The organism is Streptomyces sp. NPDC090025 (genome assembly GCF_044748125.1).
Lineage (GTDB): Bacteria > Actinomycetota > Actinomycetes > Streptomycetales > Streptomycetaceae > Streptomyces.
The window spans coordinates 224,972-282,166 of record NZ_JBIVFL010000010.1; the positions used below are offsets into that span (position 1 = coordinate 224,972).

The 57,195-nt window shown below is 72.5% G+C and carries 47 protein-coding genes, 2 tRNA genes and 1 pseudogene (2 of these 50 only partly in view); 33 read left to right on the forward strand and 17 right to left on the reverse strand.

Annotation, left to right across the window (positions count from 1 at the left end; genetic code table 11):
• Together ACIPXM_RS23275 and ACIPXM_RS23280 are read left to right on the forward strand one after the other, a co-directional pair.
• Positions 1–345 carry the 3' portion of a helix-turn-helix domain-containing protein gene (locus ACIPXM_RS23275; RefSeq protein WP_356931610.1) on the forward strand. 27 nt of this gene lie to the left of the window's left edge, so 345 of the gene's 372 nt are visible here — the last part of the coding sequence; its start codon lies beyond the left edge, outside the window; its stop codon occupies positions 343–345.
• A gap of 28 nt (positions 346–373) precedes the next feature.
• Complete coding sequence (locus ACIPXM_RS23280; protein WP_401658339.1) at positions 374–1,879, forward strand: LacI family DNA-binding transcriptional regulator; 1,506 nt, start codon at positions 374–376, stop codon at positions 1,877–1,879.
• Between the two features lie 50 nt (positions 1,880–1,929).
• Here ACIPXM_RS23280 and ACIPXM_RS23285 read toward each other — a convergent pair whose 3' ends face one another.
• From ACIPXM_RS23285 to ACIPXM_RS23300, 4 genes are all read right to left on the reverse strand, one after another.
• The gene (locus ACIPXM_RS23285) at positions 1,930–2,805 is read right to left on the reverse strand and encodes a hypothetical protein (RefSeq protein ID WP_401658341.1); all 876 of its coding nucleotides are present in this window, start codon (positions 2,803–2,805) and stop codon (positions 1,930–1,932) included.
• A gap of 171 nt (positions 2,806–2,976) precedes the next feature.
• A tRNA-Pro gene (locus ACIPXM_RS23290) sits at positions 2,977–3,050 on the reverse strand.
• 38 nt (positions 3,051–3,088) lie between these two features.
• The gene (locus ACIPXM_RS23295) at positions 3,089–3,751 is read right to left on the reverse strand and encodes a Pr6Pr family membrane protein (RefSeq protein ID WP_401658343.1); all 663 of its coding nucleotides are present in this window, start codon (positions 3,749–3,751) and stop codon (positions 3,089–3,091) included.
• Positions 3,752–3,916: 165 nt separating this feature from the next.
• Positions 3,917–4,858 (reverse strand): metallophosphoesterase, encoded by a 942-nt coding sequence (locus ACIPXM_RS23300; protein ID WP_401658345.1) that lies wholly within the window; start codon positions 4,856–4,858, stop codon positions 3,917–3,919.
• A gap of 74 nt (positions 4,859–4,932) precedes the next feature.
• Between ACIPXM_RS23300 and ACIPXM_RS23305 the strand changes: the two genes are divergently transcribed.
• Positions 4,933–5,397, forward strand: a complete 465-nt coding sequence (locus ACIPXM_RS23305; RefSeq protein ID WP_401658347.1) for a GatB/YqeY domain-containing protein — start codon at positions 4,933–4,935, stop codon at positions 5,395–5,397.
• Positions 5,398–5,525: 128 nt separating this feature from the next.
• On the opposite strand, the gene ACIPXM_RS23310 is transcribed toward ACIPXM_RS23305, so the two are convergent.
• Positions 5,526–7,799 carry a transglycosylase domain-containing protein gene (locus ACIPXM_RS23310; protein ID WP_401658349.1) on the reverse strand — a complete coding sequence of 758 codons (2,274 nt, stop codon included), beginning with the start codon at positions 7,797–7,799 and terminating at the stop codon, positions 5,526–5,528.
• A 573-nt stretch (positions 7,800–8,372) separates the two neighbouring features.
• Here ACIPXM_RS23310 and ACIPXM_RS23315 point away from each other — a divergent pair.
• Entirely contained in the window at positions 8,373–8,717 is a 345-nt protein-coding gene (locus ACIPXM_RS23315; protein WP_401658352.1) for a WhiB family transcriptional regulator, read from the forward strand.
• A gap of 13 nt (positions 8,718–8,730) precedes the next feature.
• Here the strand turns inward: ACIPXM_RS23315 and ACIPXM_RS23320 are convergent, their stop codons facing one another.
• Both ACIPXM_RS23320 and ACIPXM_RS23325 read right to left on the reverse strand, forming a co-directional pair.
• Positions 8,731–10,053 (reverse strand): ArsA family ATPase, encoded by a 1,323-nt coding sequence (locus ACIPXM_RS23320; protein ID WP_401658355.1) that lies wholly within the window; start codon positions 10,051–10,053, stop codon positions 8,731–8,733.
• Between the two features lie 131 nt (positions 10,054–10,184).
• A complete protein-coding gene (locus ACIPXM_RS23325) occupies positions 10,185–11,147 on the reverse strand; it encodes an ArsA family ATPase (RefSeq protein WP_401658357.1) in 963 nt (320 codons plus the stop codon).
• 159 nt (positions 11,148–11,306) lie between these two features.
• Between ACIPXM_RS23325 and ACIPXM_RS23330 the strand changes: the two genes are divergently transcribed.
• From ACIPXM_RS23330 to ACIPXM_RS23350, 5 genes are all read left to right on the forward strand, one after another.
• Positions 11,307–11,465: a DUF4177 domain-containing protein gene (locus ACIPXM_RS23330; protein WP_344089422.1), complete on the forward strand. Its 159-nt coding sequence runs from the start codon at positions 11,307–11,309 to the stop codon at positions 11,463–11,465.
• Positions 11,462–11,950 (forward strand): RidA family protein, encoded by a 489-nt coding sequence (locus ACIPXM_RS23335; RefSeq protein WP_401658362.1) that lies wholly within the window; start codon positions 11,462–11,464, stop codon positions 11,948–11,950. The genes ACIPXM_RS23330 and ACIPXM_RS23335 overlap by 4 nt, the downstream gene beginning before the upstream one ends.
• Before the next feature lie 106 nt (positions 11,951–12,056).
• Positions 12,057–13,034 (forward strand): NUDIX hydrolase, encoded by a 978-nt coding sequence (locus ACIPXM_RS23340; protein ID WP_401658365.1) that lies wholly within the window; start codon positions 12,057–12,059, stop codon positions 13,032–13,034.
• Complete coding sequence (locus ACIPXM_RS23345; RefSeq protein WP_401658368.1) at positions 13,031–13,861, forward strand: MBL fold metallo-hydrolase; 831 nt, start codon at positions 13,031–13,033, stop codon at positions 13,859–13,861. Before ACIPXM_RS23340 ends, ACIPXM_RS23345 begins: the two co-directional genes overlap by 4 nt.
• A 181-nt stretch (positions 13,862–14,042) precedes the next feature.
• Entirely contained in the window at positions 14,043–14,927 is an 885-nt protein-coding gene (locus ACIPXM_RS23350; protein WP_401658370.1) for a prohibitin family protein, read from the forward strand.
• A 134-nt stretch (positions 14,928–15,061) separates the two neighbouring features.
• Here the strand turns inward: ACIPXM_RS23350 and ACIPXM_RS23355 are convergent, their stop codons facing one another.
• Complete coding sequence (locus ACIPXM_RS23355) at positions 15,062–15,736, reverse strand: Crp/Fnr family transcriptional regulator (protein WP_046910193.1); 675 nt, start codon at positions 15,734–15,736, stop codon at positions 15,062–15,064.
• A 213-nt stretch (positions 15,737–15,949) separates the two neighbouring features.
• Between ACIPXM_RS23355 and nth the strand changes: the two genes are divergently transcribed.
• The 3 genes from nth to ACIPXM_RS23370 all read left to right on the forward strand — a co-directional run bounded on the left by nth (position 15,950) and on the right by ACIPXM_RS23370 (position 19,212).
• Positions 15,950–17,074, forward strand: a complete 1,125-nt coding sequence (gene nth / locus ACIPXM_RS23360) for an endonuclease III (RefSeq protein ID WP_401658374.1) — start codon at positions 15,950–15,952, stop codon at positions 17,072–17,074.
• Positions 17,075–17,220: 146 nt separating this feature from the next.
• Positions 17,221–17,964: an NUDIX hydrolase gene (locus ACIPXM_RS23365; RefSeq protein WP_401658377.1), complete on the forward strand. Its 744-nt coding sequence runs from the start codon at positions 17,221–17,223 to the stop codon at positions 17,962–17,964.
• A gap of 48 nt (positions 17,965–18,012) precedes the next feature.
• Complete coding sequence (locus ACIPXM_RS23370; RefSeq protein WP_401658380.1) at positions 18,013–19,212, forward strand: MarP family serine protease; 1,200 nt, start codon at positions 18,013–18,015, stop codon at positions 19,210–19,212.
• A 76-nt stretch (positions 19,213–19,288) separates the two neighbouring features.
• Here ACIPXM_RS23370 and ACIPXM_RS23375 read toward each other — a convergent pair whose 3' ends face one another.
• The 6 genes from ACIPXM_RS23375 to ACIPXM_RS23400 form a co-directional block, all read right to left on the reverse strand.
• Positions 19,289–19,477, reverse strand: coding sequence for a hypothetical protein (locus tag ACIPXM_RS23375; protein ID WP_401658383.1), 189 nt, complete (start codon positions 19,475–19,477; stop codon positions 19,289–19,291).
• 143 nt (positions 19,478–19,620) lie between these two features.
• Complete coding sequence (locus ACIPXM_RS23380; protein ID WP_401658386.1) at positions 19,621–20,565, reverse strand: alpha/beta fold hydrolase; 945 nt, start codon at positions 20,563–20,565, stop codon at positions 19,621–19,623.
• Positions 20,562–21,038 (reverse strand): phage holin family protein, encoded by a 477-nt coding sequence (locus tag ACIPXM_RS23385; protein ID WP_401658389.1) that lies wholly within the window; start codon positions 21,036–21,038, stop codon positions 20,562–20,564. The genes ACIPXM_RS23380 and ACIPXM_RS23385 overlap by 4 nt, the downstream gene beginning before the upstream one ends.
• A gap of 39 nt (positions 21,039–21,077) precedes the next feature.
• A complete protein-coding gene (gene nhaA / locus ACIPXM_RS23390) occupies positions 21,078–22,481 on the reverse strand; it encodes a Na+/H+ antiporter NhaA (RefSeq protein ID WP_401658391.1) in 1,404 nt (467 codons plus the stop codon).
• A gap of 294 nt (positions 22,482–22,775) precedes the next feature.
• Positions 22,776–24,731, reverse strand: coding sequence for an acetate--CoA ligase (acs, locus tag ACIPXM_RS23395; protein WP_401658394.1), 1,956 nt, complete (start codon positions 24,729–24,731; stop codon positions 22,776–22,778).
• 218 nt (positions 24,732–24,949) lie between these two features.
• On the reverse strand, positions 24,950–27,442 hold the full coding sequence (locus ACIPXM_RS23400) for a SulP family inorganic anion transporter (protein WP_401658397.1): 2,493 nt from the start codon (positions 27,440–27,442) through the stop codon (positions 24,950–24,952).
• Between the two features lie 319 nt (positions 27,443–27,761).
• On the opposite strand from ACIPXM_RS23400, the gene ACIPXM_RS23405 reads away from it, so the two are divergent.
• Positions 27,762–29,072, forward strand: coding sequence for a hypothetical protein (locus ACIPXM_RS23405; RefSeq protein WP_401658400.1), 1,311 nt, complete (start codon positions 27,762–27,764; stop codon positions 29,070–29,072).
• 99 nt (positions 29,073–29,171) lie between these two features.
• Here the strand turns inward: ACIPXM_RS23405 and ACIPXM_RS23410 are convergent, their stop codons facing one another.
• A complete protein-coding gene (locus ACIPXM_RS23410; protein WP_401658403.1) occupies positions 29,172–30,158 on the reverse strand; it encodes an ATP-binding protein in 987 nt (328 codons plus the stop codon).
• Between the two features lie 102 nt (positions 30,159–30,260).
• Here ACIPXM_RS23410 and ACIPXM_RS23415 point away from each other — a divergent pair, with 102 nt between their 5' ends.
• A complete protein-coding gene (locus ACIPXM_RS23415) occupies positions 30,261–31,079 on the forward strand; it encodes an oxidoreductase (protein WP_401658406.1) in 819 nt (272 codons plus the stop codon).
• 304 nt (positions 31,080–31,383) lie between these two features.
• Here the strand turns inward: ACIPXM_RS23415 and ACIPXM_RS23420 are convergent, their stop codons facing one another.
• The gene (locus ACIPXM_RS23420) at positions 31,384–32,232 is read right to left on the reverse strand and encodes an HAD family hydrolase (RefSeq protein WP_401658408.1); all 849 of its coding nucleotides are present in this window, start codon (positions 32,230–32,232) and stop codon (positions 31,384–31,386) included.
• A 448-nt stretch (positions 32,233–32,680) separates the two neighbouring features.
• Here ACIPXM_RS23420 and ssd point away from each other — a divergent pair, with 448 nt between their 5' ends.
• The 7 genes and pseudogenes from ssd to ACIPXM_RS23455 form a co-directional block, all read left to right on the forward strand.
• Positions 32,681–33,802, forward strand: coding sequence for a septum site-determining protein Ssd (gene ssd, locus ACIPXM_RS23425; protein ID WP_401658410.1), 1,122 nt, complete (start codon positions 32,681–32,683; stop codon positions 33,800–33,802).
• Positions 33,799–34,953, forward strand: a complete 1,155-nt coding sequence (locus ACIPXM_RS23430; RefSeq protein WP_401658412.1) for a TadA family conjugal transfer-associated ATPase — start codon at positions 33,799–33,801, stop codon at positions 34,951–34,953. Before ssd ends, ACIPXM_RS23430 begins: the two co-directional genes overlap by 4 nt.
• Positions 34,950–35,828: a type II secretion system F family protein gene (locus ACIPXM_RS23435; RefSeq protein WP_401658414.1), complete on the forward strand. Its 879-nt coding sequence runs from the start codon at positions 34,950–34,952 to the stop codon at positions 35,826–35,828. The genes ACIPXM_RS23430 and ACIPXM_RS23435 overlap by 4 nt, the downstream gene beginning before the upstream one ends.
• Positions 35,825–36,592, forward strand: a complete 768-nt coding sequence (locus tag ACIPXM_RS23440) for a type II secretion system F family protein (protein WP_401658417.1) — start codon at positions 35,825–35,827, stop codon at positions 36,590–36,592. Before ACIPXM_RS23435 ends, ACIPXM_RS23440 begins: the two co-directional genes overlap by 4 nt.
• A 266-nt stretch (positions 36,593–36,858) precedes the next feature.
• Entirely contained in the window at positions 36,859–36,996 is a 138-nt protein-coding gene (locus tag ACIPXM_RS23445) for a DUF4244 domain-containing protein (RefSeq protein WP_401658513.1), read from the forward strand.
• Positions 36,983–37,339 carry a TadE family type IV pilus minor pilin gene (locus ACIPXM_RS23450; RefSeq protein WP_401658419.1) on the forward strand — a complete coding sequence of 119 codons (357 nt, stop codon included), beginning with the start codon at positions 36,983–36,985 and terminating at the stop codon, positions 37,337–37,339. Before ACIPXM_RS23445 ends, ACIPXM_RS23450 begins: the two co-directional genes overlap by 14 nt.
• Positions 37,336–37,623: pseudogene (locus tag ACIPXM_RS23455) on the forward strand (Rv3654c family TadE-like protein); the annotation flags it as partial. The gene ACIPXM_RS23450 and the pseudogene ACIPXM_RS23455, both read left to right, overlap by 4 nt.
• Positions 37,624–37,734: 111 nt before the next feature.
• Here the strand turns inward: ACIPXM_RS23455 and ACIPXM_RS23460 are convergent.
• A complete protein-coding gene (locus ACIPXM_RS23460; protein WP_401658422.1) occupies positions 37,735–40,206 on the reverse strand; it encodes a DEAD/DEAH box helicase in 2,472 nt (823 codons plus the stop codon).
• Positions 40,207–40,286: 80 nt separating this feature from the next.
• Between ACIPXM_RS23460 and bldG the strand changes: the two genes are divergently transcribed.
• The 12 genes from bldG to ACIPXM_RS23520 all read left to right on the forward strand — a co-directional run.
• Positions 40,287–40,640: an anti-sigma factor antagonist BldG gene (gene bldG / locus ACIPXM_RS23465; RefSeq protein WP_401658424.1), complete on the forward strand. Its 354-nt coding sequence runs from the start codon at positions 40,287–40,289 to the stop codon at positions 40,638–40,640.
• A gap of 50 nt (positions 40,641–40,690) precedes the next feature.
• Positions 40,691–41,149 carry an ATP-binding protein gene (locus tag ACIPXM_RS23470; protein ID WP_401658427.1) on the forward strand — a complete coding sequence of 153 codons (459 nt, stop codon included), beginning with the start codon at positions 40,691–40,693 and terminating at the stop codon, positions 41,147–41,149.
• Positions 41,150–41,387: 238 nt separating this feature from the next.
• Complete coding sequence (locus ACIPXM_RS23475; RefSeq protein WP_401658430.1) at positions 41,388–43,754, forward strand: sodium-translocating pyrophosphatase; 2,367 nt, start codon at positions 41,388–41,390, stop codon at positions 43,752–43,754.
• 189 nt (positions 43,755–43,943) lie between these two features.
• Complete coding sequence (locus ACIPXM_RS23480; protein ID WP_401658433.1) at positions 43,944–44,576, forward strand: small secreted protein; 633 nt, start codon at positions 43,944–43,946, stop codon at positions 44,574–44,576.
• A 108-nt stretch (positions 44,577–44,684) separates the two neighbouring features.
• Positions 44,685–46,286 carry a methyltransferase gene (locus ACIPXM_RS23485; protein ID WP_401658436.1) on the forward strand — a complete coding sequence of 534 codons (1,602 nt, stop codon included), beginning with the start codon at positions 44,685–44,687 and terminating at the stop codon, positions 46,284–46,286.
• Positions 46,287–46,592: 306 nt separating this feature from the next.
• Positions 46,593–46,790 carry a hypothetical protein gene (locus tag ACIPXM_RS23490; RefSeq protein WP_401658516.1) on the forward strand — a complete coding sequence of 66 codons (198 nt, stop codon included), beginning with the start codon at positions 46,593–46,595 and terminating at the stop codon, positions 46,788–46,790.
• Between the two features lie 262 nt (positions 46,791–47,052).
• A complete protein-coding gene (gene topA, locus ACIPXM_RS23495) occupies positions 47,053–49,923 on the forward strand; it encodes a type I DNA topoisomerase (protein WP_401658438.1) in 2,871 nt (956 codons plus the stop codon).
• Positions 49,924–50,068: 145 nt separating this feature from the next.
• Positions 50,069–53,467, forward strand: coding sequence for a dTMP kinase (gene tmk / locus ACIPXM_RS23500; RefSeq protein WP_401658441.1), 3,399 nt, complete (start codon positions 50,069–50,071; stop codon positions 53,465–53,467).
• 183 nt (positions 53,468–53,650) lie between these two features.
• Complete coding sequence (locus ACIPXM_RS23505; protein WP_401658444.1) at positions 53,651–54,853, forward strand: DNA polymerase III subunit delta'; 1,203 nt, start codon at positions 53,651–53,653, stop codon at positions 54,851–54,853.
• A gap of 114 nt (positions 54,854–54,967) precedes the next feature.
• Positions 54,968–56,512 (forward strand): alpha/beta hydrolase, encoded by a 1,545-nt coding sequence (locus ACIPXM_RS23510; RefSeq protein WP_401658447.1) that lies wholly within the window; start codon positions 54,968–54,970, stop codon positions 56,510–56,512.
• 107 nt (positions 56,513–56,619) lie between these two features.
• A tRNA-Thr gene (locus ACIPXM_RS23515) sits at positions 56,620–56,693 on the forward strand.
• A gap of 120 nt (positions 56,694–56,813) precedes the next feature.
• Positions 56,814–57,195, forward strand: the 5' portion of a protein-coding gene (locus ACIPXM_RS23520; RefSeq protein WP_401658449.1) for a pyridoxamine 5'-phosphate oxidase family protein. The gene runs 293 nt beyond the window's last position; 382 of the gene's 675 nt are visible here — the first part of the coding sequence; its start codon is at positions 56,814–56,816; its stop codon lies off the right edge, out of view.

The following is a 57,195-nucleotide window of genomic DNA, read 5'->3' on the forward strand; positions in this document are numbered from 1 at the left end:
TACGTGCAGCCCCCGCACCCGGACACCGCCCCGCCACGCCTGTACCTCCCTGAGGACGTCGCCGCTGCGCTCGGCTGCTCCGCCTGGTGGGTCAAGGACCGCGCCCGCCGGCGACTGATCCCGCACACCAGGGTCGGCCGGTCCTACCGCTTCACCGGCGAACACCTCGCGGAGATCATCCGCATGCACGAAGCCCTGCCCGCCGTGCCTCAGCCGCCGACTCCGCCCGCCGTCTCCAAGGCGCCCCGTCTGGCCTCCCCGTCCACCCCACCCGTTCCCGTGACCCGGCTCCGAGCCAGGCCCCCGCGCCGGTCCGGCCAGGGCCTGTTCGGGACCGCCGCGTAGCGCGAGGGCACAAGGAGGGGAGAAACACATGGGATTCGCGGAGAAGCGCGGAAACTACTGGCGCGGCCGGTACAAGGTCGCGCCCGGCAAGCACCTCACGGTCGCCGACGACCAGGGCAGGACCATCAGGTTCGCCACCAAGGGTGAGGCCCAGCGCGCCGCGAGCGAGGCCGAGAACAAGTACCGGCGCGGCGACTGGCGCGACCCGGCCCTCGGCCAGGAGACGTTCGGCGAGTACGCGAGCCGCTGGTACGAGGCCCAGGACCTGGCCGCATCGACGATGCAGAACTACAAGCGCCACATCGAGGAGCACCTGCTCCCCGACTTCGAGGACAAGGCCCTGGTCGGCATCCTCCGCACGGACGTCGAGCTGTGGGAGAAGAAGGAGCGGGCCCTGTATGCGGCCTCCAGCGTCAAGACCTGGCGCTCGACGCTCCACCTGATCCTCGAAGACGCGATCGACGAGGGCCTGCTCACCTCCAACCCGGCCGCCAGGCGGCGCGGGCGCGGCAAGCGCGCCGGCCGCTCACGCGACCGCGGACCGGAGAAGGTCATCACCGACGCACTCGGCATCCTGCTCACCGCCGAACGGGCCTCCCTGCTCTCCGGCCGCGACGACGAGTTCGTCGCCGTCGTGCACAAGGGCTACACCGGCATGCGCTGGGCTGAACTGGTCGGCATGGAGACGGAGTTCGCCCGACCTGGATCCTTCCGCGTCGAGTGGCAGCTGTACGAGCTGGACACCGGCGAGCTGGTGCGCGTCCCGCCCAAGGACGACAGCTACCGCAGCCTCGACTCGCCGGACTGGCTCTCCGCCCTCGTCGCCCACCACGTCGCACGCACGAAGCCGACACCGTGCCCCTGCCACGGCAAGACCTACGTCTACCGAGGTCTGGGCGCTGCCCGTACCGGCGGCCACCAGGGAGCCAAGCTCACCGACGTCGCCCGCCGCGCCGGCGTCTCCACGGGCACGGTGTCCAACGTCCTCAACCACCCCGCCCGCGTCGCCGATGCCACCCAGGCGAAGGTGGAGCAGGCCATCGCGGACCTCGGCTTCGTACGCGGCGGCACGGTGTCCGAGCACGCGCCCCACTGGCGCCGAAACGGCTTCGCCACCTGGCTCTTCACCCCGGCCGTCTCCGGCTGGTACCCGAAGAAGGCACCCCAGGAGGCCCGCCCCGTCCCGCTCCTCGGCGAACCGTGGCCCGGCGTCCCGGCCCGAGGCCGCAACGCCACCGACCGAGCGGACGCCTGCTGGGCCCCGATCGCCAAGGGCCTCACACCCCACGGCCTGCGCCACACACACCGGACGATGATGGAAGACCTCGGCACCGAGAAGGTCCTCATGGACGAGCGCATGGGCCACATCGACGGCTCCGTCTCCGCCCGCTACGCCCACGTCACCCCCGGCATGCGCCGCCGCCTCATGGCCGGCCTGACCGAACAGTGGGAGGCGGCGCTCGACGCCCGTCTGGCGATGTGTCCGACGTCACCGGTGCGCGTGCTCAACGACCTTCTGCGCGCCCGCCAATAGAACGAAGGCTGTTCGGCTGACACCCGAGCAGCCCTCGGCGCGCTACATGCCTACAGCCAGGAGATCGTCTGTTCTTCCGTGCACGGCGTGCCTGCCTCGGTCCATCGGTGCACGATCGTCCCCTGACGAGCGGTCTCCATGTCGAGAGCGAGGAGGAACTCGACGAAGGACTTGGACGGGATGCGGGCGGCGGCCAGTTCGTCGAGTACGTGCGGGTTGTCGCCCTCGCCGACGGGCCTCATCTCCAAGGCGACATTCTCGGCAGCGACGTCTCCCAGGTTCTCCACGCGCAGTCGCTCCCTCACGCGCCGCATCCTGGTTCGACCTTTGCTGTCCTGCTTGGGTTCGGTGTCCCACTGGAAGCTTGAGCGGAGGAGCGCGCCCGTCTGCGGGCTTTCGGACGTGCCGCTCTCTGGGGTGCCGGCCGCGTACGCATCGTGCTCCAGGCACGTCCGTACCTTTGCCTTGAGATCATCCGCAGATGCGTAGCTGCCAGTGAGGCCGTGCTCTTGGAGTTCCTTGCGGAACGCGTTCAGAGCGGCGAGCTGTTCCGGATCGTGGTCGCGCGGGATCGGCGCGTCGGAGAAGAAGACGTGGACGGCCGCACCGCGATCACGGGCTCGGAGGATCTCTTCGGCCGTGCCAGAGACCGCACGCTTCGTCGCCTGGCCGAGGCGGCTGTTGAAGACCGCGATGACGATGTCCGCCTCGTCGGCGAACTGTGCGTTGATCACCTCCTGCGCATCGCCCTGCCCGACCAGCGGCACTGCCCCCAGTTCCCATCGAAAGGGAAGGAGGTGGATCTTGCGCCTCATGGTGTGGTCGCTGTTCCAACTGCGGATGGAGTCCTCCACCACATCGCGATCAGGAGCGGTGTCGCCCGGGGATGCGATGAGGACGCTCAGCGTCAGGGTCTGGATGGCCATGGCAGCAAGCTAGCCGCGGGCACCGACAGTCCACCCCGGACAGCGGGTCTCTACGACTTGGGAGCCGGATCCCGAGTCGGCTCCCAAACGGCTCCCAAGCCGACCCCGGAAACCACTCAGGGGCCTGATTCGATCTCTCGAATCAGGCCCCTGACCTGGTCTTACTGGCTGTCGGGGTGGCGGGATTTGAACCCACGACCTCTTCGTCCCGAACGAAGCGCGCTGCCAAGCTGCGCTACACCCCGATGTCGCTGCTCTGTTCTTCACGTCGCGGCGACATCGATTACTTTAGCCCACCCGCGCCCAGAGACGAAATCCGGTTTTCACGGGGCCCCACCGCAGGTCGGAAGCGGTCCACCGTGACCAGGAGCAGGCCCAGGACGTAGAAGGCCACGCCGAGGACGACCGCGTTCACGAGGACGCCGCCGTAGCCGTGGTCGGCGACGTCCAGGAAGGGGTACGTGTAGCGGGTCGGGGAGGTGGCGGGGAGGAGGGCGCCGCGGATCAGGGCGAAGGCCAGGTAGGCGCCGGGGGCGGCCAGCCACTGGGCGGCGTGGCGCCAGTGGAAGGCGGCCGGGCGGGTGAGGAGGAGCCAGTCCAGGACCACGCCGATCGGGGTGACGGTGTGGAGGAGCTGGTTCGAGACCGCCTTCGCGCCGCTGAGCGTCGCGAAGTGGTCGGCCTGGTTGAACGGGCTCGACGGGTTGTCCAGGACGAAGTGGAAGACCAGCCCCACGACGGAGATGCAGAGCACCACGCCGCCCGTCCACAGCACCGGCAGCGGCGGCTGCCGCCGCCAGGCCCGTACCGCGCCCAGACCCAGCACCACCGCCACGGCGGCGTTCGACCAGATCGTGAAGAAGCTGAAGACGACGAGCGGGTTCCCCTCGACGCACTCGATCACCAGGCCGACCACCGCGGCCAGGGCGAGCAGCCCCCGCACCACGGCGCTCAGGACCGGCCGAGCGGGGGACGAGAGCGACGGGAGCGACGGGAGCGGCGTGGGTGACGCCAGTGACTCAGGCGACTCGGGCGACTCAGGCGACGACGAGGGTGACATGGGCACACCGTATGCGCCCGACCCCCGAGGCCGTACCCGTACCCGTACGCGCTACGCCCGCGCCGTCAGCGTCAGCAGCGTCGCCTCCGGCGGGCACGCGAACCGCACCGGCGTGAACCGGTTCGTGCCGCAGCCGGCCGAGACGTGCAGGTAGGAGGTGTGCCCGCCCGCCGTGTGGGTGGACAGGCCCTTCACCCGGTCGGTGTCCAGGTCGCAGTTGGTGACCAGGGCCCCGTAGAAGGGGATGCACAGCTGCCCGCCATGGGTGTGACCGGCGAGCAGCAGCTCGTAGCCGTCGGCCGTGAACGCGTCCAGCGCCCGCAGGTACGGCGCGTGCACCACGCCCACCGAGAAGTCCGCGTCCGCCTCGGGACCGCCCGTCACCCGCTCGTACCGGTCGCGCTTGATGTGCGGGTCGTCGACGCCGGTGAAGGCCAGCTCGGTGCCGCCGGGCAGCTTCAGCCGGCCGCGGGTGTTGGTCAGGTTCACCCAGCCCGCCGCGTCGAACGCGTCCCGCAGCCCCTCCCACGGGTTGTGCACGGCGCCGACCACCGGCGGATTGCCGTTGAGGCCGTGCTTCCCCTGCACCTTCTCCTTCAGATAGAGCGCGGGGTTGCGCAGCCGCGGCCCGTAGTAGTCGTTGGAGCCGAAGACGTACACGCCGGGGAAGTCCATCAGCGGCCCGAGCGCGTCGAGCACCTCCGGCACCGCCTCGGTGTCGGACAGGTTGTCGCCGGTGTTCACGACGAAGTCGGGGCGCAGCCCGGCGAGCGACTGCAGCCAGCGGCGCTTCTTGTTCTGTCCGCGCACCATGTGGATGTCGGAGACCTGGAGGACCCGCAGGTCGCGCATGCCCCGGGGGAGCACCGGGATGGTCACCCGGCGCAGTCGGAACGAGCGGGCCTCGAAGCCCGCCGCGTAGACGAGTCCGGCCGCCGCCGTCGCGGTGAGGCCGGCCGTGACCTTCAGGGGGATCCCGTACCGTGCGCGCATCCCCTTATCGTCGCAGACCCGCTGAGCGGAAATGCGCGGGCGGTACGCGTCGGGCACCTGCCACACTTGATCCCATGACCACGCTCAAGGGCAAGCTCCACGACGACCTCAACACCGCGATCAAGGCGCGCGACGAACTGCGTTCCTCGACCCTGCGGCTCACCATGGCCGCGATCCAGAAGGAGGAGGTCGCGGGCAAGACCAAGCGCGAGCTCTCCGAGGACGAGGTGCAGAAGGTGATCGCCAAGGAGGCGAAGAAGCGCCGCGAGGCCGCGGACGCCTTCAGCCAGGGCGGTCGCGCCGAGCAGGCCGCGCGGGAGCTCGCGGAGGGCGAGATCCTCGACGCGTACCTGCCGAAGCAGCTCACCGACGACGAGCTGGGTGCGCTGGTCGCCGCCGCCGTCGAGGAGGCGAAGGCGGCGGGCGCCGAGGGCCCGCGCGCGATGGGCGCCGTGATGAAGATCGTGAACCCGAAGGTCGCGGGCCGCGCGGACGGCGGCCGGGTGTCGGCGCTGGTGAAGCAGCTCCTCGCGGGCTGATCAGCGGACCCGCTCAAGAACGTAGAACGAGGAAGGTGCCCCTCCCGAGTGATCGGGAGGGGCACCTTCCTCGTTCGTCAGATCCGCGGCCGCTCAGGTCCGCGGCCGCTCGGGGCGGCCATCGTGCCCTACGGGCCGTTGCCGCCGCCGTCCGCCCCGCCGGTCCCGCCGCCTCGCCCGTTCCCGCCGCCGATCACGCCGGGCGGGAGGCTGATGCCGGGGAACGGCGACCCGTCGCCGGGCTTGTCGCCGGGCTTGCCACCCGGCTTGCCGCCCGGCTTGTTGTCGTCGCCGGGACGACGGCCCTTGTCCTTCTCCTTGTCCTCCGGCTGCGCGCCGCGCGGCACCGCGATCGGCGTGAAGCCGGGCGACGAACCGTCCAGCGCGCCGGTCATCGCGATCCGCCAGATCGGACCGGGGAGGCAGCCACCACAGACCTTGTCGTAGTACGTGCCGCCGATGGTGATGTCGTACATCGAGCGCTTCTCGCCGACGTCGTCACCGACCCACACCGCGGTGGACAGGTTCGGGGTGTAGCCGACGAACCAGGCGTCCTTGCGGTCGTTGGTCGTACCGGTCTTGCCCGCGTTGTCGCGGTCGCTCAGACCGGCCCGGGTACCGGTGCCGTCCTCGACGACGCCCTTCAGCATCTGGTTGACCGTGTCGGCGGTCCGCTCGCTCATCGCCTTCGAGCACTCGCTGCGCGGCACCTTCAGATTCTCGCCGTTGGCCGTGCGGATCGACTCGACGACGACCGGCGTGCAGTACGTGCCGCGGTTGGCGAAGGTCGCGTAGACCGAGGCCATGTCGAGCGGGGTGGCCTCCTGGCCGCCGAGGGTGATGGAGGGGAGTTCCTTCAGCGTCTTGCCGAGCTCCCGCTCGTACCCCATCTTCTGCGCCATGGTGACCGTCTCGCAGAGACCGGTCATCTGCTCCAGCTGCGCGAAGTAGGTGTTGATGGACTTGCCGAGCGCGCTGGTCATGTCCCAGGTGCCGGCCTCCTCCTTCAACTCGTTCTGCGGGTCCCAGGTGCCGCTGCCGGACGGGCCGCCCTTGCAGGTGGTGTACGAGCTCATCGGCACCGAGATCTTCCACGGCGTCGTGAACGACTGCGCCGGGCTCAGCCCCTTCTCCAGCGCCGCCGCGGCCGTGATCGGCTTGAACGTCGAACCGACCTGGAAGCCGAAGGTGGTGCCGCCCATCTTCTTGCCGACGGACAGGTTGAGCGTGGTCTGGTGCAGCTTCTGGTCGAGACCGTACGGGCGGGACTGACCCATCGAGAGGATCTTGCCGGTGCCCGGCTGGACCTGGACCACCGAGGCGGCGACCGGGTCGTCCTTGTCGACCTTGGCGATGGCGGCCTCGTTGGCGGCGGCCTGGGCGCGCGGGTCGAGGGTGGTCTTGATGGTCAGACCGCCGAGGTTCCAGAGCTTCTGGCGCTCCTCGGAGGTCTTGCCGAAGACGGGGTCGTTGAGGATCGTCTTGCGCACGTAGTCGCAGAAGAAGCCGGCGCCGTCGACGGCGGTGATGCAGCCGTTCTTCGGCGTCTTGACCTTCAGCTTGACCGGGGTGGCCTTCGCCTTGTCGGCCTCCGCCTGGCTGATGTCCTTGACCTCGGCCATCCGCTGGAGGACGACATTGCGGCGCTTGGTCGCCTCCTGGATGTCGTTCACGGGGTCGTAGCGGCTGGGTGACTGGACCAGGCCGGCCATCATGGCGGACTCGGCCAGGGTGAGGTCGGCGGCGTGCTTGGAGAAGTAGCGCTGCGAGGCGGCCTCGATGCCGTACGCCTGCTGCCCGAAGAACGTGATGTTGAGGTAGTTCTCCAGGATCTTCTTCTTGCCCAGCTCCTCCTCGACCTGGATCGCGAACTTCAGCTCGCGCACCTTGCGGCCCATGGTCTGCTGGGTGGCCTGGGCGACCTTCTCGGGGTCGTCACCGGCCTCCTCGACGAAGACGTTCTTCACGTACTGCTGGGTCAGCGTGGACGCGCCCTGCGCGACCCCGCCCTGCTGGGCGTTGCGGTTGATCGCCCGCAGTACACCCTTGAGGTCGATGGCCCCGTGCTCGTAGAAGCGCGAGTCCTCGATCGCGACGATCGCCTTCTGCATGTACGGGGAGATCTTGTCCAGCGGCACGACCGTGCGGTCCCGCGAGTACACCGTGGCGATGTGGCCGCCCTCGGAGTCCAGGATCTGGGTGCGCTGACTCAGCGGCGGTGTCTTCAGGTTGGCGGGGATCTCGTCGAACCCCTCGACCGTGCCCTTCGCCGCCAGTCCCAGCGCCCCGGCCGCGGGCAGGGCGATGCCCGCCAGCACGGCTCCGGAGAGCACACTGACACCGAGGAACTTCGCGGCCTGCTGGGTCCCGGTCAGACCCCCGCCGGAGCGCTTCTTTGCCATGGAGGCAGCCTAAGCGGTAGTGATGAGCGTTCCGTAGACGCAGGGGCCTCTCGGAGCGTTCGCGTACCAGACCGTGACATCCGGGCGGGGCGGGGAGTCCACCCGGCGGGTCCGGGCGGGTCCGGGCGGGCCGACGCCCAGGTTCCTCGGTACGGGGGCCTCGGTACGGGTCGCTCCGCGCCGGAGCCCCGATACGGGGGCCGCCGGATGCCTACGTTCGCATTCGCCGGACACGCCCATATGCCTTGGCCTAAGCTGCTCCCAACTGTCACAGCAGTGCGGTCCCGCATCACCCCCCTTGGGCGTCTCTGTGTGACATCGGCAGGATTTTCCGCGTCCCCGAAGCGCGGTGAGTTCATGCCCGAATCAGGCTCATGCCCGATACGACTTGTATGTCTTGGCGTCACTCCCCTGGGTGATCTGCCGGGCACGCATAGTCCGTTCGGGCCATTCAAGATTGGGCCCGAAGGGGGTGTTGCGCTGTCCCTACCTTCCGTAACGTCCCAACTGGCAGCGGTGAATATGCCGCTACCGCCGTGGGGGAGCCTCGATTCGGGAGAGGACGGCGCCGGTATGGGCTGGGTAGCTGACTGGAGTGCGCAGGCGGCCTGCCGCACTACCGATCCGGATGAACTTTTCGTGCAGGGCGCGGCGCAGAACAGAGCGAAGGCGGTGTGCACCGGCTGTCCGGTGCGGACCGAGTGCCTCGCGGACGCCCTCGACAACCGTGTGGAATTCGGCGTGTGGGGTGGCATGACGGAGCGCGAACGCCGCGCCCTGCTGCGCCGCCGTCCCACCGTCACCTCGTGGCGCCGGCTCCTGGAGACCGCGCGCACGGAGTACGAGCGGGGCGCGGGCCTGCTGCCCGTGGCGATCGACGACGACGCGACGTACGAGACGTACGCGGCCGCGGGCTAGGCCGGGCGTCCGCTCACGGCAGGCGGCCGACGGTCAGTCGGTCACCGATGGCCCGCAGTCCTTCGAGGTCGTGCACGTCGCCGGGCAGAGCGGCCACCTCGGCGACGGCCACCTCGGGGTGGAGCGCGGTGAAACGATCGCGCGTGCGCTGCTCGCGCGCGAGCACCTGCATCCGCTCGGCGTGCAGGCGCAGCAGACCGGCGGTGAGTTCCTTCACGTCCGCGTCCACGTCGGCTGTGGGGGCAGCCTCGGACGGGGCGATGCGTGCGGCGGGTGCGGTGGTGCTTTCGGCGGCGGTGGCGAGGTCTGCGGCGGGGTCCGCGACCGGGTCTGACGGCTCGGGAGTGGTGGCACGGGAGCCACGTCCAACAGCCTTCCCGCCCGCCTGATCCACAATGCGCCCCTCTTCAAGATTTTCTGCGGCGGCCCGCGCCCGCTCGGCGGACAGCCGGGCGGCGCCGCTGCCGTGGACCCGGTTGAGGACGAGCCCGGCCAGCGGCATCCCCTCCGCGGCCAGCCGCTCCACGAAGTACGCCGCCTCGCGCAGCGCGTCCCGCTCGGGCGTCGCCACCACGAGGAAGGCGGTGCCGGGCGCCTGCAGCAGCTTGTACGTGGCGTCCGCGCGGGTCCGGAAACCGCCGAACATCGTGTCCATCGCCGCCACGAACGTCTGCACGTCCTTGAGGAACTGACCCCCCAGCAGCTTCCCCAGGGTCCCCGTCATCATCGACATCCCGACGTTCAGGAACTTCATCCCGGCCCGGCCGCCCACCTTCGCCGGGGCCATCAGGAGCTTGATGAACTTCCCGTCGAGGAACGACCCGAGCCGCTTCGGCGCGTCCAGGAAGTCCAGCGCGGAACGGGACGGCGGGGTGTCGACGACGATGAGGTCCCACTCGTCCCTGGCCCGCAGCTGCCCCAGCTTCTCCATCGCCATGTACTCCTGCGTACCGGCGAACCCGGCCGACAGGGACTGGTAGAAGGGGTTCTCCAGGATCGCCCTGGCCCGGTCGGCGTCCGCGTGCGCCTCGACGATCTCGTCGAAGGTGCGCTTCATGTCGAGCATCATCGCGTGCAGTTCGCCGCCGTCGCAGCCCTTGATGCCCTCGACCTTGCGCGGCACGTTGTCGAGCGAGTCGATGCCCATCGACTGGGCGAGCCGCCGCGCCGGGTCGATGGTCAGGACCACCACCCGCCGCCCGCGCTCCGCCGCCCGCACCCCGAGCGCGGCGGCCGTCGTCGTCTTGCCGACCCCGCCCGCGCCGCAGCACACGATGATCCGGGTCGCCGGATCGTCGAGCAGCGGATCCAGCTCAAGGACGGGCGCCAGATCCATCCCGGCTCCGGAACCGGAACCGGCCCCGGCCCCGGCTCCGGCTCCGACCCCGGAACCGCTCCCGGCCCCGGAAGCGCCCGCCACCGGGCCCGCTGCCGAGCCCTCCGGCCGCTCCGACCTCTCCGGCTTCGTCACGCGCCCACCCCCTGCCTCCGCAGCTCCTTCGCCAGCCGGTACAGACCGGCGATGTCCGCCCCGTCCCCCAGGAAGGGGAGTTCGATCGTCGGGACCCCGATGCCGTGCAGCGCCTCCCGCTGCGCCCGCTCCAGCTCCACCCGTTGGGCGTGCTCCGCCGCCTCCGCCAGGAGCGGCTCGACCAGCTTCGTGCCGCCCTTGACCCCGGCGGACGCCAACGCGCCCGCGATGGCCTCGCGATGGCCGCCGGCGGCGGCCCGTACCGCCGCCTCGTCGAGGACGTGCGGACGAACCATGTTCACCACCACCTGCCCCACCGGCAGCTCCGCCGCGCGCAGCTCGGCGATGCCGTCGGCGGTCTCCTGGACCGGCATCTCCTCCAGGAGGGTCACCAGATGCACCGCGGTGTCCGGGGACTTGAGGAACCGCATGATCGCCTGTGCCTGGTTGTGTATCGGGCCGATCCTGGCCAGGCCCGCCACCTCGTCGTTCACGTTGAGGAAACGGGTGATCCGGCCGGTCGGCGGCGCGTCCATCACCACGTAGTCGTAGCTGAAACCGCCGTGCTTCTCCTTGCGGCGGACCGCCTCGCACGCCTTGCCGGTGAGGAGCACGTCCCGCACGCCGGGGGCTATCGTCGTCGCGAAGTCGATCGCGCCCAGCTTCTTCAGCGCCCGCCCCGCGCTGCCCAGCTTGTAGAACATCTGGAGGTAGTCGAGGAGCGCCCGCTCCGCGTCGATGGCCAGCGCGAAGACCTCGCCGCCGCCGGGCGCGACGGCGATCTTCCGCTCCTCGTACGGCAACGCCTCCGTCTCGAAGAGCTGCGCGATGCCCTGCCTGCCCTCCACCTCGACGAGGAGGGTGCGCTTGCCCTCGGTGGCGAGGGCGAGCGCGAGTGCCGCGGCGACCGTCGTCTTACCGGTACCGCCCTTGCCGCTGACGACCTGGAGCCTGCTCACGTCTTCGAGCCTAACCACTGGCGGCCCCGGCCAATCAGACGGCCGCCCCGGACGCGACCCGGAACGAACCCCGACCGCCCCCTAGGGGCGGCCCGGCGGATGGCACGGCGGACAGGGCGCCAGGGCCGACCGCCCTCCGCCAGCGGCTACAGTCGGCTCATGACCAAGTGGGAGTACGCGACTGTGCCGCTGCTGGTGCACGCGACGAAGCAGATTCTTGACACCTGGGGCGAGGACGGCTGGGAGCTCGTCCAGGTCGTGCCCGGCCCGAACAACCCCGAGCAGCTCGTGGCCTACCTGAAGCGGGCGAAGCCGTGACGGCGGCCGCCGGAGCGGCCGGAGCCGTCGAGGCGAAGATCGCCGAGCTGGGCCTGACCCTGCCGGAGGTCGTGCCGCCGATCGCCACGTACCAGCCCGCCGTGCAGTCCGGCGTGTACGTCTACACCTCGGGCCAGCTCCCGATCGTCGGCGGCAAGCTGTCGCTCACCGGCAAGGTCGGCGCCGAGGTCACCGCCGAGGAGGCCAAGGAGCTCGCGGCCACCTGCGCGCTCAACGCGCTCGCGGCCGTGAAGTCGGTCGCCGGCGACCTGGACCGGATCAAGCGGGTCGTGAAGGTGGTCGGCTTCGTCGCCTCCGCCCCCGACTTCACCGCCCAGCCGGGCGTCATCAACGGCGCCAGCGAGCTGCTCGGCGCCGTCCTCGGCGACAAGGGCGTGCACGCCCGCAGCGCCGTCGGCGTCACCGTCCTGCCGCTGGACGCGCCGGTGGAGCTCGAGATCCAGGTGGAGCTCGAGTCGGCCTGAGGCCGCCGCGGTGCCGCCCGCCGCATCTCGTCCGAGAGCCGTTCTCCGCCCACCCGGGCGGAGAGCGGCTCTCGTGCATTCCGATGCTTGCGCATAGCATCCGGCCATGTCGAATGGTCAGACGAACGGTCAGACGAACGGTCGGGCGGACAGTCGGACGGACGGTCGGGCGGACGGTCAGTGGTACCCACCGGAATGGCCCGACCGGATCCGCGCCCTCACCGCAGGTGAGCTGGTCCCCGCGACACCGAGGCGCGCCGCCACCGTGCTGCTCCTGAAGGACTCCGTGGACGGCCCGCTCGTCCACATGCTGCGCCGCCGCGCCTCGATGGCCTTCGCGGGCGGCGCGTACGCCTACCCCGGCGGCGGCGTCGACCCGCGCGACGAGCACCCGGTGCGCTGGGCGGGCCCCTCCCGGGAGGACTGGGCGAAGCGCCTCGGCCTCACCGACCCCGGGGAGGCCCAGGCCGTGGTCTGCGCCGCCGTCCGGGAGACGTTCGAGGAGGCGGGCGTCCTGCTCGCCGGGGAGACCGCCGACTCGGTCGTCGGCGACACCACCGGCGACGACTGGGAGCGGGACCGGGCGGCCCTCGTCGCCCGCGAGCTGTCCTTCGCCGACTTCCTCGACCGGCGCGGCCTGGTGCTGCGTTCGGACCTGCTCGGCGCCTGGGCGCGCTGGATCACCCCCGAGTTCGAGCCCCGCCGCTACGACACCTGGTTCTTCGTCGCCGGCCTTCCGGCCGGCCAGCGCACCAGGAACGCCTCCTCCGAGGCCGACCGCACCGTCTGGATCCGCCCGGCGGACGCCGCCGCCGGATACGACCGGGGCGAGCTGACGATGATGCCGCCGACCATCTCCACCCTGCGGACCCTGGAGCGCTACCGGAGCGCCGAGGAGGCCCTGGACTCCGCGCCGGAGCAGGACCTGACCCCGGTGCTCGCCGAGGCCCGCCTCGACGGCGACCTGCTGGTGCTGAGCTGGCCGGGGCACGACGAGTTCACCAAGCGCATCCCGACGGGCGGGCGGCCGGGCACCCCGACGGGCGGGGCGACCGGCGGCCCGAAGGGCGGGGGCGCGTCATGAGCGACGCCGCCGCGCTCCCCGGGCAGCCGCGCGGGGTCGTCACCACCGGACCGGCCTCCACGCGCGCGTACAACGTGCTCGCGCCGAATCCCTCCGCGATGACCCTGGACGGCACCAACACCTGGATCGTCGCCGAGCCCGACGCCGACCTCGCCGTCGTCATCGACCCGGGGCCGCTCGACGAGGGCCATCTGCGGGCGGTGATCGCGGCCGCCGAGAAGCTCGGCAAGCGGGTCGGCCTCACCCTCCTCACCCACGGCCACCCCGACCACTCCGAGGGCGCCGTCCGGTTCGCCGAGCTGACCGGCACCAAGGTGCGGGCGCTCGATCCGGCGCTGCGGCTCGGCGACGAGGGTCTCGGGGCGGGGGACGTCATCACCACCGGTGGTCTCGAACTCCGGGTGGTGCCCACCCCCGGGCACACCTCGGACTCGCTGTCGTTCCACCTCCAGGCCGACCGCGCCGTACTGACCGGCGACACCGTCCTGGGCCGCGGCACGACGATCGTGGCCCATCCGGACGGGCGGCTCGGCGAGTACCTGGACTCGCTGCGGCGGCTGCGCTCGCTGACCGTCGACGACGGCGTGCACACGGTCCTGCCGGGCCACGGGCCGGTCCTGGAGGACGCGCAGGGGGCGGTGGAGTTCTACCTCGCGCACCGCGCGAACCGCCTCGCGCAGATCGAGACGGCCGTCGAGGCAGGTCACCGGACGGCGCCGGAGGTGGTGGAGCACGTGTACGCGAACGTGGACCGCTCGCTGTGGCCCGCGGCGGAGCTGTCGGTACGGGCGCAGCTGGACTATCTGCGGGAGCGCGGCCTGATCTGAGCCGGGGCGGCGGGGGCCGATGGACCGGGGCCGAAAACACAGCCCCGGTCAGGACCCGGCCCCGGCCCCGGCCCTGGCCCGCCCCGGCCTCGTCGGAACCTTTCCGGTACCCGCAACCTTCCGGCCTTCCCCCGTGTCTTACGCTCCGCTTACACAAGGCCGTAGCTCCCGGGGGGAACTCGTGTTCGTCATAGCCATTCTGTTGGTCATAGCGGCGGTGGTGCTCTATCTCGTCGGCCGCGCGAACGACACCCGCGGCCTCAAGCTCGGCGCCCTCGGCGCCGTGCTGGCCGGCCTGTTCTCGCTGATCGTGAGCATGACGTACGTGGTCAGCGCGTACGAGGTCGGCGTCCCGGTCGCGTTCGGCAAGGTCGGCGATCCGATGTCCTCCGGCATGCACGTGAAGTCGCCCTTCACCAGCGTGACGACCTTCTCGACCCGCCCGGTCGACCTCAACCTCTCCGACAAGGACGTGGTCGAGGTGCGCTCCTCGCAGGGCGGTGTCATGTACGTCGAGATCACGGTGAAGTGGGCGGTGCACCCCTCGAAGGCGGTCGAGCTCTACAAGCTCGCGGGCAGCGAGGACGCCATCCAGCAGCGCCTGGTCTACCCGGACAGCCGGGAGATCGTCCGCAACGTCTTCGCCCGCTACACGAGCGAGCAGGGGTACGCCTCCGACCGCGAGAAGATCAACGCGGAGCTCGCCGGGCTGATCACGAAGCGCCTCGCCCCGCGCGGCATCGACGTCACCGCCGTCAACCTGCGCAATGTGAAGCCGTCGGACGCGCTCCAGGGCCAGATCGACCGCAAGATCCAGCAGCAGCAGGCCACCGAGCGGGCCCTGGAGGCGGCCCGTACCGCCAAGGCCGAGTCCGACCGGCGCCGGATCGAGGCGGAGGGCATCGCCCGCGCCAACAAGATCCTCAACGACTCGCTGACCGACAAGGTCCTCACGAACCAGTGCATCGACGCCTACAAGGAGGCGGCGGCCAAGAACCCGGTCTACGCGGTGCCCTGCGGCAACGGCAACACGGCCCCGGTGATCGTGGACGGTTCGAAGCGCTGACCGTCGCCCGCTGACCGGCGCCCGTCGCCCGTCGACCGGTCCCGGGTACGCGGAAGGGGGCCGTCCGGATGATCCGGACGGCCCCCTTCCCGTACTGGCACTGCTACTGCTCCAGCTAGCGCTACTGCGACGGCTCAGCGCGAGCGCTTCGCGAGGCGCTCCACGTCGAGCAGGATCACCGCGCGGGCCTCAAGACGCAGCCAGCCGCGCTGGGCGAAGTCGGCGAGCGCCTTGTTGACCGTCTCGCGGGAGGCGCCGACCAGCTGGGCCAGCTCCTCCTGGGTGAGGTCGTGGACGACGTGGATGCCCTCCTCGGACTGCACGCCGAAGCGGCGCGACAGGTCGAGGAGCGCGCGGGCGACCCGGCCCGGCACGTCGGAGAAGACCAGGTCGGACATCTGGTCGTTGGTCTTGCGCAGGCGGCGGGCGACGGCGCGCAGCAGGGCGCTGGCCACCTCGGGGCGCGCGTTCAGCCAGGGCTGGAGGTCGCCGTGGCCGAGGCCGAGCAGCTTGACCTCGGTCAGCGCGGTCGCCGTGGCGGTGCGCGGGCCCGGGTCGAACAGGGACAGCTCACCGATCAGCTCGCCGGGGCCGAGCACGGCCAGCATGTTCTCGCGGCCGTCGGGCGAGGTGCGGTGCAGCTTCACCTTGCCTTCAGTGACCACGTAGAGCCGGTCGCCCGGGTCCCCCTCGTGGAACAGCGCGTCGCCTCGCGCGAGCGTCGCCTCACTCATCGAGGCGCGCAGCTCGGCGGCCTGCTCGTCGTCGAGCGCCGCGAACAACGGGGCGCGCCGCAGAACGTCGTCCACGAGTTCTCTCCTATGTCGACCTCAGTGCGATCAATCACAACAAGTTTGACTCACCGGACCGCCTTTCCGTACGTCAGGGGCCCGATTGGGTCGTGATCGGGTGCGTGCGGGGCGGATGTCGGTGGCGGCCCCTAGGCTGGCCGGGTGTCCAACTAGCCGGTGAGAGCACAGGCCAAGGGGGCTGGAAGAGTGCGGGACGAGCTTAATTCCGCTGTGGGCGAACACGGCGTGTCGAAACAGACGAAAGCGGCGAATCGCACCGCGAGGGCGAGCGAGGCCGTGGCGGAGACGACGGTGGCGAGGAACGCGGTGGCGAGCAGGACGACGGCGGAACCCGCCGAGAAGACCCCGGCCAGGAAAACCCCGGCCAAGAAGGTCGCGACGAAGAAGACCGTGGCGAAGAAGACCGTGGCGAAGAAGGCCGTGACGAAGGCGGCCTCGCCGACGAAGGCCCCGGTCAAGAAGGCGGCGCCCGCCAAGAAGGCCCCGGCAGCACCCGCCAAGAGCGCGGCACCCGCCACGAAGACGTCCGCCAAGCCCGAGTCCCGGCTCTCCCTCGTCCGCCGCGCCCGGCGCATCAACCGCGAGCTCGCCGAGGTCTACCCGTACGCCCACCCCGAGCTCGACTTCCGCAACCCCTTCGAGCTCCTGGTCGCCACGGTGATGTCCGCCCAGACCACGGACCTGCGGGTCAACCAGACCACCCCCGCCCTGTTCGCCACGTACCCGACGCCCGAGGACCTGGCCGCCGCCGTCCCCGAGGAGGTCGAGGAGCTGATCCGGCCGACCGGGTTCTTCCGCGCGAAGACCAAGTCGATCATGGGCCTGGCGGCGGCCCTCAGGGACGACTTCGGCGGCGAGGTCCCCGGCCGTCTGGAGGACCTGGTCAAACTGCCCGGGGTCGGCCGCAAGACCGCGTTCGTCGTCCTCGGCAACGCCTATGGCGTGCCCGGCATCACCGTCGACACCCACTTCATGCGGCTGGCCCGGCGCTGGAGGTGGACCGAGTCCGACGACCCGGTGAAGATCGAGGCCGAGGTCGCCGAGATCTTCCCGAAGAGCGAGTGGACGATGCTCTCGCACCGGGTGATCTTCCACGGCCGCCGCATCTGCCACGCCCGCAAGCCCGCGTGCGGCGCCTGCCCGATCACCCACCTCTGCCCGTCGTACGGGGAGGGCGAGACCGACCCGGAGAAGGCGCGGAAGCTCCTGAAGTACGAGAAGGGCGGCTTCCCCGGCCAGCGGCTCAACCCGCCGCCGGACTACCCGGGCCGCCCCGCGCCGCCGCTCGGCGCGCCGGAGCCCCAGGCCGAGCCCGGCGGCCCGGCCGGGGCGTGAGAACGCCCGTACCCGCCGGGCAGGCCGCGCACCCGCCGGGCAGGCCGTACACGCCGCGAAAGGCCGTACATCGCGGCCGCCATCGCGGGAACGAACAGGACGCCCGCCCGCGTTGTGCGGTACGGGTGTGAGACACGGGGGTGCCGATGACGCGCACGGATGAAACGGACGAAGCGGCTCCAGGAGAGGCTCCGGGAGGCGCTCGGGGAGCGGCGCCGGGCACCGGCGGCCTGCTCAGCCGGGAAGGGCTGCCCGACTGGCTCGGGCCGGTCGACCACGCGGCCCGCACGGTCGCGCCGGAGCAGCTGAGCCGCTTCCTGCCGCCCGCGAACGGCGCGGGGCGGCAGTCCGCCGTGCTCGTCCTGTTCGGCGAGGGCGCCGCGGGCCCCGAGCTGCTCCTGATGGAGCGCTCCGGCAGCCTCCGCTCCCATGCCGGCCAGCCCTCCTTCCCCGGCGGCGCCCTCGACCCCGAGGACGGCGATCCGGCCGACGGCGGGCTGCTGCGGGCGGCGCTGCGCGAGGCCCGCGAGGAGACCGGCCTCGATCCGGCCGGGGTGCAGCTCTTCGGCCTGCTGCCCAGCCTCTACATCCCGGTGAGCGGCTTCGTCGTGGCGCCCGTCCTCGGCTGGTGGCGCACCCCCAGCCCGGTCGGGGTCGTGGACCCCGCCGAGACCGCCCGGGTCTTCACCGTGCCCGTGGCGGATCTCACGGATCCCGCGAACCGTGCCACCGCCGTCCACCCCAGCGGTCACCACGGCCCGGCTTTCCTGGTCGAATCCGCCCTGGTCTGGGGCTTTACGGCGGGTGTGATCGACCGGATCCTTCATTTCGCAGGCTGGGAGCGTCCCTGGGACCGGTCGAAGCGGGTCCCGCTCGACTGGAGGTCGTGACAGGCTGGCCCCCGGGCGACCGATGACGAATCTGCGAGGCTACCGACGGTGAACGTGCTGGACATCCTGCTGCTGCTCGCCGCCGTCTGGTTCGCGATCATCGGCTACCGGCAGGGCTTCGTGGTCGGCATCCTGTCCGTGATCGGGTTCCTCGGCGGCGGTCTCGTCGCCGTGCTGCTGCTGCCGGTCATCTGGAACCAGCTGACCGACCACAGTCAGGTGACGACGACCGCGACGGTCGTGTTCGTGATGGTGGTCATCGTCTGCGCCTCGGTCGGCCAGGCGTTCACCACCCACCTCGGGAACAAGCTGCGCCGCCACATCGTCTGGTCGCCCGCCCGCGCCCTGGACGCGACCGGCGGCGCCCTGGTCAACGTGGTCGCGATGCTGCTCGTCGCCTGGCTGCTCGGCTCCGCGCTCGCCCGGACGGCGATGCCCACCCTGGGCAAGGAGGTGCGCGGCTCCAAGGTGCTGCTCGGGGTGGAGCAGGTGATGCCGGATCAGGCGTCGAACTGGTTCGCCGACTTCACCTCCACCCTCGCCCAGAACGGCTTCCCGCAGGTCTTCAGCCCGTTCGCCAACGAGCCGATCACCGCGGTGCAGCCGCCCGACCCGGCGCTCGCGGGCAGCCCGGTCGCGGCCCGCGCGCAGCGCTCCATCGTGAAGGTCGTCGGCACCGCGCCCAGCTGCGGCAAGGTCCTGGAGGGCACCGGCTTCGTGTTCGCCGAGCGCCGGGTCATGACCAACGCGCATGTCGTCGGCGGTGTCGACGAGCCGACCGTGCAGATAGGCGGCGAGGGCAAGCTGTACGACGCCAAGGTCGTCCTCTACGACTGGAAGCGCGACATCGCCGTCCTCGACGTGCCCGACCTGGCGGCCCGCCCGCTCGACTTCACCGACCAGGACGCCCGCAGCGGCGACAACGCCATCGTCGCGGGCTTCCCGGAGAACGGCTCGTACGACGTGCGCTCGGCGCGCGTCCGCGGCCGGATCGCCGCCAACGGCCCCGACATCTACCAGCGCGGCGACGTCCGCAGGGACGTGTACTCGCTGTACGCGACGGTGCGTCAGGGCAACTCCGGCGGACCGCTCCTCACCCCCGAGGGCCAGGTGTACGGCGTGATCTTCGCCCGCTCCCTGGACGACGCCAACACCGGGTACGCGCTCACGGCCGACGAGATCCGGGACGACATCGAGCGCGGCCGGGCCGCCAACCAGCAGGTCGACACCCAGGGCTGCGCCCTCTGAGGCCCGGGGCCCGAGCCGGATCAGCCCGGACCGCGCCGGACCACACCGACCGCCGGACTACGCCGACCGTGGCGGACTACGTACGGGTGTGCCGGAGCCGGGCCGACACCCAGCGGGCCCGGCGGCGGAGAATGCGGGAGATCCCCACGTCCCGCGCCGGGTGCGAGCGGCCCTGTTGCTGCGTGCCGCCCCGCTCGGGGGAGCCTGAGCCGCCGATCGTGCGGCGGTCGCGTGCCGTGTCACCGTAGTCGTGCGTCCAGCCCATACCGGGACGTGTGCCCGGGGCCCAAGGTCGGTAACCTCCCCGGAAGCCGCCAATTGGCGTATGCGCGAGGCACATGGCAGTTCGACGCACGTCCGTACGTCCGAACTCCCGCCGGGCCGTGCGGCGCGGGCTCCGACGGGGCGTCAGCGGTCCGGCTCGGGGTCCTTCAGCCAGTTGACGAGCTCCGTGGTGAAGGCCACCGGGTCCTCCTCGTGGGGGAAGTGCCCGAGCCCGTCGAAGAGCCGCCAGCGGTACGGTGCCTCCACGTACTGCCCCGAACCGGCCGCGCTACGCGTCCGCATCACCGGGTCGAGCGATCCGTGCAGATGCAGCGTCGGCACCCGCACCGGGCGCTTCATCCGCCGGTTGAACTGGATGCCGTCGGGCCGCGCGAGCGAGCGCACCATCCAGCGGTACGGCTCGATCGAGCAGTGTGCGGTCGACGGGATACTCATGGCCCGGCGGTAGACCTCCAGGGCCTCCTCGTCGACGGCCGCGGGCTGCGGGCCCGACCAGTCCTCGATGAGCCGGCCGACCAGCGCCGCGTCGTCCGCGACGAGCTGACGCTCCGGCAGCCAGGGCCGCTGGAAGCCCCACACGTACGACCCGGCGCGGGTCTGCGCGACGTCGGACAGCATCGCGGAACGCCAGCGGCGGGGGTGCGGCATCGAGGAGACCACGAGGCGGCGCACCAGCTTGGGGCGCATCACGGCGGCGGTCCAGGCGAGGTAGCCGCCCAGGTCGTGGCCGACGAGCGCCGCGTCCGGCTCGCCGAGCGAGCGCACCACGCCGGTGATGTCGAGGGCCAGGTTGGCGGGGTCGTAACCGCGCGGGGTGCGGTCGCTGCCGCCGACGCCCCGCAGGTCCATCGCCACCGCCCGGAATCCGGCCTCGGCGAGCGCGGGCAGCTGGTGGCGCCAGGTCCACCAGAACTGCGGGAAGCCGTGGAGGAGCAGCACCAGCGGCCCGTCGCCCATCTCCGCGATGTGGAAACGGGCGCCGTTGGCGGCGACGTCGCGGTGGGTCCACGGTCCGTCGATGCGGACGGGGCTTCCGCCGGTGGCGCTGCTGCTCTCAGGGACGGTCATGCCGACGAGCGTGCCACACTCTCGCCCTTGTCCAGGGCGACCCGGGCCGCGTCGGCCGCCACCGGACGCGGGTGCGGCTTCACGTTGCCCATGATCGCCGCGGTCTGCTTGGCGGAGGCGATGGACTTCTCCGGCTTCTTCACCTTGCGGAACTTCGCGTAGGCGATGAGGCCGAGCAGCAGTGCGAGCAGCACGTTCGCGGCGAACGACAGCAGGAAACAGATCGACAGATTCCAGTGGCTCCACGCCTGGATGCCGTAGGCCAGCGCGAAGCTGAGCAGTGGCAGCGAGAACAGCAGCACCACGACGGCGACGAGCGCGGCCGCGCTGCCCATGGCGCCGCGCTTGACGTCCTGTCGGATCTCCGCCTTGGCGAGGGCGATCTCGTCATGCACCAGGGCGGACATCTCGGCGGTCGCCGAGGCGACCAGCTGGCCGATGCTGCGCTCGGTTCCGTCGAACGGGTCGCTCATGGGGCTGCTCCCTCTTCTCCTGTTTCGTCTGCCCTCAGATCATGCCGGACGGTCGCCCTCGCTGCGCGATGCCCCCGCCAGTTCGGCGCGCTCACGATGCTCGGCGGCCTTCCGCTCGTAGATCTCGGCCATCCGCAGGTGGTACTCGGGGGTGTGCTCCTCGTACACGTCGGGGATGCCGTCCTGGTCGTCGTCGCGCTCCTCGTCGACGATCATCGCCTGGTAGGTCCGCACCCGGAGCTTCAGCAGGACGGACGCGAACACGGCGGCGATCAGCGAGCCGATGAGGACGGCGGCCTTCACCTCGTCGGTGAGGGCGGTGTCGCCCGCGAAGGCCAGCTCGCCGATGAGCAGCGAGACGGTGAAGCCGATGCCGGCGAGCGAGGCGACCGCGAACACGTCCGGCCAGGACAGGTCCGGATTGAGCTCGGCCTTGGTGAAGCGGGCGGCGAGCCAGGTGCCGCCGAAGATGCCGACGGCCTTGCCGACGACGAGGCCGAGGACCACGCCGAGGGTGACGGGCTGGGTGAAGACGTCGCCGATGGCGCCGCCGGAGACGGTGACACCGGCCGAGAACAGCGCGAACAGCGGCACCGCGAGTCCGGCGGACAGCGGCCGGACCAGGTGCTCGATGTGCTCGCCGGGGGAGTACTCCTCGCCCTCGCGGGTGGTGCAGCGCAGCATCAGGCCCATGGCGACACCGGCGATGGTGGCGTGGACGCCGCTGTTGTACATCAGGCCCCAGATGGTCAGGGCCAGCGGCACGTAGATGTACCAGCCGCGGACGTTCTTGCGGAGCAGCAGCCAGAACAGCGCGAGTCCGGCGAAGGCGCCGCCGAGCGCGGCGAAGTTGAGGTCGCCGGTGAAGAAGACCGCGATGATCAGGATGGCGAAGAGGTCGTCGACGACGGCGAGGGTGAGCAGGAAGGCCCGCAGCGCCGACGGCAGCGAGGTGCCGATCACCGCGAGCACGGCCAGCGCGAACGCGATGTCGGTGGCGGTGGGCACCGCCCAGCCGTCCATGCTGCCGTTGCCCACGGCGTTGACCAGCGCGTAGACCAGGGCCGGGGCGGCCATGCCGCATATCGCGGCGATCACCGGGAGCGCGGCGGCCTTGGGATCGCGCAGCTCGCCCGCGACCAGCTCGCGCTTCAGCTCGATGCCGGCGACGAAGAAGAACACCGCGAGCAGTCCGTCGGCCGCCCAGTGCTGGATCGACAGGTCGAGCCCGAGGGCGGCGGGGCCGATGTGGAAGTCCCGCAGGGACGCGTAGCTGTCCTTGAGGGGCGTGTTGGCCCAGACGATGGCGGCGATGGCGGCGGCCAGCAGGAGCACGCCGCCGACGGTCTCGGTGCGCAGCGCGTCGGCGACGTACCGGCGCTCGGGCAGCGAGAGTCGGCCGAGGAACCTGCGGTCGGTGGGCGGGGGCGCGGACGCGGGCACGGTGAGAACCTCCGGTCGGTGGGCAGGACGAAGCACATTGCCGACCAGACTTCCCGGCGCACCTAGGTTTTCTTGTCGCGTCGCTGACGCGGTCCTTACTTTACCTAAAGATGCTCGGGTGGTGTCCGGTGATCTTCACTTTAGGTGCATACACGGACACGGGCACCCCCTGTGGACAACTGCCTGTGGACAACTCGGCGGCGGCTCGGCGGCCCCCCCCGTGGCCGTACGGAAGCGCCCGCCCCGGGACCCGGGACGGGCGCTTCCGTACAGCCACAGGGGCCGTGGGGCCGGTCAGTCCTCGCTGGACGCGGCCGGCAGCTTCGTCTGGATGAGATCCATCACGGAGGCGTCCGTCAGGGTGGTGACGTCACCGAGCTCGCGGTTCTCGGCGACGTCGCGCAGCAGTCGGCGCATGATCTTGCCGGAGCGGGTCTTCGGCAGCTCGGCGACCGGCAGGATCCGCTTGGGCTTGGCGATCGGGCCCAGGGTGGCGCCCACGTGGTTGCGCAGCTCGGCGACCAGGCCCGCGTCCTCGCTCGCCGTACCGCGCAGGATCACGAAGGCGACGATGGCCTGTCCGGTGGTCGCGTCGGCGGCGCCGACCACGGCGGCCTCGGCGACCGACGGGTGGGAGACGAGCGCGGACTCGACCTCGGTGGTGGAGATGTTGTGGCCCGAGACGAGCATGACGTCGTCGACCCGGCCGAGCAGCCAGATGTCGCCGTCGTCGTCCTTCTTGGCGCCGTCACCGGCGAAGTACTGGCCCTCGAAGCGCGACCAGTAGGTGTCGATGAAGCGCTGGTCGTCGCCCCAGATGGTGCGGAGCATGGACGGCCACGGCTCGGTGAGCACCAGGTAGCCGCCGCCCCCGTTCGGCACCTCGCGGGCCTCGTCGTCGACGACGGTCGCGGAGATGCCGGGCAGCGGGCGCTGCGCGGAGCCGGGCTTGGTGTGGGTGACACCGGGCAGCGGGCTGATCATCATGGCGCCGGTCTCGGTCTGCCACCAGGTGTCCACGATCGGGCAGCGGTCGCCGCCGATGTGCTTGCGGTACCACATCCACGCCTCGGGGTTGATCGGCTCACCGACCGAGCCGAGGACCCGCAGCGAGGAGAGGTCGAACTTCGCGGGGATGTCGTCTCCCCACTTCATGAAGGTGCGGATCGCGGTCGGCGCGGTGTAGAGGATCGTGACGCCGTACTTCTGCACGATCTCCCAGAACCGGCCCTGGTGCGGGCTGTCCGGGGTGCCCTCGTACATGACCTGGGTGGCGCCGTTGGCCAGCGGCCCGTACACGATGTACGAGTGGCCGGTCACCCAGCCGATGTCGGCCGTGCACCAGTAGACGTCGGTCTCCGGCTTGAGGTCGAAGACGGCCTGGTGGGTGTACGCGGCCTGGGTGAGGTAGCCGCCGGAGGTGTGCAGGATGCCCTTCGGCTTACCCGTGGTGCCCGAGGTGTAGAGGATGAACAGCGGGTGCTCGGCGTCGAACGCCTCCGGGGTGTGCTCCTCGGACTGGCGGGCGACGATGTCGTCCCACCAGATGTCGCGGCCCTCGGTGAAGGCGACGTCCTGGCCGGTGCGGCGGACCACCAGGACGTGCTCGACCTGCGGGCACTTGGCGACGGCCGCGTCGATGGCGGGCTTGAGCGCGGACGGGTTGCCGCGGCGGTAGCCGCCGTCGGCGGTCACCACGAGCTTGGCGTCGGCGTCCTGGATGCGGGAGGCGACGGCGTCGGCCGAGAAGCCGCCGAAGACCACCGAGTGCGCGGCACCGATCCTGGCGCAGGCCAGCATGGTGATGGCGGCCTCGGGGATCATCGGCAGGTAGACCGCGACCCGGTCGCCCTTCCGGACGCCCAGCTCGGTCAGCGCGTTGGCGGCGCGGGACACCTCGTCCTTGAGCTCGGCGTAGGTGATGGCGCGGCTGTCGCCGGGCTCGCCCTCGAAGTGGATGGCGACCCGGTCGCCGTTGCCCGCCTCGACGTGCCGGTCGACGCAGTTGTACGCGACGTTCAGCTCGCCGTCCGCGAACCACTTCGCGAACGGCGGGTTCGACCAGTCCAGGGTCTCGGTGGGCTCGGTGGCCCAGCTCAGCCGCTTCGCCTGCTCGGCCCAGAAGCCCAGCCGGTCCGCCTTGGCCTGCTCGTACGCCTCCGCCGTGACGTTGGCGTGCGCCGCCAGCTCGGCGGGCGGCGCGAAGCGGCGCTCTTCCTTGAGCAGATTCGCCAAGGATTCGTTGCTCACGAGATCTCCCTTTCCCAGGGCGTCCTACGTACCTATGTGTCCCGTGTCATAGCTCATCAGGCGGATGCCCGGGTGACAAGAGCCTCCGGGTAAATGGTTTAGACCTGTGGGATGAGCATGGCGGGGCGACCCCGCCTCTCCCCGAGCGGAAGGGAGGGGAGGGGGCACACACTTGCACGGACGAACGAGGGAGAGGGTTCAGGACGCGCGGGCCGCGGTCAGGACGCGCGGGCCGCCTCCCAGGCGGGCGACGCCGCGGGCGGCACATGGTTGAACACGTCGTCGTAGCTGTGCACCTCGTCGGTGTCGGCCATCAGATACGCCTGCGCCTCGCCCACGTGGAAGTACATCCCGTGCAGCGTCAGCGAGCCGTCGGCCAGCCGCCGCGCCACCGACTCGTAGGCCCGCAGATGCTCCAACTGCTGCACCACATTGGTGAGACAGAGCTGCTCGACCTCGTCGGCGGGCAGCCGCCCGGAGATCCTGGCCCAGGCGTGCCGGCGGCTCGCCATCCGCGCCAGGCTCGGCCGCCCGTGCCGCAGCCAGCGCCACAGCGGCGTCTGCGGTCCCGGCGCCTGCGGACCGCCGTCCGCCCGGGCGCTGTTGAGCAGCGCCTGCATCGCGCCGCAGCCGGAGTGGCCGCAGACGGTGATCGACTCGACCCGCAGCACCTCCACCGCGTACTCGATCGCCGCCGCCACCGAGTCGTCCCCGCTCTCCTCGCCGGGCAGGGGCACCAGATTGCCCACATTGCGCACGACGAAGAGGTCACCGGGGCCGCTGGACGTGATCATGCTGGTGACCAGCCGGGAATCGGCGCAGGTCAGGAAGAGCTGGGAGGGCGTCTGCCCCTCCCTGGCCAGCCGGGCCAGCTCGTCGCGCACCAGCGGGGCGGTGTCCCGCTGGAACGCCCCGATCCCACTGGCCAGCCGGTGCCCCACCGCCGTACGGACGACCTCGTCGGCCCGGTCCGCCGCGCCCGCCCCGCCCGCGCCGTCCGGCCGGTCGGCGTGCCGCGGATCGCCGCACTGATGGTTGCGCCACGGCGTCCAGGGGCGGCAGCAGGGCTCCGCGCCGCCCGCGCCACGGGGCGCGTCGGCGGCCCCGGCACGGGCGGTGGCCCCGCCCGGCTGTCCGGTCGGCTGCCCGGCCCGCGTGGTCGGTTCGGCGATCCGGCCGCCGTCGGGCCCGGTCGTCTCCACCGTGCCGCCGTGGGCCAGGTGGGAGCTCTGCCAGTCGTGCAGCGCCTCGAAGGCGGCATGGTCCATGAACGATCCGTCCAACTCCACCACGGCGGCCGTTCCGGCCGGGATCTGATGCAGCGCCCGGCTCAGCCGGGGCACCGCGAGGAACGTCAACTGCCCGCGGATCCGGACCACATGCAGCCCGTCCCGCTCCTCCCGGGTGATCCGGGTCCTGGCCAGGCGGTGCAGCGCGACCGCCACCGCCACCGCGATCCCCAGGGCCACGCCCTCCAGGATCCCGACGAACACCACACCCGCCAACGTGACCACGTACACCAGTACTTCACGGTGACGGGTGACCGTCCGGATGTGCGTGATGCTGACCATCTGGATGCCGACCACCATGACCAGCGCCGCGAGCGCGGGCAGCGGGATCAGGTCGAGCACCGGCACCAGGAGCAGCGCGGCGAGCACGATCCACACGCCGTGCAGTATCGAGGAGTTGCGGCTGACCGCACCGGCCGACACGTTCGCGACGCTGCGCACCGCGACACCGGCCACCGGCAGTCCGCCGAGCGCCCCCGACACCACGTTCGCCGCGCCCTGGCCCGCGAGTTCGCGGTCGAGCCGGGAGCGCGGGGCGGCCCCGGAGCCGGTGGCACGCGCGCGCTTGGCGACGAGTTTGTCGACGGCGACGGCCGACAGCAGCGACTGCACGCTGGTGACCAGCGTGATGGTGAGCACGCCCGCCGCGATTCCGAGCACCGGACCCTCCGGCAGCCCGGGCAGCGCGTGGCTGCTCCAGGACGGCAGGTCGACGCGCGGCACGGCGAGCCCGGCGAGGGCGGCCACGGTGGTGGCGGCCGCCACCGCGACGAGCGCGGCGGGCGCGGCGCGCAGCAGTCGCCCGGTGCGGCCGGGCAGCCGGGGCCAGAGCAGCAGCAGGCCGACCGTGAGGGCACTGACCGCGAGGGCGGCGCCGGAGGCGTGGGCGAGCTGGGCGGGCAGTCCGAGCGCGTTGTCGACGGTGGAGCTCTGCGGGGTGCCGCCGAGCACGATGTGGAGCTGGGCGAGGGCGATGGTCACGCCGATCCCGGCGAGCATCCCGTGCACGATCGCGGGGGAGACGGCGAGGGCGGAGCGGGCCACCTTGAGGGCGGCCAGGCCGAGTTGGGCGAGTCCGGCGAGCACCGTGATGGCGCAGGTGGTGCGCCAGCCGTAGCGCTGGATCAGCTCGGCGGTGACCACGGTGAGACCGGCGGCGGGGCCGCTCACCTGGAGCGGGGAGCCGCCGAGGCGTCCGGCGACGATGCCGCCGACGGCGGCGGCCACCAGTCCCGCCTGGAGCGGGGCGCCGGTGGCGAGGGCGATGCCGAGCGAGAGCGGCAGCGCGATCAGGAAGACGGCGACCGAGGCGGACAGATCCGCGCCGGCGAGGTGGAAGCGGCGGCGGGGCCGGTCCGGCGGGCTGTGCGGCCGCTGGACGCGGGGTCGGCTGGTCGTGCGGGCAGGGGTGGTGAGCGTCATGTTCCCGTCTCCTCCGGGGGCAGCGTGGCGCGGCTCGTGCGGGGTGCAGCGGCGGGTCCATCGGGATGGAGCGGCGAGCGTCTGGGCGACTCTCGGTAAATGAACAGTAATGGAGAGTAAAGACTCCGGCATTATTTTCAGGGCAAACAGGGCAATGATTCACCGGATCCGGTGACAGAACGTGCCCATACCGCTTGTCGTTGCCCGTCTCCCGCCGTCCTGGTGCGACGTTGACGCCGCTTGTACGCAAATCCGAGGAACCCGGGAGCCGAGCGCCGAGCGACCCGAGGAACGTGAGCAACCGAGGAGAGGTGGGCGGATGTCAGCCGCCGGGAGAAGGACCACTGTCCACAAGAGGGTGCTCGCCGTCGGCGCCCTCGCCGTCGCCCTCACGGCCGGACTCGCCGGCTGCTCGGGCTCCGGCGGTTCCACCCCGCACGGGGCGCCGGGCGGAGCGGGCGCCAAGAAGGGCCCGGCCGCGGCCCCGCAGAGCGCGGTGCGGCTGATCGGCGACGGTTCCACCGCGTTCACCGGCGCGCAGCCGCACCAGCCGACCTGGCAGCGCCTGAAGCCGGGTCAGGAACCGCCGCAGTTCGTGGTGTTCTCCTGGGACGGCGCGGGCGAGGACAGCCAGAAGCTGTTCTCGCACTTCCGCAAGGTGGGCCAGCGCTACGGCGCCACCATGACGTACTTCCTCAGCGGCGTGTACCTGCTGCCGGAGGCCAAGCGCGAGCTGTACGACCCGCCCCAGCACTCCGCGGGCCGCTCCGACATCGGCTTCAACGATGTCGAGGGCATCCGCGCCACCGTGCGCGAACTGCGCGGCGCGTGGCAGGAGGGCAATGAGATCGGCACCCACTTCAACGGCCACTTCTGTGGCAAGGACGGGGGTGTGGGCACCTGGTCGGTCGACGAGTGGAAGAGCGAGATCGGGCAGGCCAAGTTCTTCGTCAAGAACTGGAAGACGAACGCGGGCCTGAAGGCGGAGCAGCCGCTTCCGTTCGACTACGACAAGGAGCTGGTCGGCGCCCGCACGCCGTGCCTGGAGGGCCGGGCGAACTTCGTCAAGGCCGCCTCCCAGCTCGGCTTCCGCTACGACACCAGCGGCGTCAACGACCAGATCTGGCCGAAGCGCGACGAGGGCCTGTGGGACCTGTCGATGCAGCTGGTGCCGGTCCCCGGCCGCGCCTTCCAGACGCTGTCGATGGACTACAACTTCCTGGTGAACCAGTCCGGTACGACGCAGGGCGACCCCTCCCAGCACGAGTACTGGGGCAATCAGATGCGTGACGGCCTGGTGGAGGCGTTCGAGCGCTCCTACCGGGGCAACCGGGCGCCGCTGATCATCGGCAACCACTTCGAGTCCTGGAACGGCGGCACGTACATGCGCGCCATCGAGGACACCATCGCCACGGTCTGCGTGCAGAAGGACGTCAAGTGCGTCTCCTTCCGCCAGCTCGCCGACTGGCTGGACGCCCAGGACCCCGCCGTCGTCGCCAAGATGCGCACCCTGAAGGTCGGTGAGGCCCCGCACGGCGGCTGGAAGCAGTTCCTGGCCCCGCAGCCCGCCGCCCCGGCGGGCGCCCCGGCCGCCCCGCCCGCCCCGGCGAAGCCCGCCGCGGGGAACTGACCCCTCCGGGTCCTCTCGCGACGCACCACGGCTGTACGGCTCCGGGGCCGGCCCGCACGGACGGGCCGGCCCCGGAGCCGTCGGCGTCTCAAACGGCGGTCAGCTCGGCTGCGGTACGGCGAACCGCTCGTCCAGGACGAAGCCCGGGTCCACCTGCGCCGCGAGGTCCGCGCCGGTCTTGGCGTTGCCCCAGCTCTCCGCGTTGCGCAGATGGAAGTGGACCATCTGGCGGGTGTAGCGCTCCCAGTCCCGCAGGGCGTAGCTGGCGTCCGCCGCCTCCTGGAGGGCACGGAGGGCCGTGCGGTTGGCGTCCTCCAGGAGGTCGAACCGCTGCGGGCGGCCCTTCTCCATGGCCCGCACCCAGTCCGAGTGGCCGACCGTCATGAGCAGGTCGTCGCCGACCTCCGAGCGCAGGAAGTCGATGTCGTCGGCGCCCTGCACCTTGTTGCCGACGACCTTGAGGGCGACCCCGAAGTCCCGCGCGTACTCCTTGTACTGGCGGTAGACGGAGACTCCCTTGCGGGTCGGCTCGGCGACCAGGAAGGTCATGTCGAAGCGGGTGAACATGCCGGAGGCGAAGGAGTCCGAACCGGCCGTCATGTCGACGACGACGTACTCGTCCGGCCCGTCGACCAGGTGGTTCAGGCACAGTTCCACCGCGCCGACCTTGGAGTGGTAGCAGGCCACGCCCAGGTCGGACTCGGTGAACGGGCCGGTCGCCATCAGCCGGATCCCGCCGTCGTCGAGCGGCACGAACCGGGCGCACGCCTCGTACACCGGGTTGTCCTCGCGGACCCGCAGCAGCCGCGAACCCTCCCCGGGCGGCGTGGTCTTGATCATCGTGTCGGCGGACGCGATCCGCGGATTGCTGCCCCGCAGATAGTCCTTGATCAGCGGCAGCCGCGCGCCCATCGCGGGCAGCGCCGCCGCTTCGTCGTCGGAGAGCCCGAGCGCGGCTCCGAGGTGCTGGTTGATGTCGGCGTCGACCGCCACGACCGGGGCTCCGGCGGCGGCGAGGTGTCGGATGAAGAGCGAGGACAGCGTCGTCTTGCCGCTGCCGCCCTTCCCCACGAAAGCGATCTTCATGTTCACCTAGCGTAGTGGCATGAATGCGTCCCGTGGTCAAGGAGCGTGAAGAAGACCACTCCAAGGTGGGGTCCCTGGCCGGGACGCGTAGCCTCCCTACTTATGAGTACGCACGCCTCTGACCCCCTGGCCGCCCTCGGCTCGCTGCCGGGCGTCGCCGCATCGGTGGACTCCGTACGCAAGGCCGTCGACCGGGTCTACGGCCACCGCGTGATGCGGCGCCGCAGCAACGAGATCACCGCCGAGGCGGCGCTGCGCGGAGCGCGCGGCTCGGCCGCGCTCGCGGGCGCCGACTGGGCGCTCGAGGAGGTCCGGCGGCGCACCGACTTCAGCGTGGACCCGGAGGCCCGCACGGTCGGCGCCGCGCTGCGGCTCGGTGCCGAGTCCGGGCAGCTGCTCTCCATCTGGCGCCAGTCGCCGCTGCGGGTGCTGGCCCGGCTGCACCTGGTGGCCGAGGGCGAGCCGCGCGACTCGACGGGCCGGCCCCGGCAGGCGGGCGAGCCGGTGGACGAGCCGCTGATCGAGGCGCCGCTGCCGGACCCGGCCGAGGTCTCCGGCCGTCTCGACGGGCTCGCCGACCTGATCATCGCGGGCGGCGGCGCCCCGGCCCTGGTCACCGCCGCCGTGGTGCACGGCGAACTGCTCGCCCTGCGGCCCTTCACCTCCCACAACGGCCTGATCGCGCGGGCCGCCGAGCGGATCGTGCTGATCGGCAGCGGACTCGACCCGAAGGCGATCTGCCCGGCCGAGGTCGGCCACGCGGAACTGGGCCGGGCCGCCTACCTCGCGGCCCTGGACGGCTATCTGTCCGGGACCCCGGACGGCGTCGGCGCCTGGATCGCGCACTGCGGGCGCGCGGTCGAGCTGGGAGTACGGGAGTCGACGGCGGTCTGCGAGGCGCTCCAGCGCGGCGCGGCCTGACGGCCGAAGGCCCGGGAGCGGGCCCGGAAAGGGTTGCGGCGGTACCGGTCCCGGTACCGCCGCTGGCACGTCCACCCAGTTACCAAGCGTCCTCGATATGTGCCCATCAGGCGGGGAACTTTGCCCTGCGCCTGGTGCGGCTGGCCCTTATTCGAAGGGTCGACGTCGCGTGGGTGCCAGGTTTTTGTGCGTCAGGTCCGTGGGGCCGTATTGCTCAACAGGTGATCCTCTCGGATGTCCCAGGTCTCGCGGGCCTGATTCCTTTCTACTCCTGTCCGGAAAGAAGCGAAAGTCCTGGTTCCGTTCAGGCCGTTGCCCGGGCCAGGGCGGCCTGTCTGCGGCGGCTGGCGTACCAGACCAGGCCCGCGGTGGCCGCGGCCGCGCCCACGGCCGCCGCGGCGACGAGCGCCGGACGCGGCGGCATCCGGAACTCCGGCAGCCGCTGCTTGAGCCGCACCGGCTTGTCGAAGACCAGCACCGGCCAGTCCCGGGCGGTCGCCTCGCGCCGCAGCGCCCGGTCCGGGTTCACCGCGTACGGGTGCCCCACCGCCTCCAGCATCGGCAGGTCGGTCGCCGAGTCGCTGTACGCGTAGCAGCGGGACAGGTCGTACCCCTCGGACGCGGCGAGCTCGCGGACGGCCTCCGCCTTCGTCGGCCCGTACGCGTAGTACTCGACCTCACCCGTGAAACATCCGTCCTCACCGACCACCATCCGGGTGGCGACCACCCGGTCGGCGCCCAGCATCTCGCCGATGGGCTCGACGACCTCGGCGCCGGAGGTCGAGACGATCACCACGTCACGGCCGGCCGCGTGGTGGTCCTCGATCAGCGAGGCCGCCTCGTCGTAGATGATCGGGTCGATCAGGTCGTGCAGGGTCTCGGCGACGAGCTCCTTGACCTGGGCGACGTTCCAGCCTTTGCAGAGCGCGGAAAGGTATTCGCGCATCCGCTCCATCTGGTCGTGATCGGCCCCGCCGATCAGGAACACGAACTGGATGTAGGCCGTCCGCAGCGCGGCACGGCGACTGATCAGCCCGCCCCGGTAGAAGGACTTGCTGAAGGTCAGCGTCGAGGACTTCGCAATGACCGTCTTGTCCAGGTCAAAGAAGGCGGCCGCGCGCGGCATCGAGTGGTTTTCCACGTGCCCGAGCATAGGTGCCCGCCATTCGGCGTACGCTGGGGCGCGTGGGTTTGCCTGAGAAGGCTCTCGGGTACACCATGGAAGTCACGGATCGTTCGCGACCGTGCTAACCCGGTCCGGCTCCTCCCCCCCCGAGTCGGCCGGAGAGACGACCCCCGCTCTCCCCCCCGGCGGGGGTCGTCGCATGTCCGGACGTGTTTTCGTCCATCGTTCACTCATCTCCGCCCCTTCCTCGGGCCCGCGTCGGCGCATCGGCCGAGGAACGCGTGACCCCTCATTTCGTCACTCAGCGTAGTCGCCGGGCTGCGCTCCGGACAGCCCCGGATCGGGTGGCGAAGTTATTCACAGGGGCCGGGTTATCCACAGTTTTCGAGCGTGCTCCCCGTGATTTCCGAGAGGGCGTCACGGTGATTCCGGTCGCGAAGTCCGCGAACCGCAGGAATCACGTGAGGGGTGTGCCGTGGAGGCATCGAAGACGTCCGCGAGGCGGGGCCGGGGTACGGAGCGGGGGCCCGGTCCGGGCCCGGCCAGGCCGCTGATCCTGACCGAGGACATCGCGCTGCTCGACGATCTGCTGCGGCTGTGCGCCGCCGCGGGCGCCGAACCCGAGGTGCACCACGCCGTGCCCGAGCGCCCGGCAGCCTGGACCGATCCGCCGCTCGTCCTCGTCGGCGACGACGTGGCCGACCGCTGCCGCGGCGCCGCCCGCAGGCCGGGCGTGCTGCTCGTCGGCGGCGAGCCGGACGATCCCGGGGTCTGGCAGCGGGCCGTGCGGGCCGGGGCGGAGGACGTCCTGGTGCTGCCCGACGACGAGGGACGGGTGGTGGACCTGATCGCCGACGCCGTCGAAGGCGCCGGACGCCAGGCCCGCACCGTCGGCGTGATCGGCGGCCGGGGCGGCGCCGGAGCCTCCACCCTCGCCTGCGCCCTGGCCCTCGCCGCCGTCCGGGCCGGACAGCGCACCCTGCTCGTCGACGCCGACCCGCTCGGCGGCGGACTCGACGTGCTGCTCGGCGGCGAGCGGGCCGCCGGACCGCGCTGGCCGGACTTCGCCGCCTCCAAAGGCCGGGTGGCGGGCGTCGCCCTGGAGGAGTCGCTGCCCTCGGCGCACGGCCTTCGGGTGCTGAGCTGGGACCGGGGCGATCCGGTCCGGGTGCCGCCCGAGGCGATGCGCTCGGTCCTCGCCGCCGCCCGCAGACGCGGCGGGGTCGTCGTGGTCGACCTGCCCCGCGCCGCCGACGACGGCGCCGTCACCGAAGCCCTCGCCCAGCTCGATCTCGGACTCCTGGTCGTCCCCGGCGAACTCCGCGCCGTCGCCGCCGCCCGACGGGTGGCCGAGACCGTCGGCACGGTCCTGCCCGACCTGCGCGCCGTCGTCCGTGGACCGTACGCCCCCGGACTCGACGACGAATGGATCGCCGCCGCCCTCCGCCTCCCGCTCGCCGGTGAACTCCCGTACGACGCCGGGCCCGCGACCGCCGGGGACGGCACCCCACCCCCGGGCGCCGACCCCAGGAGCGGCCTCGCACGGTTCTGCGCCGCGTTCTGGGACCGCGCCCTCACCCCGGAGCGTGCGGCATGAGCGGCGGCCCGATGCTGCTCGACGCGGTGCGCCGACGGCTCGCGGAGAGCGGCGCCGAACCGACCCCGGCCCGCGTCGCGGCCGCCCTGCGGGCCCAGGGCCGGCTGCTCGGCGACGCCGAAGTGCTCGGCGCGGCCGAGGAACTGCGCGGCGAACTCGTCGGCACCGGCCCCCTCGAACCACTCCTCGCCGACCCCGCCGTCACCGATGTGCTGGTCTGCGCACCGGACCGGGTCTGGGTCGACCGGGGCGCGGGACTCGAACCGACCGGGGTGACCTTCCCCGACGCGGCGGCCGTACGGCGCCTCGCGCAGCGCCTCGCGGCGGTCGCGGGCCGCCGGCTCGACGACGCCAGGCCCTGGGTGGACGCCCGGCTGCCGGACGGCACCCGGATGCACGCCGTACTGCCGCCGGTCGCGGTCGGCTCGACCTGCCTCTCGCTGCGGGTGGTGCGCCCGAGGGCCTTCTCCCTGGCGGAACTGACCGACGCGGGCACCGTGCCGCCCGGCGGCGCCCCGCTGCTCCGGGCCCTGATCGAGGCCCGGGTGTCCTTCCTGGTCAGCGGCGGCACCGGCTCGGGCAAGACGACGCTGCTGTCGACCCTGCTCGGCCTGGTCGGCGCGCGGGAGCGGATCGTGATCGCCGAGGACTCGGCCGAACTCCGCCCGGACCACCCCCATGTGGTGCGCCTGGAGGCCCGCCCGCCGAACCAGGAGGGCGCCGGGCTCGTGACGCTGCGGGACCTGGTGCGCCAGGCACTGCGGATGCGGCCCGACCGGCTGGTGGTCGGCGAGGTCAGAGGCGCCGAGGCCGTCGACCTGCTCGCGGCTCTCAACACCGGCCATGACGGCGGCTGCGGAACGGTCCACGCCAACGCGGCGGCGGACGTCCCCGCACGGCTCGAGGCCCTGGGGACGGCCGCCGGCCTGGACCGGGCCGCGCTGCACAGCCAGTTGGGCGCCGGACTCTCGGCGGTGCTGCAGCTGGCCAGGGACCGCTCTGGACGGCGCCGGATCGCCGAGGTGCACGTCCTCGAACGGGACCGGGCCGGGCTCGTGGTCACGGTGCCCGCCCTGACCTGGGCGGCGGACGGCTTCCACCGGGAGCGCGGCTGGCCGCGGCTGCGGACGCTGATCGGGGGCGAGCGATGACGGTGACGGGCGCGGTGACGGCCGTCGGCGGGCTTCCCGGGCAGGGCGCGGCGGCGCTGTGCGCGACGCTCGCCCTGTGGTGGACGGCCGAACGGCGCAGGACCGCCCACCGGATCCGGGCCGTCCTGCTGGCACCGGACCATCCCGCGCCGCCCTGGGGCGCGTTCGCACGCGACGGGTGGCGGCGGGTGCGGGGCCGCCGCGAGTGGCTGTGCCTGCCGGTTGCGGCCGTGGTCGCGGTCCTCGGGTCGTCCCCGCTGCCGCTGCTCGCCGGAGCCGTCGCGGTGCCGCTGGTCGGCCGGGCACGGAAGGCGGCCCTCGCCCGGCGGGAGCGGGAGGCGCGCGCCGACCGGGTGGTCGCGCTGTGCGGGGCGGTCGCCGGGGAGCTGCGGGCCGGGTGGCAGCCCGCCCAGGCGCTCGCCTTCGCGGCCCGCACGACCGGCGCGCTCGGCGCACAGGAGCCGGCGGTCCTCGCGGCGGCCCGCTTCGGCGGCGACGTGCCGGAGGAACTGCGCCGGGCGGCCCGCCAGGACGGTGCCGACGGTCTCGCCGGTCTCGCCGCCTGCTGGCAGGTCGCGGTCGACGGCGGCGCCGGTCTCGCGGCAGGACTCGACCGTCTGGAGGCGGCGTTACGGGCCCACCGGGACCAGCGGGAGCGGTTGCGGGCCCAATTGGCCGGAGCCTGGGCGACGGTCGCCGTCCTCGCGGTCCTGCCGGTCGCCGGACTCGGCCTCGGCGCGGCGCTGGGCGCCCGGCCGCTGCGGGTGCTGCTGCACACCCCGGCCGGGCTCGGCTGCGCGGCCGTCGGCGGGGCCCTGGAGGCCCTGGGGCTGTGGTGGGCGGCCCGGATCGTGCGGGCGGGGGAGCGGCCATGACCGGGACACCGGTGCTTATCGCGGCGCTCGGTGCCCTGTTCGCGGCCGGACTGCTGGTCGTCGACCGGCGCGCGGCCGGGCGGGCCCGGCGGCGTTCGGCGCGGCTGCTGGCCGTGGACAGGCCGCCCGGGCCCCGCCGTCGCTGGCCGGGACTTCCCGCCGGGCCGCGGGCCTGGGGCGTGCCGGGCCTGGCGGGCCTGGCCTGCTGGGCGCTGGTCGGCGGCCTGCCGGGGCTGCTCGGCGGGGCGGGCACGGCCTGGGCGATCCACCGGTGGCGGGCCGGGCGGCCCGTGGCCCCGGCGGACGGGGAGACCAGGTCGACGAGCGGTCAGCTGCCGCTGGCGGCCGATCTGTTGGCGGCGTGCGCCTCGGCCGGGGCCGGACCCGGGGAGTCGGCGGAGGCGGTCGGTCGGTCCCTCGGCGGACCGGTCGGCGACCGGCTGCTCCGTACCGCCGCCGAACTGCGGCTCGGCGGCGAACCGGCCGAGGTGTGGCGGAGGTTCGGCGAGATACCGGGTGCCGAGGGGCTGGCCCGCTGTCTGGAGCGGGCCGCCTCCTCCGGGGCACCGGCCGCCGAGGCCGTGGCCCGGCACGCGGAGGGCCTGCGGTCCGCCCGCGCCCGCGCGGCGGCGGCCCGGGCCCAGCGCGCCCAGGTCCTCATCACCGCACCGGTCGGCCTGTGCTTCCTGCCCGCCTTCCTGGCGGTGGGGGTGGCACCGGTGGTGATCGGCCTGGCGAGCGGTCTGCTCGGCGGCGGCCGGTGAGAAGGCCGGTCAGCGGGCCGCCCATGCACGGTCCGCCGCGAGACGCACGACAGGACACGCCATGACAGGGATTCACGGGATTCCCGGGGGATCCACGAGAGTTCGGGAGGCATGCGATGGCAGGTACGACGACGAAGCCGAAGCCGACGACGAAGCCGACGACGAGGCCGAGGCTGACGGCGACGGCGGCGAAGGTGACACAGTGCGGGTTTTCTCCGCGCGCGTGGTGGCGGGCCCGGATCGCCGGGTCCCGGCGCGACGCGGGGATGAGCACCACGGAGTACGCGATGGGCACCATCGCCGCCGCGGCCTTCGCCGCGGTGCTCTACAAGGTGCTGACCAGCGGCACGGTGTCGAAGGCGCTCGAGTCGGTGATCGGGAGGGCCCTCGATGCGCCGTTCTGACCGTGGCTCGGTGACGGCGGAGGCCGCCGTCGCGCTGCCCGCCCTGGTGCTGTTCACGGCGGTGCTGCTGTGGGGCCTCGCCGCCGCCGCGGCGCAGATCCGGTGCGTGGACGCGGCCCGGGCCGGCGCACGGGCCGCGGCCCGTTCCGAGCCGGTGGCCGACGCCGAGGCGGTGGCCCGGGCGGCCGCCCCGCCGGGCGCCACGGTCGCCGTGGTCCGGGACGGCGAGCTGTGGCGGGTCACCGTCCGGGCCGCCGCGCCCGGGCCCGGCGGACTGGGGCTGACCCTGCGGGCCGGGGCGGCGGCGCTGGCCGAGGACACGGTGGGGGAGCCGCTGCCATGAGCGGGCCGCGGCACGTCGCCGGGCGGGGCGAGCGAGGGGTGGCCACGGTGTGGACGGCGGTCGCCGCCTGCGCCCTGTGCGCGGTGTTCGCGCTGGTCCTCGCCCTTGGTCAGGCGGTGGCCGCCCGGCACCGGGCGGGTTCGGCGGCCGATCTGGCCGCCCTCGCCGCGGCCGACCGGGCGCTGTGGGGCGAGCGGGACGCCTGCGCCGCCGCCGCGCGGGTCGCCGCCGCCCAGGGCGCTACCCTGGTGCGCTGCCGGGTCGACGGGGGCATCGCCGACGTCACCGCGCGGGCCGGTGGCGGCGCCCCCTGGTCCCCGGAGGTCCGGGCCCGCGCCGGACCGCCGCCGGTGCCCGGTCCAGGCCCCGGCACCGGCCCAGGCCCCGGGCAGGCGTCAGGACCCGGCAGGTTCCGGGATCTCCTCGGCGCCCTTGAGGAGCTCGCCGAGCAGCCGGACGGCGCCGCGCTTGTGCAGCGGGTCGTTGCCGTTGCCGCACTTGGGGGACTGGATGCAGGACGGGCAGCCGGAGTCGCACTCGCAGGCGGCGATGGCCTCCCGGGTGGCGGTGAGCCAGGCACGGGCGGTGTGGAAGGCGCGTTCGGCGAAGCCCGCGCCGCCGGGATGCCCGTCGTAGACGAAGACGGTCGGCAGCAGGGTGTCGGGGTGCAGCGGCACGGAGACGCCGCCGATGTCCCAGCGGTCGCAGGTGGCGAACAGCGGCAGCATGCCGATGGAGGCGTGCTCGGCGGCGTGCAGGGCGCCGCCGAGGATCTCCGGGTTGATCCGGGCGGCGTCGAGCTGGTCCTCGGTGACCGTCCACCACACCGCGCGGGTGCGCAGCGTCCGGGGCGGCAGATCGAGCTTGGTCTCGCCCAGCACCTCACCGGTGATCAGCCGGCGCCGGAGGAAGGAGACGACCTGGTTGGTGACCTCGACGGACCCGTAGCAGAGCCGCCCTGCCCCCCACGGGACCTCGGTGTCCGTGGACAGCACGGAGATCGCCGTGGTGTCCCGGGCGGTGGTCGAGTAGGGCGGGTTCGCCTCCTCGACCAGGGCCACGGACTCCTTCAGGTCGAGCTCGCGGACCAGATACGTGCGGCCCTGGTGGAGGTGGACGGCGCCCTCGTGGACGGCGGTGTGGGAGGCCGCCTCGTCGACCGTGCCGAGCAGCCGGCCGGTGCCGGACTCGACGATCCGGACCGGGTTCCCGCCGCCGCCCCGGATGTCGGTGAGGTCGGCGGCCCGCTCCCGGCGGGTCCAGTACCAGCCGGTGGAGCGGCGCCGCAGCAGCCCGGCGGACTCCAGCTGCGGCAGCAGCTCGGGCACGGCCGGGCCGAACAGGGCCAGATCCGAGTCGGTCAGCGGCAGCTCGGCGGCGGCCGCGCACAGATGCGGGGCGAGGACGTACGGGTTGTCGGGGTCCAGGACGGTGGACTCCACCGGCTGCTGGAAGACCGCCTCCGGGTGGTGCACCAGGAAGGTGTCCAGCGGGTCGTCCCGGGCCACCAGGACGGCCAGCGCGCCCTCGCCGGAGCGCCCGGCCCGGCCCGCCTGCTGCCACAGCGACGCCCGGGTGCCCGGATAGCCCGCGATGACCACGGCGCCCAGACCGGACACGTCCACGCCCAGTTCCAGGGCGGTGGTCGCGGCGAGGCCGAGGAGTTCGCCGGAGTGCAGGGCCCGCTCCAGGGCGCGGCGCTCCTCCGGGAGATAACCGCCCCGGTAGGCGGCGACCCGGCGGGCGAGCGAGCGGTCGACCTCGGCGAGCCGTTCCTGGGCGATCACCGAGATCAGTTCGGCGCCGCGCCGGGAGCGTACGAAGGCGACCGAGCGGACGCCCTGCACGGTGAGGTCGGTCAGCAGGTCGGCGGTCTCGGCGGTGGCGGTGCGGCGGACCGGGGCGCCCTGCTCGCCGTGCAGCTCGGTCAGCGGCGGCTCCCACAGGGCGAAGACCAGTTCGCCGCGCGGGGAGGCGTCGTCGGAGACCTCGGTGACCGGCAGGCCGGTGAGCCGGCCCGCGGCGAGCGCCGGTTCCGCGGAGGTCGCCGAGGCGAGCAGGAACACCGGCTCGGAGCCGTACCGGGCACAGATCCGGCGCAGGCGGCGCAGCACCTGGGCGACGTGCGAGCCGAAGACGCCCCGGTAGGTGTGGCACTCGTCCACGACGACATAGCGCAGCGCGCGCAGGAAGGAGGACCAGCGGGGGTGGGACGGCAGGATGCCCCGGTGCAGCATGTCGGGGTTGGTCAGCACGTAGTTCGCGTACTGGCGCACCCACTCCCGCTCCTCGACCGGGGTGTCGCCGTCGTAGACGGCGGGCCGGATCCGGTTGCCGAGCGGGGCGGCCAGTTCGCGCACGGCGCGCCGCTGGTCGGCGGCGAGGGCCTTGGTGGGTGCCAGGTACAGGGCGGTGGCGCCGCGCCCGTTGGCGGCCTCGGAGCCGTCGAGCAGGGTGGACAGGACGGGGGTGAGATAGGCCAGCGACTTGCCCGAGGCGGTTCCTGTGGCGATCACCACTGAGGTGCCGTCCAGCGCGTGCTCGGCGGCCTCCGCCTGATGGGTCCAGGGATGCTCGATCCCGGCCCGCTGGATGGCCGCGATCACCTCGGGACGGACCCGGTGCGGCCAGACGGCATGGCTGCCCTCCCGGGCGGGCAGATGCTCCGTATGAGTGATGCGCGAGGCCCGGCTCTCGCCCCGCGAGAGCCGGTCGAGGACCTCACCGGGAGACGGGCGGCTGCCCGTTCCCCCGGCGGGTCTGCTGGGGTGGTGATCCATGGCCATCGGCTCCGAGTGTGTCACCGCCGTGACGGACAATGCTCTCAAGGCGTCGTGCACGCCTGTGGGTAAGTGATTGAATGCCATCGCGGCCGGCAATCCGTCCCGTGGCTCCGCAACGGGAGTCCCGAGGGACGGCCGCTCGATAGCTAGGTGCTGGAGGACCCGTGGACCTGTCTCTGTCGACTCGCACTGTGCCTGGCCCCGACGGCGACCGTACGGTCGTCGAGGTCGGCGGCGAGATTGATGTGTATACCGCGCCCAAGCTGCGCGAGCAGTTGGTCGAGTTGGTGAACGACGGCAGCTACCACCTGGTCGTCGACATGGAAGGCGTGGACTTCCTCGACTCGACCGGCCTCGGCGTGCTCGTGGGCGGCCTGAAGCGCGTCCGCGCGCACGAGGGATCGCTGCGTCTCGTCTGCAACCAGGAGCGCATCCTGAAGATTTTCCGGATCACCGGACTCACCAAGGTGTTCCCGATCCACACCTCGGTCGAAGAGGCCGTCAACGCGAAGGACTGAGGCCACCCGCCTCTCGTCCCGAGCAGCCTCGACAATCCCAGGGGGATCGCATGGCGACCGTTGAACTCCTCTTCAGCGCCCAGCCCGAGCATGTGCGCACGGCCCGGCTGGTGGCCGCGGCCGTCGCACGGCGGGCCGGGGTCGACGAGGCGGTCCTCGACGAGGTCCGGCTCGCCGTCGGCGAGGCGTGTTCGCGTGCGGTCGGGCTGCACCGCAGCAACGGGGTCACCACCCCCGTCCGGGTCGTGCTGACCGAGGAGGAGAAGACCTTCTCCATCGAGGTCGGCGACGAGGTGCCGGGCGCGGGTGTGGCGGCGGCCGACGCCGCCGGGGTGCCCGGCGCGCGGGACGCCGCGCCCGCCGAGGACTTCGACGACGCCGACGGCGAGGACGAGATGGGTCTCGCCGTGATCCGCGGACTCGTCGACGACGTCGAGGTGAGCGCCGGCGAGGACGGCGGCACCATCAGGATGAGCTGGCCCGCCAACCCGGACGCCCCGCTCGCCTGACCTCCCGAACACGAGAAGAGGCCCTGCATCCGCAGGGCCTCTTTTTTCTTGCCCGGGGAGACCCTCCGGCCAGGACTTCCGGCCGGGACTCCGCCCGGCATGAATGCTTTGTGGCCATTACCGCATTCGGCGGTACTTGTGAGGTATTCGGGAATTCCCATTGCGGCGCCCTGTTTTGATCAGGTTTCCCTCCTTACAATCCGCCTTGTCTTGACCCTGCAACGTCAAGGAGGACGGAATGGCGGGTCTCGCAGCCGCGGTGCTCACTCAGGAGAACCGGGTGATCGTGGTCGTCGTCGCGGCCGTGGCGCTGGCGGCGCTGCTGGTCGCCCAGCTCCTCGTCCGGCAGGTCCTTGCGGCCGGTGAGGGCACCGAGAAGATGAAAGAGATCGCGGCCGCCGTGCAGGAAGGCGCGAACGCCTATCTCGCCCGGCAACTGCGCACCCTCGGCGTTTTCGCCGTCGTCGTGTTCTTCCTGCTGTTCCTGCTGCCCGCCGACACCTGGGCGCAGCGCGCGGGACGTTCCTTGTTCTTCCTGGTGGGCGCGCTTTTCTCGGCGGTCACCGGATATGTCGGCATGCGGCTCGCCGTACGCGCGAACGTGCGCGTCGCCGCCGCGGCCCGCGAGGCCACCCCGGCCGAGGGGGAGCCGGAGCGGGACCTGACCGACGTCTCCCACAAGGCCATGAAGATCGCCTTCCGCACCGGTGGCGTGGTCGGCATGTTCACCGTCGGCCTCGGCCTGCTCGGGGCCTCCTGCGTGGTGCTCGTCTACGCCGCCGACGCCCCCAAGGTCCTGGAGGGTTTCGGCCTCGGCGCCGCGCTCATCGCCATGTTCATGAGGGTCGGCGGCGGCATCTTCACCAAGGCCGCCGACGTGGGTGCCGACCTGGTCGGCAAGGTCGAGCAGGGCATCCCCGAGGACGACCCGCGCAACGCCGCCACCATCGCCGACAACGTGGGCGACAACGTCGGCGACTGCGCCGGAATGGCCGCCGACCTCTTCGAGTCGTACGCCGTCACGCTCGTCGCCGCCCTGATCCTCGGCAAGGCCGCCTTCGGCGACCTCGGCCTCGCCTTCCCCCTGATCGTCCCGGCGATCGGCGTGGTCACCGCGATGATCGGCATCTTCGCGGTCGCCCCGCGGCGCGCCGACCGCAGCGGGATGAGCGCCATCAACCGCGGTTTCTTCCTCTCCGCGCTGATCTCGCTGGCGCTGGTCGCCGCGGCCGTCTTCGCCTACCTCCCGTCCTCCTACGCCGACCTCAAGGGCGTCACCGAGCCCGGCATCCCCACCCACCAGGGCGACCCGCGGATCCTCGCGCTCGTCGCCGTCGCCATCGGCATCGTGCTGGCCGCGCTGATCCAGCAGCTCACCGGCTACTTCACCGAGACCGGCCGGCGCCCCGTCCGGGACATCGGCAAGTCCTCGCTGACCGGCCCCGCCACCGTCGTCCTCGCCGGGATCTCCATCGGCCTGGAGTCCGCCGTCTACACCGCGCTCCTCATCGGCCTCGCCGTCTACGGGGCGTTCCTGCTCGGCGGCGCCTCGATCATGCTGGCGCTGTTCGCGGTCGCCCTGGCGGGCACCGGACTGCTCACCACCGTCGGCGTGATCGTCGCCATGGACACCTTCGGCCCGGTGTCCGACAACGCCCAGGGCATCGCCGAGATGTCCGGCGACGTGCAGGGCGCGGGCGCGCAGGTGCTCACCGACCTCGACGCCGTCGGCAACACCACCAAGGCGATCACCAAGGGCATCGCCATCGCCACCGCCGTCCTCGCGGCCTCCGCGCTCTTCGGCTCCTACCGGGACGCCATCGCGACCGCCGTCGCCGACGTCGGCGCCAAGGCGGGCGGGATGAACCTCTCCATGGACATCTCCCAGCCCAACAACCTGTTCGGCATGATCCTCGGCGCCGCCGTCGTGTTCCTGTTCTCCGGACTCGCCATCAACGCGGTCTCCCGGTCGGTTGGTTCGGTGGTGTACGAGGTGCGGCGGCAGTTCCGCGAGCACCCCGGGATCATGGACTACAGCGAGAAACCCGAGTACGGACGGGTCGTCGACATCTGCACCAAGGACGCGCTGCGCGAACTCGCCACGCCCGGACTGCTCGCCGTCCTCGCCCCGATCGCGGTCGGCTTCACCCTCGGCGTCGGCGCGCTCGGCTCGTACCTCGCCGGCGCCATCGGCACCGGCGCGCTGATGGCGGTCTTCCTCGCCAACTCCGGTGGCGCCTGGGACAACGCCAAGAAGCTGGTCGAGGACGGGCACCATGGCGGCAAGGGCAGCGACGCGCACGCCGCGACCGTCATCGGCGACACCGTCGGCGACCCCTTCAAGGACACCGCGGGGCCCGCGATCAACCCGCTGCTCAAGGTGATGAACCTGGTGGCGCTGCTGATCGCCCCGGCGGTCGTGCAGTTCAGCTACGGGGAAGACGCCAGCGCCTGGCTGCGCGCCCTGGTCGCGGTGCTCGCCCTGGCCGTGATCGTGGTGGCCGTACGGGTCTCCAAGCGGCGCTCGGTGGCCGTCGGGGACGACGGGGACGGCGGGGCGGCGGAGCGCGACGGTTCTTCGAAGGGCGCGGCGGTGACGTCGTAGTCCGGCGCGCCGGACGTTTGATGAGGCATCGTCAAAGTGAGGGCGGTCGTCGCGTTCTGACGTGACGTCCGCCCCTGTCTCCTTGGTGCAAACGGCTTCAATATCGGATGAATCGGTCGACCGATCGGTGGATCTCCGCCGTCCGGCGTGTATGTTCCGGGGCCGAGAGCCTTGGAAGGGACCGATCCGGTGAACAAGAAGCTTGCGGCCGCACTGTCCGGCGGCGCGGTACTGGTGCTCGTGCTGTCCGGTTGCAGCGACGACAAGAGCGACAAGGTCAACGACTGGGCCAAGACCTTCTGCGACCAGGCACAGCCGCAGATCCAGAAGCGGGCCAACGCCAACCAGCTGATCATCTCCACGGCCGCGGACAGCAAGCCGGTGACCATCAAGGCCGCCGACTCGAAGGCGTTCCAGGACATCGCCGACGCCGACCGCGCGCTCGCCAAGGCCGTCGAGGGCGCGGGCGCGCCGCCCGTCGACAACGGCGAGAAGGTGCAGCAGGACGCCGTCAAGGAGCTGAACGCGACCGCGGTGGCCTACGACGGCCTGAAGAAGCAGGTCGACGCGCTCGACACCGGCAACCAGCAGAAGTTCGCCGACGGGCTCAAGGTCGTCTCGGACAACCTGGCGAAGATCCAGAACATGGACCAGGACGCCGTCGCCAAGCTCCAGGCGGGCGAGCTGGGTTCGGCCATGGCCAAGCAGCCCGGCTGCCAGACGCCGAAGGCGTCCGTACCGCCGAGCGCGTCCCCGAAGGCCGGGGCGCCGGACGCCAAGCCGGACGCCAAGCCGTCCGCCTCGGCGAAGAGCGAGGAGTAGGCCCCCGGGGCTCCGGCCCCGGCTCCCGGCCGTCCCCCCGGCACCACCTCGCCTCGCCCGGCGCTCCGGTGGTGCCGGATGCGGGCGTTGTCGGTGGCGGCCGTCACAATGGGGTGTGTGAGTACGACCAGCACGATCCCCAGCCTTCCGGTGCCCACGCACGCCGCCCGACTGCGCGAGGCCCTGCTCGCCGCCGACTTCACCGCCGACGGCCTGCTCGACCTGCTCGGCGCGCAGGCGTACGCCGCCCTCGCCCGCAGCGAGACCGTGCCCGCCCTGCGGGCCACCCGCGGGGACTCCCCGGTGGAGACCCTGGTCCGGCTGTTCCTGCTCCAGCAGGACGTCCCGGCCGCCCGGGCCGCCGCCGCGCTGCCGCTGGACGAGGCGCTCGCCGACGGCTGGTTGACGACCGACGTCGAAGACGCCGAGGGCACGAGTACGGGTTCGCACGCGGTCGTACGGGCCACGGTCGACGTCCGGCCGTACGGCGGCCCGGACGGCGAGGACTGGTTCATCGTCTCCGACCTCGGCTGCGCCGTCGGCGGGGCCGGTGGCATCGGGAAGAAGGACGAGGGTGTCGTCCTCGGCGTCGGCGGCGCCTCCACCACGCTCGCCGGGATCACCGTCCGCACCCCCGTCGCCACCGCCCTCGACCTCGGCACCGGCTCCGGGATCCAGGCGCTGCACGCCGCGCAGCACGCCACCCTGGTCACCGCCACCGACCTCAACCCGCGGGCCCTCGACTTCACCCGGCTCACCCTCGCCCTGTCCGGCGCGCGCGAGGCCGAGCTGCTCCAGGGCTCGCTCTTCGAGCCGGTCGACGGCGACACGTACGACCTGGTCGTCTCCAACCCGCCGTTCGTGATCTCGCCCGGCGCCGGACTCACCTACCGGGACGGCGGGATGGCGGGCGACGACCTGTGCCGCGCGCTCGTCCGGCAGGCCGGGGACCGGCTCAACGACGGGGGATACGCCCAGTTCCTCGCCAACTGGCAGCACGTCGACGGCGAGGACTGGCAGGACCGGCTGCGCTCCTGGGTGCCGACGGGCTGCGATGCCTGGATCGTGCAGCGCGAGGTCCAGGACGTCACCCAGTACACCGAGCTGTGGCTGCGCGACAGCGGCGACCACCGCGGCGACCCGGACGCGTACCGCGAGGCGTACGGGCGCTGGCTCGACGAGTTCGAGGAGCGCGGCACCAAGGCGATCGGCTTCGGCTGGATCACGCTGCGCCGGAGCGCGGCCGTCGCCTCCGGCGCCGTACCGGCTTCGGTCGTCGTCGAGGAGTGGCCGCACCCGGTCGAGCAGCCGCTCGGCGACACCGTGCGCGCCCACTTCGAGCGCCAGGACTACCTGCGGGAGCGGGACGACGCGGCCCTGCTCGCGGACCGTTTCGTGCTCGCCCCCGAGGTCGTGCAGGAGCAGGTCGGCCTGCCCGGTGCCGAGGACCCCGAGCATGTGCTGCTGCGGCAGAACCGGGGGATGCGCCGGGCCACCCGGGTCGACCACGTGGCCGCCGGGTTCGCCGGGGTCTGCGACGGCACGCTGAGCGCCGGGCGGATCCTGGACGCGATCGGCCAGCTCACCGGCGAGGACCCGGTGGCCCTGCGGGACCGTACGCCGCAGGCCATCCGGCTGCTCGTGGAGGAGGGCTTCCTGACCCCGGCCGGCGCCGGGGGCGCCGAAGCCCCTGGGGGCGCGGTGGGCTGACCGCCCCCGCGGACTGACCGGTCCCGCGCGCCGGCCTCCCCCGTGGCCGATCGCTTCTGACGGAAAACGAAAACGTCCGGCAGGAACCGAAAGGAACAGGAACCGAAAGGAATCGGGCGCTACCCCGGAAGGAAAGCGACAGTACCGGCCATCCTCGTGAAACCGTTCCGGATCGATCACGTCGTTCACCGCGAATTCGCCCCGCTGACGCCGGGTGGTGCCACCCTCGGCCGTGGCGGCCGGGAGGCCGCGGCCGAGGGCCGCCGGGACGGCGGCAGGACGGCGGCGACGGAACGGGGTACGGGCATGGAAACGGGTCCGGCGATCTTCGCGGGAGCGGCGTTCACGCTGTTCGGAGCCGCCTTGCTGGTCTGGACGGGGGTCCGGGTGCGACAGGGCGAGCCGGTCGCGCTCGGCGTCGCGCCGAGGGCCGCCGCCACCCTCGCCACCCTGTTCGGCGTGCTCTTCACGGCCCTCGGGATCTGGTGCTTCGGACGGCTGTGACCTGACGGTCCCGTCGACCCGTCCGGCAGTCCGGGCGGCAGGAAGGGGAGAAGTCGGGTTACCGTTCGAGTGGCCGTTGCGGGCTTTCGCCGTTTGACACGGGGGCGGGTTGTACCGTCACACTCCGCAGCGACGACAGCGTCACCGTGCGTGTCGCTGCCGTGCGTGCCAAGCGCAGGTCCCTACGCGGCACCGCGTAGGGGGCAGTACCCCGCAGCACGCAGCAGGTGCCGAAGAGCGTCGACCGGAGAGAAGAGCGAAGTTGTCCCCGACCAGCGAGACCGCACAGGGCGGCCGCCGACTCGTCATCGTCGAGTCGCCTGCCAAGGCGAAGACGATCAAGGGCTACCTCGGCCCCGGCTACGTCGTCGAGGCGAGCGTCGGGCACATCCGCGACCTCCCCAGCGGCGCCGCCGAGGTGCCCGAGAAGTACACCGGCGAGGTGCGCCGCCTCGGCGTCGACGTCGACCACGACTTCGCGCCCATCTATGTCGTCAACGCCGACAAGAAGGCCCAGGTCAGGAAGCTCAAGGAGCTCCTCGCCGAGTCCGACGAACTCTTCCTCGCCACCGATGAGGACCGCGAGGGCGAGGCCATCGCGTGGCACCTCCAGGAAGTCCTGAAGCCCAAGGTGCCGGTGCACCGGATGGTCTTCCACGAGATCACCAAGGACGCCATCCAGCAGGCCGTCGCCAACCCGCGCGAGCTCAACAAGCGCATGGTCGACGCCCAGGAGACCCGCCGCATCCTCGACCGCCTCTACGGCTACGAGGTCTCGCCGGTCCTGTGGAAGAAGGTCATGCGCGGCCTGTCCGCCGGCCGCGTCCAGTCCGTCGCCACCCGGCTCGTCGTCGAGCGCGAGCGCGAGCGCATCGCGTTCCGCTCCGCCGAGTACTGGGACCTCACCGGCACCTTCGGCACCGGCCGCACCGGTGACCCCTCGGACCCCGCCACCCTGGTCGCCCGGCTCGCCTCGGTCGACGGCAAGCGCGTCGCGCAGGGCCGTGACTTCGGCGCCGACGGCCAGCTCAAGGGCCAGAACGTGCTCCACCTCGACGAGACGAACGCGCGCGCCCTGGCCGCCGCCCTCGCCGAGACCCGCTTCGCCGTCCGCTCGGTCGAGTCGAAGCCGTACCGCCGCTCCCCGTACGCCCCCTTCCGCACCACCACCCTCCAGCAGGAGGCCAGCCGCAAGCTCGGCTTCGGTGCGAAGGCGACCATGCAGGTGGCGCAGAAGCTGTACGAGAACGGCTTCATCACCTACATGCGTACGGACTCCACCGTGCTGTCCGAGACGGCCGTCACGGCCGCCCGGGCGCAGGTCACGCAGCTCTACGGCGCCGACTACCTGCCGGAGAAGCCGCGCGTCTACGCGGGCAAGGTCAAGAACGCGCAGGAGGCGCACGAGGCGATCCGGCCTTCGGGTGATCGTTTCCGCACCCCGGCCGAGACCGGTCTGACCGGCGACCAGTTCCGCCTCTACGAGCTGATCTGGAAGCGGACCGTCGCCTCCCAGATGAAGGACGCGACCGGCAACTCCGTCACCGTCCGGATCGGCGGCACCGCCGCCGACGGCCGCGACGCCGAGTTCACCGCGTCCGGCAAGACGATCACCTTCCACGGCTTCATGAAGGCGTACGTGGAAGGCGCCGACGACCCGAACGCGGAGCTCGACGACCGCGAGAAGCGGCTGCCGCAGGTCGCCGAGGGCGACGCGCTGACCGCCGACGAGATCACCGCCGACGGCCACGCCACCAAGCCGCCCGCCCGCTACACCGAGGCCACCCTGGTCAAGGAGCTGGAAGAGCGCGAGATCGGCCGCCCGTCGACGTACGCCTCGATCATCGGCACCATCCTCGACCGCGGCTACGTCTTCAAGAAGGGCACGGCCCTGGTGCCGTCCTTCCTGTCCTTCGCCGTGGTCAACCTCCTGGAGAAGCACTTCGGACGGCTCGTCGACTACGACTTCACCGCCAAGATGGAGGACGACCTCGACCGCATCGCGCGCGGCGAGGCCCAGGCGGTGCCGTGGCTGAAGCGTTTCTACTTCGGTGAGGGCGGCTCCGCCGCCGCGGGCGGCGCGGCCGACGCCGGCAACGGCGACGGCGACCACCTCGGCGGTCTGAAGGAGCTCGTCACCGACCTCGGCGCGATCGACGCCCGGGAGATCTCCTCCTTCCCCGTCGGCAACGACATCGTGCTCCGCGTCGGCCGCTACGGCCCGTACGTCGAGCGCGGCGAGAAGGACCAGGAAGGCCACCAGCGGGCCGACGTTCCCGAGGACCTCGCGCCCGACGAGCTGACCGTCGAGCACGCGGAGGAGCTGCTCGCCAAGCCGAGCGGCGACTTCGAGCTGGGCACCGACCCGGTCAGCGGCAACCAGATCGTCGCCAAGGACGGCCGCTACGGCCCGTACGTGACCGAGATCCTGCCCGAGGACACCCCGAAGACCGGCAAGAACGCGGTCAAGCCGCGCACCGCCTCGCTCTTCAAGACGATGTCGATCGACACCGTCACCCTCGACGAGGCGCTCAAGCTGATGTCGCTGCCGCGCGTCGTCGGCGCCGACGCCGAGGGCGTCGAGATCACCGCGCAGAACGGCCGCTACGGCCCGTACCTGAAGAAGGGCACGGACTCGCGCTCGCTCACCGCGGAGGAGCAGCTCTTCACGATCACGCTGGACGAGGCCCTGGCGATCTACGCCCAGCCCAAGCAGCGTGGCCGGGCCGCCGCCAAGCCGCCCCTGAAGGAGCTCGGCACCGACCCCGTCAGCGAGAAGCCCGTGGTCGTCAAGGACGGCCGCTTCGGCCCGTACGTGACCGACGGCGAGACCAACGCGACCCTGCGCACCGGCGACAGCGTCGAGACGATCACGCCGGAGCGCGGCTACGAGCTGCTCGCCGAGAAGCGGGCCAAGGGCCCCGCGAAGAAGACGGCCAAGAAGGCGCCCGCGAAGAAGGCGCCCGCGAAGAAGGCGCCCGCGAAGAAGGCACCGGCCAAGAAGACCGCCACCGCCACCAAGAAGACGGCGGCGAAGAAGACGGCCACCGCCACGGCGGCGAAGAAGACCGCCACCGCCACGGCCGCCAAGAAGACGGCTGCGAAGAAGACGGCGGCCGCCAAGCCGGAGTGAGGTTTCGACTCCTGAGCGACGCCAACCAGGAGTGGGCGACGCCATCAGGAGCGGGCGGGGAGCGCGGGCCGGAAGGCCCGTACTCCCCGCTTCTTTGTTCGGGCGACGGCCTCAGGGAGCAAGGCCGTCCGGATAGGGTGGACGGATGACGCGATCAGAGCAGCCAGACACCGACGCCGCACTCGTCGCCGATTCCCGTGAGCGGGCGGTACGGGCGCTTTTGCGCCATCAGCCGCTGCGCAGACTGTGGAGCGCCCAGGTCGTCGGCGGCACGGGCGACGCGCTCGCGCTGCTCGTCCTGACCCTCCTCGGCCTCCAGGCCGCGTTCACCAGCGGCGCCCTCGGCGGCGGATACCGGGGCGCGGCGTTCGCCGTCGCCGCGGTCGTCGGCGCCCGGCTGATCGCCGCCGTGCTCTTCGGCGCCGTCCTGCTCGGCCCGCTCACCGCGCTGACCGCGCCCGGCGGTCCGCTCGACCGCCGCTGGACGATGATCGGCGCCGACGGCGTACGGCTCGCGCTGCTCGTCATCGCCCCGCTGTGGATCGACTGGACCCCCGACAACGCGCTCTGGTACCTGCTCGGCACCGTCTTCCTCACCGGAGCCGCCGAACGCCTGTGGACCATCGCCAAGGACGGCGCGGCCCCCGCACTGCTGCCCGCCCCGCCGATCGAGGGCGCCGCCGTCCGGCCGCTCCCCGACCACCTCGGCGCGCTGCGCACCCTGAACCTGCGCACCTCGTTCCTCTCGGTGCCCGCCGCCGCCACCGTCCTGCTGCTCGCGACCCTGCTCGGCAATCTGCTCGGCAGCGGCATCGACTGGTTCTCCGAGCACCAGGCCGCGCTCGGCTCGTACGTCGCCGCCGGACTCTTCGCCGCGTCCGTCTCCGTCCTGATCGCCATCGAGCTGCCCGGCGGCCAGACCCCGCGTCCGCGCTCGCCCCTTGAGGGCCTGCGCCGGCCGACCGCCGCGACCGCCGTGACCGGCGGCGGCACCGGAACCGACGGCTCCGGCCCCGGCTCCGGCCCCGGTCCCGAGAAGGGCAGGACCGGTGCGCTCGGGCTGCTCGTGCTCGCCTGCGCCACCGTGGCCGGCGCCATCGCCGCGGCCGCCTCGGTCGCCGTGCTGCACGCCTACGACCTGGGCGGCGGGCCCGTCACGTACGCCCTGCTGATCCTCGCGCTCAGCGGCGCCACCGCCCTCGGCATCCGCACCGCCGGATCCGTCCTCACCGCGCTCTCCCGCCGTCGGCTGCTCGCCCTCGCGCTCGCCGTCACAGGCATCGCGCTGCTCGCCATGGGCCTGGTGCCCGACACCGCGACCGTGCTCGCGCTCGCCGCGCTCGCCGGATACGCCGCCGGAGTCGCCGCCCGCACCGGCCACAGCCTCGTCGACCAGGAGACCGAGGAGGCCCGCAGGCCCCGGATCACCGAGCACCTGCAGGCCGTCGTCCGCGTCGGCCTCGGCATCGGCGCGCTCGGCGCACCGCTGCTCGCCGCCGCGATCGGCCCGCACCGGCTCGCCTCCGGCAGCTTCGTCTTCGCCCACGGCGGCGCCGCCTTTACCCTGATGCTGATCGGCGCGCTGCTGCTGCCCGTCGCCGCGCTCGTCCTCGCCAGGACCGACGACCGCGCGGGCGTGCCGCTGCGCCGCGACCTGCGCGACGCGCTGCGCGGCGCCGACCCGGCCCAGGCGCCGTCCCCGACCGGCTTCTTCATCGCCCTGGAGGGCGGCGACGGAGCCGGGAAGTCCACCCAGGTCGAGGCGCTCGCCGAGTGGATCAGGGCCAAGGGCCACGAGGTCGTCGTCACCCGCGAGCCCGGCGCGACCCCGATCGGCAAGCGGCTCCGCTCGATCCTGCTCGACGTCTCCAGCGCGGGCCTGTCCAACCGCGCCGAGGCGCTGCTGTACGCGGCCGACCGCGCCGAACACGTCGACTCCCTGGTCAAGCCCGCCCTGGAGCGGGGCGCCGTGGTCATCTCCGACCGCTACGTCGACTCGTCCGTCGCCTACCAGGGCGCGGGCCGCGACCTGTCGCCGACCGAGATCGCCCGCATCAGCCGCTTCGCCACAGGTGGCCTCGTACCGCACCTCACCGTGCTCCTCGACGTCTCCCCGGAGACCGCCCGCGAGCGCTTCACCGAGGCCCCGGACCGGCTGGAGTCGGAGCCGCCCGAGTTCCACGCGCGCGTACGGGCCGGATTCCTCGCCCTCGCCGCCGGTGACCCGGGCCGCTACCTGGTCGTCGACGCCGGTCAGGAGCCCGCCGCCGTCACCACGGTGGTACGGCACCGGCTCGACCGGATGCTCCCGCTCTCCGCGGCCGAGGTGAAGGCCCAGGAGGAGGCCCGGCTCAAGGCCGAGGAGGAGGCCCGGCGCAAGGCGGAGGAGGAAGCCGCCCGCAAGGCCGAGGAGGAGCGCCTGGAGCGCGAGCGCCAGGAGCAGCTCGCGAAGCTGCGCGCCGAGGAGGAGGCGCGGCGCAAGGCCGAGGAGGAAGAGGCCCGCCGCGTCGAGGCCGAACGGCAGGCGGAGGAGGCCCGGCAGCGCGCCGAGGAGGCCCGGATCGCCGCCGAGGAGGAGCGCAAGCGCCGCGAGGCCGAGGAGAAGACCCGCCTCGAGGAGGAGGAACGCCGCCGCAAGGAGGCCGAGGAGGAGGCCCGGCTGCGGGCCGAGGCCGAGGAGCGGCGCCGGGAGAAGCAGCGCAAGGCCGAGGAGGCGCTGATCCGCGCCGAGGAGGCGCGCCGCCTCGCGGAGGCCGCCGCGGCGAAGGCGGCGGAGGAAGCCGCCCGCAAGGCGGCCGAGGCCGCCGCGCTCAGGGCCGCCGAGGAGCAGGCCGAGGTCGCCCGCGCGGCCGCCGACGCCCAGCGCCGGGCGGCGGAGGCGAAGGCGGTCGAGAAGGCCGCGGAGGCCAGGGCGGAGGCGGCGGCACGGGCCGCGGCCGAGCGCGAGGCCGCGGCGCGGCGGTCCCTGGAGGAGTCCGCGAACGAGGTCACGGTGGAGACGCCGATCGTGGCTCCGCACGACGCCACGGTGGAGACGCCGGTCGTGTCCCCGGGGGCGTCCTCGGGCGCTTCCCCGGCTGTGTCCCCCAACGAGGTCACCGTCCCGACGCCGGTCGTGCGGCTGGACGACGACGCGACCACGGTGATCCCGCGGATCACGGCGGGGAGCGCCGAGGGTGCCGGTGCCGGGTCCAAGGACTCGGCCAGGGGTACGGGCAAGGCCAAGGCCAAGCCGGTCGAGGACGTCGAGGAGACGGCCGTGCTGCCCGCCGTGACGGCGTCCGCCGCGCGGGACGCCGTACGGGAGAAGGACCCGGCCGACCGGGTGCCGCAGGACTTCTTCCGCGAGGAGGGGCCCGCCGGGGCGAACGACCGGACCCGTGAGCTGCCGCAGCTGGACGCGCAGGGACGGCCGAAGCGCCGCTCGGACTGGGCGGAGGAGACCCCGCTCGACGATCTGCCGACGCTCGCGGACGAGCTGCTGGGTTCGTTCGAGGAGGAGAACGGCGAGGGGCGGCGCGGCGGTACCGGCGGCGGCCGCTGAGGTTCGCCGGAGCGGGACGGAGCGGGACGGAGCGGGACGGAGCGGGACGGAGCGGGGGCTGGGCCTGATGGCCCGGCCCCCGCTCCGCTTGCGGCCCGGGTCCGTCGGGCCGGGTGCCGTCGGTGGGGCGCTGTCGGTGGGGTGCCCCACAATGGAGGGCGTACCTGAGGAGGGGCAGCAGACATGGCCGTATGGGACGACCTGGTGGGCCAGCCGCGGGTCGAGGAGCAGCTGGCCGCGGCCGCGCGCGACGCCGACGCCCTCGTGACCGCGCAGGCCGCGGGCGAGCCCGCTCCCGAGGCGTCGAAGATGACGCACGCCTGGCTGTTCACCGGGCCGCCGGGGGCGGGCCGGGACACGGCGGCGCGGGCGTTCGCGGCGGCGCTGCAGTGCGTGAGCCCGGACCGGGCGCTCGGCGGGGCACCCGGCTGCGGCTTCTGCGACGGCTGCCACACCGCTCTGGTCGGCACCCACGCGGACGTGGAGGTGGTCCGCACGGACCTGCTCTCCATCGGCGTGAAGGAGACCCGCGACCTGGTGCGCCGGGCCCAGCTGTCCCCGGCCGTCGGCCGCTGGCAGGTGATCGTCCTGGAGGACGCCGACCGGCTCACCGAGGGCGCGGCCAACGTGCTCCTGAAGGCGGTCGAGGAGCCCGCGCCGCGCACGGTGTGGCTGCTGTGCGCGCCGTCCCTCGAGGACGTGCTCCCGACGATCAGGTCCCGCTGCCGGCACCTCACCCTGACCACTCCTTCGGTGGACGCCGTCGCCGATCTGCTGATCCGCCGGGACGGCATCGAGCCGGGCGCGGCGCACGCGGCGGCGCGGGCCACCCAGGGCCACATCGACCGGGCCAGGCGGCTGGCGACCGACGAGCGGGCCCGGGCCCGCCGCGCGGTGGTCCTGAAGCTGCCGCTGCGGGTCGGTGACGTGGGCGGCGGCCTGCGGGCGGCCCAGGAGCTGATCGACGCGGCCGGCGAGGACGCCAAGCAGGTGGCCGAGGAGGTCGACGTCAAGGAGACCGAGGAGCTGAAGGCGGCCCTCGGAGCGGCCCAGGGCGGCCGGATGCCGCGCGGCACGGCCGGGGCGATGAAGGAGCTGGAGGAGCGCCAGAAGCGCCGCAGGACCAGGACCCAGCGCGACAGCCTGGACCTCGCCCTGTCCGACCTCACCGGCTTCTACCGTGACGTCCTCGCGCTGCAGCTGCGGGCGGCGAGCGCGCTCGCCAACGAGGACGTCCGCGACTCCCTGGAGCAGATCGCCCGGGACACCGCGCCGGAGCGCACGCTGCGCCGGATCGAGGCGATCCTGGCCTGCCGGGAGGCGCTCGACCGGAACGTGGCGCCGCTGCTCGCGGTGGAGGCGATGACGATGGCGCTGCGCGACTGAGCCGGGCCGCGCGGCGGGCGCGGGGTCCGGGTCCGGGTCCGTGCCGGGCGGAGTTTTCCACAGGCCGGGCAGCGGACTGGACACGCAACGTGTCGGTCCGGATACGCTCCGGGTATGTACTCCAGGCGTCTGTTCCGTATCTCGGCCACGGCCCTCACGGCGGCCGGGCTCGTCCTCTCCGGCTGCTCAGGCGGCAGTGACGCGGCCTCGCCCGCGCCGGTCGGCCCGTCGTCGTCGGCGGCGTCGACCGCGGCCCTGGGGAAGTTCTACGGGCAGAAGGTGGCCTGGCGGGACTGCGGTGTGCCGAAGTTCCAGTGCGGCACGGTGCTCGTCCCGCTCGACTACGCGAAGCCCGGCGGCCCCGAGGTGAAGCTGGCCGTCTCGCGGGTGAAGGCCACGGGCCCCGGCAAGCGGCTCGGCTCGCTCCTGGTGAACCCCGGCGGCCCCGGCGGCTCCGCCGTCGGCTACCTCCAGGGGTACGCGGGGATCGGCTACCCGGCCGCGGTCCGCGCGCGGTACGACATCGTGGGCGTCGACCCGCGCGGGGTGGCCCGCAGCGCTCCGGTGGAGTGCCTGACCGGGCCGCGGATGGACGCGTACACGCAGGTCGACGTCACCCCGGACAGCCCGGCCGAGCAGACCGCGCTCAGTGCCGCCTACAAGGGTTTCGCGGCGGCCTGCGAGCAGCACTCGGGCACGGTCCTGCCGCATGTGTCGACGGTGGAGTCGGCGCGGGACATGGACATCGTGCGGGCGGTGCTCGGTGATCCGAAGCTGACCTACGTGGGTGCCTCGTACGGGACCTTCCTCGGCGCCACGTACGCCGAGCTGTTCCCGGACCGGGTCGGGCGGCTGGTCCTCGACGGGGCGGTGGACCCGTCGCTGACGGCGGAGGAGCTGAACCGCGGGCAGACCGCGGGCTTCGAGACCGCGATCAACGCCTTCGCCGCCGACTGCGTCAGGAAGCCCGACTGCCCGCTCGGCACCCGGTCGGTCCCGGACGCCCTCGACAACCTGAAGCGCTTCTTCCGCGAGACCGACGCCAAGCCCGTCCCCACCGGCGAGACCCGCACCCTCGGCGAATCCCTCGCCACCACCGGGGTGATCGCCGCGATGTACGACGAGTCCGCCTGGCCCCAGCTCCGGGAGGCCCTGACCCGGGCCATCGACGGCGAGGGCTCGGCGCTGCTCGCGCTGGCCGACAGCTACTACGAGCGGGAGCCGGACGGCACGTACACCAATCTGATGTCGGCCAACGCGGCCGTGAACTGCCTCGACCTGCCGCCCGCGTTCCCCGGCGGCGCGCCGGACGTCGAGAAGGCGGTGCCGGCCTTCGAGAAGGAATCCCCGGTCTTCGGCCGCAACCTCGCCTGGGCCGCCCTGAACTGCACCTACTGGCCCACCCCGGCCACCGGCCACCCGCACCGCATCACCGCCGAGGGCGCCGCCCCGATCGTCGTCGTCGGCACCACCCGCGACCCCGCCACCCCCTACCGCTGGGCCCAGGGCCTCGCCGGCCAGCTCTCCTCCGGCACCCTCCTCACCTACGAGGGCGACGGCCACACCGCCTACGGCCGAGGCAGCGACTGCGTCGACACGGCGATCAACACCTACCTCCTCGACGGCACCCCACCCCCGAACGGAAAGCGCTGCTCATAGCCCCACCCACCCCCTGCTCCGGACCCCCGCGCCCGTGGTCCGGAGCACTCCTGGGAACTGTGTAGACTTGGCGACGCTGCTGCACCCACCATGGGTTCGCACGGCATGCCGCCTTAGCTCAGCTGGCCAGAGCAACGCACTCGTAATGCGTAGGTCTCGGGTTCGAATCCCGAAGGCGGCTCACTTGAAACCCCAGCTCGGACCTCGTCCGAGCTGGGGTTCTGTGTTTTCCGATCTCCTTGATGTTCCCTGGTGGTCCCCGGTGTTCGCCGGGGGACGGTGAAGGGCTGGAGGAGTGGTCATGGGTGGGGACGGCGGGCTTTCGGTGACCGAGCGGACGCGGTTGCGGCGGGGGAAGGAGAAGGGGAGTCATCGGCGGGAGGATCTGCACGCCGTGCTCGCGGGCGGGTTTCTGTGTCATCTCGGGGTGGTCGTGGACGGGGCGCCGATGGTCGTGCCGACCGTGTACGGGGTCGAGGGCGAGCTGATCTATCTGCACGGGTCGGTGGCCAGCCGGAGTCTGGTGCAGGCGCCCGGGGCCGTGGTGTGTGTGAACGTGACGCAGGTCGACGCGCTGGTGCTCGCGCGGTCCGTGTTCGAGCACAGCGTGAACTACCGGAGCGTGATGATCTACGGGGTGCCGCGGCTGGTCACCGATCCCGACGAGAAGCTGCGGGGGCTGC

Excerpts from the sequence above, each read along its gene's own strand:
- ACIPXM_RS23385 (WP_401658389.1), bottom strand. The coding sequence starts at position 21,038 with ATGAGCGACCCGTTCGACGGAACCGAGCGCAGCATCGGCCAGCTGGTC.
- ACIPXM_RS23330 (WP_344089422.1), top strand. The coding sequence starts at position 11,307 with ATGACCAAGTGGGAGTACGCGACTGTGCCGCTGCTGGTGCACGCGACG.
- ACIPXM_RS23490 (WP_401658516.1), top strand. The coding sequence starts at position 46,593 with ATGGAAACGGGTCCGGCGATCTTCGCGGGAGCGGCGTTCACGCTGTTC.
- ACIPXM_RS23280 (WP_401658339.1), top strand. The coding sequence starts at position 374 with ATGGGATTCGCGGAGAAGCGCGGAAACTACTGGCGCGGCCGGTACAAG.
- ACIPXM_RS23300 (WP_401658345.1), bottom strand. The coding sequence starts at position 4,858 with ATGCGCGCACGGTACGGGATCCCCCTGAAGGTCACGGCCGGCCTCACC.
- ACIPXM_RS23310 (WP_401658349.1), bottom strand. The coding sequence starts at position 7,799 with ATGGCAAAGAAGCGCTCCGGCGGGGGTCTGACCGGGACCCAGCAGGCC.
- ACIPXM_RS23460 (WP_401658422.1), bottom strand. The coding sequence starts at position 40,206 with ATGGCATTCAATCACTTACCCACAGGCGTGCACGACGCCTTGAGAGCA.
- ACIPXM_RS23415 (WP_401658406.1), top strand. The coding sequence starts at position 30,261 with ATGAGTACGCACGCCTCTGACCCCCTGGCCGCCCTCGGCTCGCTGCCG.
- ACIPXM_RS23285 (WP_401658341.1), bottom strand. The coding sequence starts at position 2,805 with ATGGCCATCCAGACCCTGACGCTGAGCGTCCTCATCGCATCCCCGGGC.
- ACIPXM_RS23505 (WP_401658444.1), top strand. The coding sequence starts at position 53,651 with ATGGCCGTATGGGACGACCTGGTGGGCCAGCCGCGGGTCGAGGAGCAG.
- ACIPXM_RS23405 (WP_401658400.1), top strand. The coding sequence starts at position 27,762 with ATGTCAGCCGCCGGGAGAAGGACCACTGTCCACAAGAGGGTGCTCGCC.
- ACIPXM_RS23440 (WP_401658417.1), top strand. The coding sequence starts at position 35,825 with ATGACCGGGACACCGGTGCTTATCGCGGCGCTCGGTGCCCTGTTCGCG.
- ACIPXM_RS23510 (WP_401658447.1), top strand. The coding sequence starts at position 54,968 with ATGTACTCCAGGCGTCTGTTCCGTATCTCGGCCACGGCCCTCACGGCG.
- ACIPXM_RS23470 (WP_401658427.1), top strand. The coding sequence starts at position 40,691 with ATGGCGACCGTTGAACTCCTCTTCAGCGCCCAGCCCGAGCATGTGCGC.
- ACIPXM_RS23345 (WP_401658368.1), top strand. The coding sequence starts at position 13,031 with ATGAGCGACGCCGCCGCGCTCCCCGGGCAGCCGCGCGGGGTCGTCACC.
- ACIPXM_RS23445 (WP_401658513.1), top strand. The coding sequence starts at position 36,859 with ATGAGCACCACGGAGTACGCGATGGGCACCATCGCCGCCGCGGCCTTC.
- ACIPXM_RS23315 (WP_401658352.1), top strand. The coding sequence starts at position 8,373 with ATGGGCTGGGTAGCTGACTGGAGTGCGCAGGCGGCCTGCCGCACTACC.
- ACIPXM_RS23305 (WP_401658347.1), top strand. The coding sequence starts at position 4,933 with ATGACCACGCTCAAGGGCAAGCTCCACGACGACCTCAACACCGCGATC.
- ACIPXM_RS23430 (WP_401658412.1), top strand. The coding sequence starts at position 33,799 with ATGAGCGGCGGCCCGATGCTGCTCGACGCGGTGCGCCGACGGCTCGCG.
- ACIPXM_RS23475 (WP_401658430.1), top strand. The coding sequence starts at position 41,388 with ATGGCGGGTCTCGCAGCCGCGGTGCTCACTCAGGAGAACCGGGTGATC.
- ACIPXM_RS23365 (WP_401658377.1), top strand. The coding sequence starts at position 17,221 with ATGACGCGCACGGATGAAACGGACGAAGCGGCTCCAGGAGAGGCTCCG.
- ACIPXM_RS23410 (WP_401658403.1), bottom strand. The coding sequence starts at position 30,158 with ATGAAGATCGCTTTCGTGGGGAAGGGCGGCAGCGGCAAGACGACGCTG.
- ACIPXM_RS23400 (WP_401658397.1), bottom strand. The coding sequence starts at position 27,442 with ATGACGCTCACCACCCCTGCCCGCACGACCAGCCGACCCCGCGTCCAG.
- tmk (WP_401658441.1), top strand. The coding sequence starts at position 50,069 with ATGACGCGATCAGAGCAGCCAGACACCGACGCCGCACTCGTCGCCGAT.
- ACIPXM_RS23450 (WP_401658419.1), top strand. The coding sequence starts at position 36,983 with ATGCGCCGTTCTGACCGTGGCTCGGTGACGGCGGAGGCCGCCGTCGCG.
- ACIPXM_RS23340 (WP_401658365.1), top strand. The coding sequence starts at position 12,057 with ATGTCGAATGGTCAGACGAACGGTCAGACGAACGGTCGGGCGGACAGT.
- ACIPXM_RS23380 (WP_401658386.1), bottom strand. The coding sequence starts at position 20,565 with ATGACCGTCCCTGAGAGCAGCAGCGCCACCGGCGGAAGCCCCGTCCGC.
- ACIPXM_RS23435 (WP_401658414.1), top strand. The coding sequence starts at position 34,950 with ATGACGGTGACGGGCGCGGTGACGGCCGTCGGCGGGCTTCCCGGGCAG.
- ACIPXM_RS23320 (WP_401658355.1), bottom strand. The coding sequence starts at position 10,053 with ATGGATCTGGCGCCCGTCCTTGAGCTGGATCCGCTGCTCGACGATCCG.
- ACIPXM_RS23375 (WP_401658383.1), bottom strand. The coding sequence starts at position 19,477 with ATGGGCTGGACGCACGACTACGGTGACACGGCACGCGACCGCCGCACG.
- ACIPXM_RS23485 (WP_401658436.1), top strand. The coding sequence starts at position 44,685 with ATGGGGTGTGTGAGTACGACCAGCACGATCCCCAGCCTTCCGGTGCCC.
- ACIPXM_RS23420 (WP_401658408.1), bottom strand. The coding sequence starts at position 32,232 with ATGCTCGGGCACGTGGAAAACCACTCGATGCCGCGCGCGGCCGCCTTC.